The following is a 56279-nucleotide window of genomic DNA, read 5'->3' as shown; positions in this document are numbered from 1 at the left end:
ACCACCGCATCGCTCTACCTGCCGACGTCGCTGGGCTTTGACAGCTGGTATCGGGTGCCGCGCAGCTGGATGATGATGTCGCTGCTGGTGGGGATCGGGCTGCTGATCCTTGTCAATGCGGAGCTGATCCTGCACCGTATCGTCGCGCTCCTTGGCGGCGGTGCCCGGCTGCCGGAAATCCGCTACGCCACAGTCGAAGGGGCCGAGTGATGTTGATCTGGTTCCTGCCTCTCTTTCTTGTCTTTCTGATGATCGGTCTGCCGGTGTTTTTCGGCCTGCTGGCGGCGCCGGGCCTGCTGTTGTGGTTCAACGGGCAAGAGCGCGATATCACGCTGCTGTACCGCAATCTCTACAATGGGATGGACAGTTTCCCGCTGATGGCGATCCCCTTCTTCATGCTGGCGGGTGAGCTGATGAACAAAGGCGGCATCACGCTGCGTCTGGTCGAGTTCTCGCAGGCTCTGATGGGGCATCTGCGGGGCGGTCTGGCGCATGTGAACGTGTTGTCGTCGATGCTGTTTGCCGGGCTGTCCGGCTCTGCGGTGGCAGATACTTCGGCGCTTGGGTCAATGTTGATCCCGGCGATGGAGAAACAGGGATACAGTCGCAGATTTGCCGCTGCCATCACCGCAGCCAGTTCCGTGATCGGCCCGATCATTCCGCCCTCGGGGATCATGATCATCTATGCCTATGTCATGGGTGAAAGCGTTGCGGCGCTGTTCCTGGCGGGTCTGGTGCCCGGTATCCTGGTCGGTGTCGGCCTGATGCTGATGGTCAAGGTCATGGCCGACCGCTACGATTTCCCGGTGGCCTCGCGCCGCTACACCTGGGGCGAGCGCGGCCAGGCCAGCCTCAAGGCGTTTTTTCCGCTGATGACCCCGGTGATCATCCTCGGGGGTATTCTCCTCGGCGTCTTCACCCCTACCGAGGCCGCTGCCGTGGCCGTGGCCTATGCGTTGATCATCGGCTTTTTTGTCCTGCGGACGCTGACCGTGACGGAATTGCCCAATATCCTGACCCGGGCCGGGATCACCTCGGCGGTGGTCTTGCTGCTGGTCGGCGCGGCAATGTCGTTCAAGACCGTGGTCTCGCTCAGCCATGCGCCCGAACATCTGGCCGACTTCATTCTATCGCTGACCGAAAACCCGCTGCTGCTGCTGTTTTTGATCAACCTGCTGTTGTTTGGCGTCGGGATGTTTCTGGATGCGGGGCCTGCCATTATCATCCTGGGTCCGATCCTTGGGCCGGTGTTTACCGGCATGGGTGTCGATTCCGTCCATTTCGCCATCATCATGTGCGTGAATCTCACGGTTGGCCTGGCGACACCGCCCATGGGGTTGGTGCTGTTCGTGGCCTCGGCCGTGTCGGGCGAGCGCGTGACCACAATCGCCCGTGCGATCCTGCCGTTTCTGGCGGTGGAGATTGCGGTGATCTTTCTGATCACCTATGTCCCCGCGATTTCCATGACGATCCCGCGTTTGACCGGGTTCGCGAATTGATCCGACCAACAATCTGACGAATAAGACGAATAACAAGAGCACCAGGGAGGAAACCATATGCTCAAGACCGCTCTGAAAACCGCCGCCGTTGCGGCCCTTTTGTCCGCGACCGCGCTCTCGGCAGCCGCTGCGGATTACACCATTCGCGCGACAGCCAACTCCAACGAGAATGACGAGGATTATGATGGCCTCGTTGTGTTCAAGAACTACGTCGAGGCAGCCTCCAACGGGGCCATCGAGGTGGAACTGTTCATCGGCACCCAACTGTGCTCGAACGGCGCAGAATGCCTCCAGGGTGTGGCCGATGGTTCGATCGATGTCTACATCTCCACCTCTGGCGGCGCCTCGGGGCTGTTTCCCTACGTGCAGGTGCTTGATCTGCCCTATCTGATGGCGGACGACCGGGTGGCGGAACATGTTCTGTCCGGCGATTTCACCCGCACCATTCGCGACATGGCGCTCGAGGATTCTGGTGACACCATTCGCCTGATGACCATCGGCAACACTGGCGGCTGGCGGAACTTTGCCAATACCAAACGCCGTGTGGCAGAGCCGGGCGATATGGCTGGGCTGAAGATCCGGACGGTGGTTGCCGACCTTCCCCAGGAACTGGTCAAGGCGCTGGGCGCATCGCCCACTCCGATCCCGTGGCCGGAGCTGTTCACCTCCTTCCAGACGGGCGTCGTCGAAGGCTCCAAGAATGGCATTACCGACATTATGGGCATGAAGTTCCCGGATGCCGGCCTGCAGTATGTGACGCTGGACGGTCACGCCTACATGGGCGCGCTGTGGTGGATGTCGAATGAAACCTTCGTGGCCATGCCGGAGGATATGCGGCAGGTGGTCGTCGACGGGTTCTACGCATTGCAGCAGGCGACCTTTGCCTCGCCCAAGCGCAAGTCCATTGCCGCCTATCAGGAGTTCGTAGAAGGTGGCGGCGACCTTTATGTACCAACACCCGACCAAAAAGCCGCGTTCAAAGACGCCGCTTCACCGGTCTATGACTGGTTCAAAGCCAATGTGACCAAAGGGGACGCGGCGTTCACCGCCCTGACTGAGGCGGTCGCCGCAGCGGAGACTGAAATCAACGCCGCTCGGATGAAGGACCTGAAGTAGTCTGAGACCGCACGCACAAGGATGGGGCGGGCCACCGGTCGGCCCCATCGCCACAGCACACATCGCCACAGCAGACGGCGTGCCTGGTGCCCAAATTTGGAGGCCATGCGGGTCATCCTCATTTAAGCCACTCGATCAGGCTGATGCGACGACACAAGTGCGGGCCATGCCCGTGGCACATTGCCAGTCCGAGGTGACCCGGCGGAGCGCCTGCGGCGCACAGGTTCAGGCGCTTCCGCGCCAGCCGGAAGCAGGCGGCAACCCTCATCTTTTTACAAATACCTCGGGGGAGGCCCGCATGGGCCGGGGGCAGCGCCCCGGACAACGTTCATACCGGATCGCTGAGGGGGATCAATGAAACGGATACATCCAACCCTTGTAGTCATCGACCAGTATATGCGCTTTTTCGATCTGATCAGGCGTCATCTTCTTGACCACCTCTTCAAGGCTGATCGCGGCGTCAGGGTCCCCGCCGATGGCGGACAGCGTGTACCACATATAGGCCCGCGTCAGATCCGGGGCAGGCAGGCCGCGTCCGATCTCATAATACCAGCCGACCCCCGACTGCGCGCCGGGATGCCCTTTCATGGCGGAGCGCAGATACCACTCAAAGGCACGTTCGTCGTCCTGAGTGACCCCAAGACCAAGCGCGAACATCACGCCGATCAGTTCCTCCGCATCGGCATTCCCCGATCGCGCCGCAGGCAGAAACGCCTCATAGGCCGCCTCATAGGCTCCGGTTTCCATCAGATCGCGCGCGTCCTCAATGTCGGCTTGAGCAGACAGGGGAATGAGAGCCAAAATCAGCAAAAAGATCCGCATCATATCGTGTCGCTCCTCGGAAGCTTCGTTCTCGGCCTATGGCTCTCGGCTCCGGTATGGGCCGAAGATGCGCTGTCGCCGCTGCGGGCTCAGGATTTCCGACCCGTCTCAAAGGCGCAGGCTGACCTGGGTCAGCTCCTGTTTTATGATAAAATCCTCTCGGGGAACAGAAATATCGCCTGCGCGACCTGTCATCACCCGGCATTCGGCTCTTCCGATGCGCTATCTCTCGGAATTGGCGAGGGCGGCGAGGGGCTCGGGCCGCAGCGGACCGGCGGGCAGGGGCGGGGGCGGATCGAACGGCGGGTTCCGCGCAATGCGCCCGGTCTGTGGAACCTCGGTGCCAACCATTTCCGGGTGCTGATGCACGACGGGCGGATCAGCCGGGATAACCTCTATGGCAATGGCTTCAACACGCCGGCCGAGGAATGGCTGCCGCCGGGGCTCGACAGCGTTCTGGCCGCTCAGGCCTTGTTCCCACTCAGCTCGGAGCGCGAGATGGCGGGGGGCACCGAGGAAAACGAAGTCGCAGGGGCCGTGTTCGACCGCATCGACAAGGGCTGGCCGATCCTGGCAAAGCGGGTGCGGACGATCCCGGCCTACGGAGCAGGTTTCGTCTCCGCATTTGACCACATCGACACGCCCGAAGAAGTCACCATCGTCGAGATCGCAAATGCGCTGGCGGCCTTTATCAGTCTGGAATTTCGCAGTACGGACAGCCCCTTCGACGCTTATCTTGCGGGGGATGCAACGGCGCTTTCACCGGCGGCGCAGAAGGGCAGGGACCTGTTTTTCGGTGACGCGGGATGCTCCGCATGCCATTCTGGCCCGTTCTTCACCGATCAGGGGTTCCGGGCACTCGGGCTCCCGGCCTTCGGGCCCGGCCGCACCCGCCGTTTTGATCTGATCGCGCGAGATACCGGCCGCATGGGAGAAAGCGACGATCTCGCCGATGCCTATCGCTTCCGCACGCCCAGCCTGCGCAATGTGGCCTTGACCGCCCCCTATGGGCACAATGGCGCCTATCCGACCCTTGAGGCGATGATCCGCCATCACCTGGACCCGGAGACTGCACGTAGCAACTGGCGGCGAAGCGATCTGACCCTGCCGGAGGTTCCATGGCTGACGGCGGTGGATTTCATGGTGCAGGCCGACCGCTTCGAGATGGCGCGCCAGGCGGCACGGCGCGACATCGACCTGCAGCCGCGCACAGAGCCCGAGATTGACGCGCTGGTGGCATTTCTCAGAAGCCTGACCGGCTCCCTCTCGGTCTCGGATCCCCCCTACGGGGTGCCGGAGCAGGTGCCCAGCGGGCTTCCGGTGGATCGCCCCTGACGGGCAGTGCCGACCCTGCGAGGCTACTGCAGGGACTTCAGCAATGAGGCCTCGACATGCTGCAGATGCAGGCGCATGGCGCGTCTGGCGGAAGGGGCTGCGCCGGCACAGATCGCATTGGCGATCGCGCCATGCTGGATCGAATTCTCGGCGATTTCCTCCGGCCCCATGGCCGTTTGGCGGGCGCGGGTCCACTCGGCCGCTTGCCGCAGGCTGCGAATTTCCTCGAACAGGGTCAGGAAAACGGCGTTTCCGGACATTTCGGCAATTTTATAGTGAAAAATATCGTCGGCGCGCTCATACCCGGCCAGATCCGGCGCACGCAGCGTGTTTTCCATCAGCCGCAGCAGGCGGGCCTTGTCTTCGGCGCTGCCCCGTTCGGCCGCATAGGCAGCGAGGGCCGGTTCCAGTTCGAGCCTGACTTCCATCAGATCGCCCGGTGACACGCGCCGGGCCAGCACTCCAAACCGTTCCGACGCCTGCGCCGGAGGCGGCTGCAGAAAAGTCCCCTGACCGTGGCGGCGAAAGATCAGACCCTCTCGGGCGAGATCGTCCAATACCGCACGCAGTCGGCTCCGCGAGATCTCCAACCGATCCGCCAATGTGCGCTCGGGCAGCAGCCTGTCGTCCACGGCCAGGCTGCCGCTCAGGATCGCCGCGCGCAATTCCTCCGTTGTGGGCGTCGGGCGCATCACAGCCAGCCTGCCTGCTGGGCCAGATCGGCGAACATCCGCAGCGAGGTGAGCATCAGGAAAAAGCCGAAACACAGCTTCAGCATGCGGCGCGGGATGGCATGCGCCACCTTCACGCCGACGCGGGCAAAGGTTGTCGACAGCGGGATGATCACCACCGCAAGCAGCAGATTGACATAGCCGAAGGAGAGCGGCGGCAGGCCTTCGGCGCCGAAACCGGTCACCATATAGATCACGGCGCCGGGCAGGCCGATGATGAAACCGATGGCTGCGGATGTGCCCACGGCCTTGCGGATGTCATAGCCGAGAAAGCTCAGCGTCGGGACGCAGACGGTGCCGCCGCCGATCCCCATCATGGCGGACACGCCACCGGCAAAAACACCAAGGCCCGCCCAGACCGGTTTCGAGAACGACCTGGGCTCGGGGGCGTCATTGGGTTTGCGCAGGATCATGTCCAGCGCCACCGCCATCGCAACAGTGGCGAACACCACCAGCAGGACATTGCCGGAGACCAGCCCGCCCAGAATGCCGCCGATGACCACGCCGATCAGGATCGATGGCGCCCAAAGCCGCAGCAACCCGGTGTCGATCGCACCCTTCTTGTAGTGGCCATAGCCGGAGGACATCGAGGTGAAGACGATCGTCGCAAGAGAGGTCCCCACCGCGACCTGCATCGTCAGTGCCGGATCCATGCCGGTCAGCGACAAGGCGAAGTACAATGCGGGCACGATGACGATACCACCTCCAACGCCCAACAGCCCCGCAAGAATGCCTCCGATGACCCCTGCAGCAGCGGCAACCGCAAGTAGGGGCAACAATGTTCCAAGTTCCAGCATGTCGTTCTGTTCCGGTTTGTTGGCCTGTTGCAGGCGAAAATGGGTGCCGTATTTAAAACCAATTTAGGATTGGTGTGTAGCTTTCCAGGGGAGATTGGTCAAGCTCGGTCAGGCACGCCACGAAAGCAGGCAGGCCACGGCGACAGGCATGCGACGAACGCAGGTCGGCCGCGATGATGGGCCGGTCGGGTCAGTAGGGGTGGGAAAACCCAGAGTGAGAATCCAGCAAGAACTGCGCAATCAATGGCTTGGCTGCGGCCCCAAGCGCCGAGGCATTGGCCCCGATACGGCCCTCCTGCACGACCGGGAGAATCAGCCCTCGCGTATCCAGCAGGGGCAATTCCTCACGGACACGGTCGACGAGCCGGGTCCTTAAATCGGCAGGCATGGCGCCGTCGATCACCACTGCCTCGAAGTCGATCACCGCGCAGGTTGCCAGAGCTGCACGGGCAAGCGCCTGGGCGGTATCCTCCAGCCAGCGGTCGGCGTAGTCCTGAATGCGGCTCCAGTCCTGTGGCTGTTGCCACAGCACGGTCGGATCGATATCGGCCTGGATCAGGCGCCGTTCCAGGACCCGGATTGACGCGGTATCCAGCAGCCGCGCCTCGCGCCCGTCAGTCCCGCGTGAGGGCAGGGGACCAAGAGCGCCCGCATTGCCCTGGCTGCCTTCGTAAACGGAATTGTTGAGCACGACCCCGCCGCCGAGAAACGAGGCAATGAAGAAATAGACGCAATCGCGCCAGATGCTGCTGCCACCGAACATATGCTCGGCGCGGCAGGCTGCCGTGGCATCGTTGATCACAAAGACATGCAGATCGCTGAACTTGCCAATCTCTTGCACCAGATCCAGCTCTTTCCAGGCCTCCAGGCTGGCCTTCGGGGCTCCGACCTCTTCATGCCAGCGCCACAGATTGAAGGGTGTGGCGACGCCGATGCCACAGACGCGCAGCCGGTGGACGGGAGACAGCCCAGCCTGGATTTCACTCAGGCTCCGCTCGATAAAGCCAAAAACCTCTTGCGGTTGCGGATAGGGATAGCGCAGGCGCCGTTGGGCATGAACAGTGCCGCGGAAATCCGTGAGCAGCAGATCGGTACTGCGGCGTCCGATCTTTATCCCGTAGGAGAACAGCCCCTCCGGGTTGATATCCATCGGCACGGAGGGTTTGCCAACGCGCCCTTTCTGGCTCGCGCCCCGCAGAATCAGCCCGTCATGCTCCAACTTGCGCAGGATGACCGAAACGGTCTGCGGCGACAGGCCTGTCCGACGGGCCATTTCACTGCCCGGCATGGCGCCGTCCTGATGCAGGACCGACAGCATCAGCCGTTCATTATGTGCGCGGACCTCGCTCTGGTTCGCGCCGCTGCTATAGGGGCGTAGTTTTGGCATGGCCGGTTCTTTGCCCTTCTCCTCCTGATAAGGCAAGAGGGTGCAACTCTCGCGTTAATAAATCAAGTTTAATTACTTATTGACAGTTTTCATGGAATCGCGCCTTAATGAGGGCAGGCGACGTCGAGGCTGGATGAGAACACCAGCGGGCGACGCAACATGACTTCAGTGTTCTTTGGGAGGAGACCATGATGAAATTTCTGCTGAGCACCATTGCAGGTGTGACCCTGATGACCGGTGCAGCGCAGGCCACCACCGCCTGTCTGATCACCAAGACCGACACCAATCCGTTCTTTGTGAAGATGAAGGAAGGCGCAACCGCCAAAGCTGAAGAGCTGGGAATGGAGCTCAAGACCTTTGCGGGTAAAATCGACGGCGACCACGAAACGCAGGTCGCGGCTATCGAAACCTGCATCGCGGATGGTGCCAAGGGCATCCTGCTGACGGCCTCTGACACGTCCTCCATCGTTCCGGCCGTGCAGCAGGCCCGCGATGCCGGGCTGGTTGTGATCGCGCTCGACACCCCGCTCAGCCCGATTGACGCGGCGGATGCAACCTTTGCCACCGACAATTTCCTCGCCGGTGAATTGATCGGCCAATGGGCCGCAGCGGCGCTGGGCGAGCAGGCTGCAACCGCAAAGATCGCCATGCTCGATCTGGCCGTCAGCCAACCCACCGTGGGTGTGCTGCGCGATCAGGGCTTCCTCAAGGGCTTTGGCATTGATCTGAATGACCCCAACAAATGGGGCGACGAAGATGACGCGCGGATCATCGGCAACGATGTGACCGCCGGCAACGAAGAGGGCGGCCGCAAGGCAATGGAAAACCTGTTGGCGCAGGATCCGATGATCAATGTGGTCTACACCATCAACGAACCCGCTGCCGCCGGTGCCTATGAGGCGCTGAAATCCATCGGTCGCGAAAACGACGTGCTGATCGTCTCTGTCGATGGCGGCTGCCCCGGCGTGCAAAACGTCAAGGAAGGGGTGATCGGTGCCACCTCGCAGCAATATCCGATGATGATGGCCGCCTTGGGCGTCGAAGCGATCCAGAAATGGGCCGAAGAGGGCGTGAAGCCGGAACCAACACCGGGCAAGGATTTCTTTGACACCGGCGTGGCGCTGGTCACCGACAAACCGGTCGAGGGCGTCGACAGCATCGATACCACAGAGGGCACCAACCTCTGCTGGGGCTGAGCCCCGCCCTCAGACCCGTCTGAACAAGAGCAGTGAGGAGGGGCGGCACCAAAAAGGGCCGCCCTTTTTCTTAACGCATTGCATAAAAACAATAGAGACCAGCCCCGAAACCGCGGGCGATTTGGAGGAGTGTCATGTCAACCCCGCAGAGCTACGAGGCCGCGGCTGCCGGAAGTCCGGAAACGGTGGCCGAATTCGATCACGGCCATCAAAGTTTCATCCAGAAATTCCAGCACGCCTTGCATGTGACGCCATCGCTGGTGCCGCTGATCGTGCTGATGCTGTCCATTGTGATCTTTGGGCTGTTGCTCGGGTCCAAATTCTTCTCACCCTTCGCGCTGACGCTCATCCTGCAGCAGGTGGGGATCGTCGGCATCGTGGCCTGCGCGCAATCGCTGGTGATCCTGACGGCGGGGATCGACCTCTCTGTCGGTGCGATCATGGTGCTGAGCTCGGTGGTGATGGGGCAGTTCACCTTTCGCTATGGCCTGCCGCCCGCCGTGGGCGTTGCCTGTGGACTGCTCTGCGGGACCGCCTGTGGTTTCATCAACGGCTGGCTGGTCGCACGTATGAAACTGCCGCCCTTCATCGTGACGCTGGGCATGTGGCAGATCGTTCTGGCCGGAAACTTCCTCTATTCCGCCAATGAAACCATCCGGAGCCAGGATATCTCTGCCAACGCGCCCTTCCTGCAGTTCTTTGGCGAGAAGTTCAAAGTCGGCGGCGCGGTCTTCACCTATGGCGTCCTGTTCATGGTGCTGCTGGTGCTGTTGCTTGCGTATATCCTGCGGCACACGGCCTGGGGGCGGCATGTCTACGCGGTCGGCGATGACAAGGAAGCAGCCGAACTCTCCGGTGTCGACACGGACAAGGTGCTGATCTCGGTCTATATGCTCTCCGGCCTGATCTGCGCCTTTGCGGGCTGGGCCCTGATCGGGCGGATCGGCTCGGTGTCGCCGACCTCGGGGCAGCTGGCCAATATCGAGTCCATCACCGCCGTGGTGATCGGTGGCATATCCCTCTTTGGGGGGCGCGGCTCGGTGCTCGGGACCTTCTTCGGGGCGCTGATTGTCGGTGTCTTCACGCTGGGGCTACGGCTTCTTGGGGCCGACGCGCAGTGGACCTATCTTCTTATCGGCGTCTTGATCATTGCCGCCGTCGCAGTGGACCAGTGGATCAGAAAGGTATCGGTATAATGCAACCTATTCTCAAAGGCCGCGGTCTGGTGAAACGCTATGGCCGGGTGACGGCGCTAGATCATTGCGATTTCGAGTTGATGCCGGGCGAGATCCTTGCGGTGATCGGCGACAACGGCGCCGGAAAATCCACCTTGATCAAGGCGCTCTCCGGTGCGGTGATCCCGGACGAAGGCACAGTGGAGCTGGATGGCAAACCGGTGAATTTCCACTCTCCCATCGACGCCCGCGAGGCCGGGATCGAGACGGTGTATCAGACGCTGGCCATGTCTCCGGCCTTGTCCATCGCCGACAATATGTTCATGGGGCGCGAATTGCGCAAACCCGGCTGGCGCGGCCAGGTGCTGCGGCAGCTGGACCGGGCCAGAATGGAAAATGTGGCCCGTGAAAAGCTGAACGATCTGGGGTTGATGACGATTCAGAACATCAACCAGGCGGTCGAGACCCTGTCTGGCGGTCAGCGTCAGGGGGTGGCCGTGGCCCGCGCCGCAGCCTTTGGCTCCAAGGTGATCATTCTGGACGAGCCGACTGCGGCGCTTGGTGTCAAGGAGAGCCGCCGGGTGCTGGAGTTGATCCAGGACGTCCGCTCGCGTGGTATTCCGATCATTCTGATCAGCCACAACATGCCCCATGTGTTTGAGGTTGCAGACCGCATCCATGTGCATCGCCTGGGCAAGCGGCTCTGTGTGATTGATCCGAAGCAACATGAGATGTCAGATGCGGTGGCCTATATGACAGGCGCGCGGGAACCGGATCCGGCCATGTCCGCGGCATGACCGCAGCGCCGAGTGACATGCGGGGTGCCGTCTCCGCAGGCGCCCCGTCAGAGGCCGACCTTCAGGCGCTCTGCGATACGGTGCTTGGGCGGCTTGACCTGAGCAGCGCGCGGCGGCAGCTGGTTGCGATTTCAGGAGCGCCGGGTAGTGGGAAATCCACGCTGTCCGCCCCCTTGGCGGCGGCGATGTCGGCCCGGGGAGTTGCGACCGAGGTGGTGCCGATGGATGGATTCCATCTCGACAACTCCATGTTGGCGCCGCGGGGGTTGCTGGAGCGAAAAGGGGCGCCCGAGAGCTTCGATCTCGACGGTTTTGCCCGTCTGTGCGCGGCGCTGAAGTCCTCGGAGCGGGTGGTCTACCCGTTGTTTGACCGCGCGCGCGACATAGCCGTGGCCGGAGCGGCAGAGGTCGGTCCCGGCTGCAGGGTGGTGATCGTGGAAGGAAACTATCTGCTGCTGGATGAACCGGGCTGGCGCGACCTGGCGGAGCTGTGGGACCTGTCCGTACGTCTTGTTGTGCCGGTGGAGGAGCTGGAAGCACGGTTGGTCCAACGCTGGCGGGACCATGGTCTGGACCAAGCTGCTGCACAGGCGCGGGCGCGGGGCAATGATCTTGCGAATGTGGCGCGCATCAATGCTGCATCCTTGCCGTCTGATCTGACGTGGCCGTGACTGGAAACCGGGGCAGTCTGGGCGTGTAGTGACATTCAGACTGGTTCGCCGTTTGATCTGATTATTCGGATTTTGTTGGTGGCGAGGGGCGCTGCCCCTCGCGCTCCCCGAGGTATTTTTGAAAAGATGAAGTGGAAAATTGCACCCCCGTCACGGCACCTGCGGTCACGGCCGGAGAAGGGGCCGGAGCCGGGGTGTCAAAACGGGGCCGCAGATGGCGGAGATCAGCCGCGTGGCAACTGGCTGGCGGCACGGGCCAGCTCCTCGATTGCGGCCCAATCGCCTGCCTCGACCAGTTTCGCAGGCGCAACCCAGCTGCCACCGGCGCAGATCACATTGGGCAGGCTCAGGTAGCTGTCGGCATTGGCCGGGCTGACGCCACCGGTCGGACAGAAGGAGATCTGCGGCAGGGGCGCGCCAATGGCCTTCAGGGCAGGGGCACCGCCAGAGGCTTCGGCGGGGAAGAATTTCAGCATGTCATAGCCCCGCGCCAGCAGCGCCATCGCCTCGGATGCGGTGGCCGCGCCGGGCAGCATCGCCAGACCTTCTGCCTCGGCGGCTTCCATCAGCACGTCGGTGGCCCCGGGCGAGACGCCGAATTTGGCGCCCGCCTCCAGTGCGGCGCGAATGTCGGCCGGGGTGACCAGAGTACCGGCACCGACGACGCCGCCTTCGACCTTGGCCATCTCGCGGATCACCTCCAGTGCGACGGGTGTCCGCAGCGTGACCTCCAGCGCGGGCAACCCACCCGCGACCAGCGCTTCGGCAAGGGGACGGGCGTGGGCAACGTCATGGACCACGAGTACGGGAACGATAGGGGCAAGGGCGCAGATCTCGCGCGCCTGTTTGCTGGCGTCCTGGGGCAGAATGGGCATGGATCAGACTCCAAATACGGTTGCGCCTGTATCGGCGGAAGTGACGGAATTTCGGAACAGGGCAAAGAGTTCGCGGCCGGTTCCGTGCTGATAGGCGGAGAGGTCGGCGGTGGTGGCCGGGCGGTCCATCACACCTTCGGTCAGCACCTCCAGCGTGCCGCTGACGGCGTCGACGCGGACCATATCGCCGTCCTGAAGCTTGGCGATCGGGCCGCCGTCCAGCGCCTCGGGGACCACGTGGATCGCCGAGGGCACCTTGCCGGAAGCACCGGACATGCGGCCGTCGGTGACCAGGGCCACCTTCTGGCCGCGCCCTTGCATGATGGACAGAAAGGGGGTCATGGAATGAAGTTCCGGCATGCCGTTGGCCTTCGGCCCCTGGAAGCGGACGACGATCACCACATCGCCTTCGTTCAGCTCGCCGGCCTTGAAGGCGGCCTTGGCCTCGTCCTGGTCATGAAACACGCGCGCAGGCGCCTCCACGATCCGGTTTTCCTCGGCGACGGCGGAGATTTTCATCACGCCGGTCCCGAGATTGCCCGACAGGCGCGCCAGCCCGCCGCTGGCCTGGAACGGATCGGAGGTCGGGCGCAGGATCTTGTCGTTGAGGCTCTCGCGTGTGCCCTGACGCCATGTCAGGGTGGGCCCGTCGAGGAAGGGCTCCATCAGGTAGGAGCCGAGGCCTTCGCCCGTGACCGTCTTGGTATCAGGATGCAGGAAGCCCGCGTCCAGCAGCTGGCCGATCATATAGCCCAGGCCGCCGCTGGCATGGAAGTGGTTCACATCCGCGAGCCCGTTGGGGTAGACGCGGGCCAGCAGCGGCACCACGTCGGAGATTTCCGAGAAGTCCTGCCAGTCGAGGATGATGCCGCCGGCGCGCGCCATGGCGATCAGGTGGATCAGTAGGTTGGTCGACCCCCCGGTGGCCATCAGCCCGGTGATGCCGTTCACGAATGCTTTCTCGTCGAGGATATCGCAGGTGGGGGTGTAGGCATTGCCGAGCGCAGAGAGCGACAGCGCCCGTTTGGCGCCTTCGCGGGTCAGCGCATCGCGGAGCTCGGTGCCCGGATTGACAAAGGAAGAGCCGGGCAGGTGCAGCCCCATGAACTCCATCAACATCTGGTTGGTGTTGGCGGTCCCGTAGAAGGTGCAGGTGCCGGGACCATGGTAGGCGGCCATTTCGGCCTTGAGCAGCTCGTCCCGGCCGACCTCGCCCTTGGCGAACTTCTGACGGATCTGGGCCTTTTCGTCGTTCGACAGCCCCGAGGTCATTGGTCCGGCCGGCAGGAAGACGGAGGGCAGGTGGCCAAACGCCTGCGCCCCGATCACCAGACCCGGGACGATCTTGTCGCAGACGCCGAGAAAGACAGCGGCGTCAAAGACATTGTGCGACAGGGCGATGCCCACGGACATGGCAATGCTGTCGCGCGAGAAAAGAGACAGCTCCATGCCGGCCTCGCCCTGGGTGACGCCATCGCACATCGCGGGCACGCCGCCTGCGACCTGAGCGGTGCCGCCGACCTCGCGCACGGCCTCCCGGATCAGCATCGGGTAGGTTTCAAACGGCTGATGCGCCGAAAGCATGTCGTTATAGGCGGTGACAATGCCGAGGTGACCGCCGGTGCCGCTGGCCAGCGTGTCCTGATCCTCGCCGGTGGCGGCATAGGCATGGGCCTGCCCGGAGCAGCTGAGGTGGGCGCGGGCCGGACCCTTGAGGCTCGCGGCACGCATCCGCGCCAGATAGGCGTCACGGGTGGGGGCGCTGCGTTCGATGATACGGTCAGTAACGGCGGCGAGCGTGGCGTGGAGCGTCATGGCGTGCCTCTTTTCGGTCAGTTCGATTGCGTGTCACGGGTCTCTGGGCGGGCTTTGATCGGGGTGCCCCGGTCAGGGGTATTGATCAGGGGCGTTGGTCAGGCGCCGATGGGGCGCCAGCGACGACCATCGCGGTGCAGCAGCAAAAGCGCATCCTCCGGACCGGAGCCGCCCTGATCATAGGGCTGCGGCTCCCGGGTGGAGTCGTCCCATGCGGTCACGATGGGATCGGCCCAGGCCCAGGCGGCCTCGACCTCATCGCCGCGCATGAACAGGGTCTGGTTGCCGCGGATCACATCCATGATCAGCCGCTCGTATGCGTCCTGCGGGCGTCCGGCCTCGGGCAGGCTGTCGGCAAAGGTCATGTCCAGATCCGCGCTGGTGAGGCGCATGCCGCCGGGGCCGGGGTCCTTGATGGTGGTCTTGAGCGTGATGCCTTCGTCCGGCTGCAGCCGGATCACCAGCATATTGCCGTCGATCGCATTGTCCTCGCCAAAGATGTTGTGCGGCGGCTTGCGGAAGTAGACTGCGATCTCCGAGACCCGTTGGCGCAGGCATTTCCCGGTCCGCAGATAGAAGGGCGTTCCCGCCCAGCGCCAGTTGGCCACCTCGACCTTCATCGCGACAAAGCTCTCGGTGCGCGAATGCCGGTCGCCGGCATGATCAAGGTAGCTGTCGCCGCCTTCCTTGGCCCGGTACTGACCGCGCACGATATTGTCGATCGGCGTCGCCTCCAGGCTTTCGATCACCTTCAGTTTCTCGTTGCGAACCGCGTTGGGTTCAAAGGTGGAGGGCGGCTCCATCGCGGTGAGGCAGAGGAGCTGCATCAGGTGGTTCTGCACCATGTCCCGCATGGCGCCGGATTTGTCATAGTATTCGCCACGCCCGGCGACGCCGATGCTCTCGGCGACGGTGATCTGGACATGGTCGATGTGGTGCGAATTCCACTGCGGCTCAAACAGCGAGTTGGCAAAGCGCAGGGCCATCAGGTTCTGCACCGTCTCCTTGCCGAGGTAGTGGTCGATCCGGTAGATCTGGTCTTCGCGGAAATGGGCCCGCAGCGCGGCGTTTAGCGCCTGAGCCGAGGCCAGATCGTGGCCAAAGGGTTTCTCGACCACGATACGGCTTTCGTCATCCGCGATGCCGGTCGCCTTGAGCTGACCGGCGATATCCCCAAACAGGCTGGGCGCGACCGAAAGATAGAAGGCGCGCACGACCCCTTCGCGCAGCTTGGCACCGAGATCGGACCAGCCACCGTCACCACGGGCATCGACCGACGCATAGTCCAGCAGCGCCAGAAACCGGTCGACATCGGCCTGGTCCTCTTTGGGGACGCCGCCGAATTCGGTCAGCGCGTCGCTGACCAGGGTCTGAAATCCGGCCTGATCCATCTGGCTGCGCGAGGCACCGATGATGCGGCAGCTTTCGTCGAACTGGCCGATCTGGAACCGGTGGAACAGGCTGGGCAGGATTTTGCGCCGCGCAAGGTCGCCGGTGGCGCCGAAGAGGACGAAATCGAAACTGTCTACGGGGATGACGCGGGATACCATTGGGGTGTCGTCCTCTTGTCTGGCTTTGGTGTCTGATGTGTCGTGTCTGAATGCTCAGCCACGGGGTATGGGTTGGGTCACGTGTTCAGTCTGGCGAGCAGGCCACGGGTGGAGCCGTCTTTTGCGGAAGCATCGCCCCCCTCGACCATGGGCAGAAGGCCGGTCGCCAATTCCTTGCCCAGCTCAACGCCCCATTGGTCAAAGGAATTGATGCCCCATATCGCGCCTTCGGTGAAGACCCGGTGTTCATATAGTGCGATGATCTGCCCAAGCACGAAAGGTGTGAGTTTCGGATAGGCCAGCGTGACCGACGGGCGGTTGCCGGGGAAGGCAAGGTGCCCGGCCATACGGTCCGCATCGGCCCCCTCAAAGCCCCGGCTCTCGGCGATTTTGCGGGCCTCAGTGTGGGACCGTCCCAGCATCAGCGCCTCGGATTGGGCGAGGCAGTTCGCCTTGAGGAGATTGTGCTGATGCCCGAGGTCGCTTTCGTGACCTTCGGCCGCAATCAGGAATTCCGCCGGGATCGCCTGTGTGCCCTGATGCAGCAGCTGGTAAAAGGCGTGTTGGCCATTGGTGCCCGGCTCGCCCCAGACAACAGGGCCGGAGCTGCGCGGCAGCGGGGTGCCGTCCAAAGCGACCGATTTGCCGTTGGATTCCATGTCGAGCTGCTGCAGGTAGGCGGGCAGGCGGGCCAGCCGCTGATCATAGGGCAGCACCGCGCGGGATCCGTAGCCGCAGATGTTGCTGTGCCAGATGCCGATCAGCCCCAGAAGCGCAGGCAGGTTCCGATCAAGCGGGGCGGTGCGGAAATGGGTATCCATTGCAGCCGCGCCCTGAAGAAAGGCGCGAAAGTTGTCCGGGCCGACTGCGATCATGATCGGCAGGCCGATCGGCCCCCACATCGAATAGCGGCCGCCGACCCAGTCGGCAAAGCCAAACACGCGCGAGTCGGGAATGCCCATGGCGGCGGTCTTGTCCATTGCGGTGGACACGGCCGCCAGATGGCCGGAGACGTCCTGTCCCAAGGCGGACTGCAGCCAGGAGATCGCGGTCCTGGCATTGGTCATCGTTTCGATCGTGGTGAAGGTCTTGGAGGCGATGATAATCAGCGTCGTCGCCGGATCAAGACGGTTCAGCACGTCATGGATATGGGCACCGTCCACGTTGGACACAAAATGGCACTGCGGCCCGTCGTGATAGGGCGCGAGCGCCAGCGTCGCCATCGCCGGACCAAGGTCAGAGCCGCCGATGCCGATGTTCACCACATCGGTAAACGCCGCGCCTGAGGCGGTGGTGTAGCTGCCGGTCCGCAATGCGGTGGAAAACGCGCCCATCCGGCTCAGCACGTCCTGAATGGCGGGCACGACATTTTCCCCGTCCACCGTGATTTCGGCGTCCTCAGGTGCACGCAGGGCGGTGTGCAGAACCGCCCGGTCTTCGGTGGTATTGATCTTTTCCCCCGACATCAGCGCGTCGATGCGGCCCTTGAGGCCGGCTTGATCGGCAAGCTGCAGCAAAAGCGTGCGCGCCGTGCCATCCAGCGCGGTTTTGGAATAATCCATCAACAGACCGTCGACCTCGGCCGAGAAGCCGTCAAACCGGGCGTTGTCCGCGTCGAACAGTGATGCAATCGGTGTGGCTTCGGTGGTGGCGCGGTGGGCGGTGAGTTGGTGCCAAATATCGCTCATCGGATCAGCTCCTTGTGGGTCTCGGGCGTTGGACAGAAGAGGCCTGACCTTGGCGCAGGGGGCTCAGGGGGTGAGTCTCTTCGCCTATATGCCAAGTTAGCGCTAACAATTCCAGTTCTATTTCTCAAGTGTTACAATGCCATGTCAGGGCGCGCGCAGGAAGGGGCGCACAGAAGGGCCGGTCTGTCGTCATTGCCCGCATGGACTGGATTTCCCGCTTGTCCCTACCTTGAAACTATATGGCACGGGGGCGGAGACGGACCAACAGGAGATCTGACTTTTTCACAGCCTGTGTGAAGCGGTTCATATTTCGGGCGCGGCATCGGGTGTATCAAAGTCCTATCGAAGGGCGCTTTTGCGCGCTCAGCTGTCGGAGGACATTGATATGATTCAGCACATTAAAACTGTTGCCCTCGTTGCCCTGATTGCGGGCGTCTCCCTGTCCAAGGCCTATGCCGCCGAGGGAGGGTGTCACAGGGCGTCCCATGCCATCCATCAGGACGTGACCGCCGGGCTGTGACAGCCGGGATCGCCGCCGGGCCGTTGGGTTTTGCAGCCGGCCCGTCATGATGTGGTACCGCGTGACGCTTTTCCCCTGACGCCCCCGCCGCCTGATGACGCTCCCTGACGACAGGTCTATCGGATGTCCCTGCGGTCAGAACAGTTCTGCGGCTTCAGGATCAGGCCCGTTCTTCGGCAACCGCAGGCGCGTCGATGCCGCCGATCTCGCAGAGGTGGCGCACCACGTCCTCCACCCCTTTGCCATGGCGCAGGGCGGTGAAGACAAAGGGCAAGCCGCGCCGCATCCGGGTGGCGTCACGCTCCATCACCTCGAGCGAGGCGCCCACATAGGGGGCCAGATCGGTCTTGTTGATGATCAGCAGATCTGACCGGGTGATGGCAGGGCCACCCTTGCGCGGGATCTCCTCGCCTGCGGCCACGTCGATCACATAGAGCGTCACATCCGCCAGTTCCGGCGAGAATGTCGCAGAGAGATTGTCGCCACCGGATTCGATCAATACGATTTCGATCTCGGGGTGGCGCGTGCGCATTTCTGCCACTGCGGCGAGGTTGATCGAGGCATCCTCGCGGATGGCTGTATGCGGGCAGCCGCCGGTCTCGACCCCGATCACCCGATCCTGGGGCAGGATCTGCTGGCGCATCAGCGCTTCGGCGTCTTCCTGGGTATAGATGTCATTGGTGATGACACCGATGGAGTGGTGATCCTTGAGGGCGCGGGCGAGCTGCGCTGTGAGGGTGGTCTTGCCTGCGCCCACGGGGCCGCCGATTCCAACACGCAGAGGGCCGTTGTGTGATGTCATGAGCGAAAGATCCTTGAGTATTGGGTTTCGTGCCGCATGGAGGCGATGTCGGCGGCAAATGTTGCGCCATGCAGATCGTCGAGATCACCGGCCAGGGCAGCCCGGGCCGTCTCGCAGATTTCGGGCGCAAGCGCTGCGAGGCGCTGCTGTGCCTCGAGCTGCCCGAGTGACAACAGCCGCTGACCGGCTGCGATGAGGTTGGAGGTGAAGGCCTGAAGATACATCTGCAGGGTCAGCTCCAGCGGGATGTCATGGCGCCGGGCTGCATGGCCAACCGCCACCGGATAGGTGAGCGCGCCAGCATCATCGCCCCAGATCCCGGCAGTGGTCTGGCAGAAGGCGGCGCCCTGCAGATCGGTTTCCCGCAGGCGTTCGGCCGAGGGGCAAAAGGCGCGGGCCGTGCTGTCTATCTCTGCCAGCTCCTCCTGCGTTTCGGCGCGATAGGCGCAGGCAAGCAGCTGCGCGTCGGAGCGCGCGCCGCCATGAGACAGCAAATCCGCGAGCCAATCAGAGAGAGTGGCCCCCGTCGTGACCATCCCGGCCTCGACCGCGCCCTCCAGCCCGTGGGAATAGGCGAATGCCCCGACCGGATAGGCAGGCGAGAGCCATTGCATCAACAGCAGCGTCCCGTCAGTGGTCATGCGGGCGGCCATGTGCGTGCGCGTGGCTGTGGTCCGTGGCGTGGCTGTGGCTGCCATCGTGATGGGTATGGCCATGTTCATGGGAATGGGTGCGGCCGTGACCATAGGCCCCGCCTTCCGGCGTGAACGGCTCCTCCACCTCCTCGCAGTGGGCGCCAAGATGGTCCAGCATCGCACGGATCACGTGATCGCGCTGGATCAACAGGCGGGTCTCTTCGATCTGACAGGGGGTGTGGCGGTTGCCGATGTGCCAGGCAATGCGCGGCAGATGGTCCGCGGTGACCGACAGAAGCGGTTCGGATGCGGCCAGAACGGTGACTTCGCCGCCGCCCTCCAGGCATAGAACCCCACCATGGTCGAGCGATGTGGTCTGCGGCAGGTCCACCAGCAGGCGGTCGCCACTCTCGCAGGTCAGAACCTTGCGGCGCAGGAAGCGTCCGTCATAGTCCAGCACCACGCTGTCGTGGGGCGCATCCTCATGCGCATGGGCGTGGTAGTGGCGTGCGATCAACCGGGGGGCGCTCATGTCCGGCCCCCCTGGCTGCGATATGGAATGTCCGATTGAACGCGATGGCTCAGAGGGACATTCAGAGGTACATGATGTCGCCAAACACGTGCTTGACCACGTCGTCGCGTTTCATGCCGCGTGCGGCCAGCTCTTCGTCCGACAGGGCCATCAGGGTCCGTGCGCGATCCACCCGGTAGTTTGCTTCGCCCATTTTCACCATGCCATTTCCGATTGCACGGAAGAAGCCAACGATGAGGGCCAGCGGGTTGAAGGTCGAGGCTGTTTGCGCGTTCGAAGTATATGCCATTTGGGAATGCTCCTGTGTTCGAGGTTTCGTCTCCCGTGGCATCTACATAGCCGCATCGCAGCAAATAGGTTAGTAGTGCTGACGCATTTCCGTCATGCATCAGAGGCAACACTGTGGGGTGTGTTGAAAATTCGCGCATTATTTCAAAGCCCTGATCGATTTCGGGTCTGTCCCGTCTCCGGATCCGCACAGAGGCGGATGCACAGAAAACGGGCAGTTGGATGGCCGGGCAGCGGCTGCCCCTGCCTGTTGTGGTGACACTAGAACAGGAAATACCGCTGCGCCATTGGCAGTTCGGTGGCGGGCTGGCAGGTCAGCAGCTCGCCGTCGGCCCGGACCTCGTAGGTTTCGGGATGGACCTCGATTTGGGGGGTCGCATCGTTGAGCTTCAGCGCCGATTTGCCGATCCCGCGGGTGCCTTTGACCGCCAGTGTCTGTTTCGCCAGACCGAGGGTCTTGCCGATGCTGGCGGCCTGCGCCGCTTCGGACACGAAGGTGACGGCTGAATTCTCGACCGAGCGCCCATAGGCCCCCCACATCGGGCGGGAATACACCGGTTGCGGTGTCGGGATCGAGGCATTCGGATCGCCCATCTGGGCGCAGGCAATGGTGCCGCCCATCAGCACCATCTCGGGCTTCACGCCAAAGAACGCCGGGTTCCAGAGCACCAGATCCGCGCGTTTGCCCACTTCGATCGAGCCGATCTCATGCGCGATGCCATGGGCAATTGCCGGGTTGATGGTATATTTGGCGACATAGCGGCGGACGCGGAAATTGTCGTTCTCGCCGGTTTCATCCGCCAGACGTCCGCGCTGTTTCTTCATCTTGTCGGCGGTCTGCCAGGTGCGGATGATGACCTCGCCGACGCGGCCCATGGCCTGGCTGTCGCTGGCGATAATCGAAAAGGCGCCCATGTCGTGCAGGATATCCTCTGCCGCGATGGTTTCGCGCCGGATGCGGCTCTCGGCAAAGGCCACGTCCTCGGGGATCGACTTGTCGAGGTGGTGGCAGACCATCAGCATGTCGAGATGTTCCTCGAGCGTGTTCACCGTGAAGGGGCGGGTGGGGTTGGTCGAGGAGGGCAGCACATGTTCCTCGCCACAGATCTTGATGATGTCCGGCGCGTGGCCGCCGCCTGCGCCTTCGGTGTGAAAGGCGTGGATCGTGCGGCCCTTCATGGCGGCGACCGTATGCTCGACAAAGCCGCTTTCGTTGAGCGTGTCGGTGTGGATCATCACCTGCACATCCATCGCATCCGCAACGCCGAGGCAGCAGTCGATGGCGGCGGGCGTGGTGCCCCAGTCCTCGTGCAGTTTCAGGGCGCAGGCACCGGCGTTGACCTGTTCTTCCAGCGCGGCCGGCAGCGAGGCATTGCCTTTGCCTGCGAAGGCGAGGTTCATCGGAAACGCATCTGCGGCCTGCATCATACGGCCAAGGTGCCAGGCACCGGGGGTACAGGTGGTGGCCAAAGTGCCATGGGCCGGCCCGGTGCCACCGCCCAGCATGGTGGTCAGGCCGGAATGCAGCGCGTCCTCGATCTGTTGCGGGCAGATGAAATGAATATGGCTGTCAAAGCCGCCCGCCGTCAGGATCCGCCCCTCGCCCGCGATGACCTCGGTGCCGGGGCCGACGATGATGTCGACGCCGGGTTGCGTGTCCGGATTCCCGGCCTTGCCGATGGCCGCGATGCGCCCGTCGCGAAGCCCCACATCCGCCTTGTAGATACCGGTCCAGTCCAGGATCAGCGCATTTGTGATGACGGTATCGACCGCCCCGGCGGCACGCGTGGCCTGGGATTGCCCCATGCCGTCGCGGATCACTTTGCCGCCGCCGAATTTGACCTCTTCGCCATACATCGGCGCATTCTGTCCGGCCGCAAGCGCGGTCAGGTCGCGCTCGACCTCGATGATCAGATCAGTATCGGCCAGCCGCAGCTTGTCCCCGGTGGTCGGGCCATACATGGCAGCATAATCGGCGCGTGAAATTTTTGCAGGCATTGGTCTCTCCTGATGAGACGGGGGATCTGTCGGGCGGATGGCTTTGGGGCGCGTTCGGGCGTGGCGCTGGTGGGCGCTAGAGCGCCCCCATCACCTTTGCGTTGAAACCATAGATCTTGCGGGCGCCGCTGATCGGGATCAGCTGCACTTCGCGGCGTTGGCCGGGTTCGAACCGCACGGCAGTTCCGGCGGCGATGTCCAACCGCAGGCCATGGGCGGCGGCCCGGTCGAACTCCAGCGCCGGATTGGTCTCGGCGAAATGATAGTGACTTCCCACCTGAACCGGGCGGTCCCCGGTATTGGCAACCATCAGTGCGATGACCTCGGCGCCTTCGTTGAGGATCAGATCCCCGGCAGCCGGCAGGAGTTCCCCGGGGATCATTTGCGGCCCCGCATCAGGCTGACGCATCCGAGGACCACCACCGCAACCAGGGCGAGGGCGAGCCAGACTTCGGCGCCGTGGGGGTGAACATGCGCGCCGCCGTGGGCGAGTGCGGGTCCCGCAGTGAGCGCGAGGGCAGGGACGAGAGCGGTCAATGGTTTCATTTGGCGTTTCATCCGGAAACTCTCCTGTCTGGATCTATCGAATGGGGTTGTGCACGGTCACCAGCTTGGTGCCGTCGGGAAAGGTGGCCTCGACCTGAACCTCGTGGATCATCTCGGCAATGCCCTCCATGCATTGATCACGGGTGACGACCTCGGCGCCTTCCTGCATCATCTGCGCCACCGAGCGCCCGTCACGGGCCCCTTCGACCACGGCATCGGTGATCAGCGCGATGGCTTCCGGGTGGTTCAGTTTGACACCACGCGCCAGTCGCTTTCTGGCGACTTCGGCAGCCATGGCGACCAGCAGTTTGTCTTTTTCTCTGGGGGTCAGGTTCATCGGGTCCACACTTTCATGAGGTCACAGGTCATGGGATCACAGGTCATGAGGTCACAGTCTCCAGCAGCGGGGCAGGCCGCCGTCGGTCAGGCGATCAAGAAGGGGCAGAAGGCTCTGGCGCAGGACGAAACTGTCCACCGCCAGCAGCCTCAGGTGAAGAAGGTCGGGCGCCAAAAGGGAGGCGCCGCCAATCGCGGTGCCACCGGACGGCAATGCGGCCCGGATCCAGTCGAGGGTCGCCTCGGCGTCGGGCGCGGCCAGCACCAGCGTCGCCATCGCCCCCGAGGGCGCGGACAGACCGCCCCCCGTGGCAGCACCCGCAAGGGCGGCGGCAAGGTCGCCGCGCACGCGGATCGCGTCATGATAGATGCGCCGGTCGCCGCGATAGATGTCGATCCGGTCCTGAAACCGCGCCGAGGTCAGGCGTTCGCCCATGGCCGCCCGGCCAAAGACCACCGGTTCGGCCAGCAAGAGCCGCGCATCCGACCCCAGATCCACCCGCAGGCGCCGGTCAAAATCACAATTCTGAAACAGGATGGTTTCCTGCGGCACCCAGGTGAGACGCGCCCCCTCGGCAACGGTCAGTGTCGTCTGCACCCGACCCGTTTGGCCGGGCTGAGCCCGATAGGCGCGCTCGGCCGCCTGGGTGGTGAGGGTCAGCTGGCTGTTGGGGCCTGCACTTGCATCAAGGGTGAAGCGATCTCCGCCAGTGATGCCGCCGGCCGTGTTGACCATGACAGCCTCCACCGGGGGGCGGCCGCGCGGGAACAGCAGTTTCAACGCTCCGGCCTGATGCAGCTGGTCAATCGCAACGCAGCCGTCGGCCCGGCATTTCGTCGACACCGAGGCACGTCCGACGGCGCGAGGTTGTTCCTCTGCCGGTTGCGCATCCTGGGCGTCCTGTGCCGTGATCCTGGCCAAGCTGTTGATCTGTTTTCTCCCCCTGGGTCGCCCGCGCTGCTGGTCCATATACCTGCACCATACCTGCACCGGGAGCGGTTCACCTTGTTTGACCGTCTTTTCCCAGTCTCGTCGCGATACTGCCATTTTCTACCGCAAAATTGCGACAGCTGATGGCTGTTCTGGTGAATTTTGCGGCGTTTCCCGCAAAATCTGCTCATGAATTGGGCATGTGTGGATTTCGCCAGGGTCGCTCCCGTCGCGCAATTGCAAAGCTGCGCGACGCTGCTGAAACCTTGGCGGGTCGGGGGGCGGATAGACATCCGGAAGAGATGTCACAAGCGTTTCGACCTGATTGGAAAGATGTGTGGCGACCGTATGAATTGCACCTCGGTCGGGCCGCCACACTCAATACGCAACAACAGTTGCAGGGAGGCAAAATATCGTTCCGCGGCCCCCGGGGCAAGCGTTCGTTATTTGCGTGCCCTGCATGGAGGGATCTATGACGTTTCTGAATAAAACCGCTGCCAGCGCGCTGGCGCTGACCATTGGCGCCGGCGCTGCCATGGCCGCCGATTGCCCGATCAAAGTGGGTGTTTTGCACTCTCTGTCGGGCACCATGGCAATTTCCGAGACCACCCTGAAGGACACCATGCTGATGCTGGTGGCCGATCAGAACGAAAAAGGCGGCCTGCTGGGCTGCGAACTGGAGGCCGTGGTGGTCGATCCTGCGTCCGACTGGCCGCTCTTCGCCGAAAAAGCGCGCGAGCTGCTGAGCGTGCATGACGTTGACGTGATCTTTGGCAACTGGACCTCTGTCAGCCGCAAATCGGTGCTGCCGGTGATCGAAGAACTGAACGGGCTGTTGTTCTATCCGGTGCAGTATGAAGGTGAGGAATCGTCAAAGAACGTCTTCTACACCGGCGCTGCCCCGAACCAGCAGGCGATCCCGGCGACCGACTATTTCCTGGATGAGCTGGGCGTGGAGAAATTCGCTCTGCTGGGCACCGACTACGTGTATCCGCGCACCACAAACAATATCCTCGAAAGCTATCTGAAAAGCAAAGGCATCGCCGAGTCCGATATCTTTGTGAACTACACGCCCTTCGGTCACTCCGACTGGTCCAAGATCGTCTCTGACGTTGTGGCGCTGGGCGCGGACGGCAAGAAAGTTGGCGTGATCTCCACCATCAACGGCGATGCCAACATCGGCTTCTACAAGGAGCTGGCCGCGGCTGGCATCTCTGCCGATGACATCCCCGTCGTGGCCTTCTCGGTCGGCGAGGAAGAGCTGTCGGGGCTTGATACCTCCAATCTGGTCGGGCATCTGGCCGCTTGGAACTACTTCCAGTCCGCCGATACCGAGGCCAACGCGGGCTTCATCGACAAATGGAAGACCCTGATGGGCGAAGAGCGGGTGACAAATGACCCGATGGAGGCCCACTATATCGGCTTCAACATGTGGGCAAACGCGGTCACAGCCGCTGAAACCACGGATGTCGATGCTGTGCGGACCGCGATGTACGGGCAGGAGTTCCCGAACCTGACCGGCGGCACCGCCGTGATGCTGCCGAACCACCACCTCGCGAAACCCGTGCTGATCGGCGAAATCCAGGAAGACGGCCAGTTTGATATCATCTCCGCGACCGATCCCGTGCCGGGCGATGCCTGGACCGATTTTCTGCCCGACTCTGCGGTCCTGAAATCCGATTGGAAAGACCTCGGCTGCGGCATGTACAACACGGCCACCGAAACCTGCGTGCAGATCAAATCGAATTACTGATCTGATCCTCACCTGAGGGACATTCACCCGGGCGGTACTGCGGCCCGGGTGATGCAAACATGACCCCCGGACGAACCGGGCGGCAATAGGGCCGGATCACCACCCATGACACATCTCATTCGCGTCTGCCGCATTTTGATCTGCGGTGCGCTGCTGGCCCTGGCACAGGTCGCTTCGGCGCAGGACACCACGGCCGAACCCAGGGTTGAACCCAGCGCCGAACTCAGCGCCGAACCAGCGCTCACCCAGACCGAGCCCGGCATCGGCCCATTGCAATCTGTTCTGCAAGAAGAGGCCGCGCTGATCACCAAGGCGTCGCGCAAGACAATCGGGCCGGTGATTGATCACATCCTATCCTCTGAATTGCCCGGCGTGCCTGCCTTTTTGTCCGCCTGGCAGAACAAACGCATCTGGCAGCGCAAATCCGACGGTCTGTTTTTTGTCGCCGGCGAAACCGGCGACCGGAGTTTCGTGCTGACGGATCTCGACAGCGATTCAGTGGTCGGCGACTATCCCAAGGACGCATTGGTCCAGTTGAAACCGAACAGTGGCGTGCGCGGGCTGATTGCCACCGCGCTGGTACAGTTTCAATTGTCCGATCCCGACCGGGCCACCCGCGAAGAGGCCCTCGTCGCGATTGAGCGCCGCCCCGGTCCCGATCTGCTGCTGCCGCTCAGGGCGTCCGTCGCTGCGGAGCCCGACCCGGATCTGAAGGCACGCAAGATGCGGATCGAGCGGCTCCTCAGCATCGCCTATGATCGCGATCCCAAGGAACGGATCGCGGCAATAGAAGCGATGTCACATGATCTCGGTGTTGACGTCCGCGCGGCCCTGAACCCGCTGGTTGCCACCACGCTGACCACCGCCGCGACGCTTCCCGACGACCGGAATGTCGCGCGGGTGCTGGCGCCGGGCAGCCCGCAGCTGGACCGGCTCGCAGCCTATGACATGCTGGTCGCCGAAGATCTCGCCCCGCCGCGGCGATCTTCGGCAGAGATTAAGACCCTGCTGGCAACTCATATCGACGGCGGCCGCGTCGGCGGGGTTCCCGTTGCGCAACTGTCGGACCCGGAGGCACGGGTGACGGCCTATAGCGCGCTTTTCGCGGCTGGGCTGGTGCCGCCACGGGTGTCGGACGCCGATATCGACAATGCACTCGCCTCACATGTTTTCTTTGAAACCTACGCCGAGCCCGACCCGGCGGTGACGGATGCGGCAGAGGCGGCGCTTGCGACGATTGCAACGCGGGTGGGGCTGAACCAATCACTCGATCTGGGATTGGATGCGATCTCGCTCGCGTCGATCTACTTCCTTGCCGCCATCGGTCTGGCCATCACCTTTGGCCTGATGGGGGTCATCAATATGGCCCATGGCGAGTTCATCATGATGGGGGCCTACACCGGATATGTGGTGCAACAGGTGATCCCCAATCACACAGTCTCCATTCTGGTTGCGATCCCGCTGGCCTTCGCGGTGACCTTTGCCGCCGGTGTGGCGATGGAGCGTCTGGTGATCCGCCACCTCTACCACCGCCCCCTCGAAACCCTTCTGGCAACATTCGGGATCTCCATCGCCTTGCAGCAGCTGGCCAAGAACCTCTTCGGCACCCAGGCCCGCCCCCTGACCGCGCCCGGCTGGCTTGACGGGGCGCTGGTCTTGAATGACGTGGTCGCGATCAGCTACATCCGCATTGCGATCTTTGTGCTGGCGTTGATCTTCCTCGGCTTCTTCCTCTTCCTGATGAAGCGCACGCGCCTTGGCCTGGAAACCCGCGCGGTCACGCAAAACCCCCGCATGGCGGCCTCGATGGGCATCAACCCGGGCCGGGTGAACATGCTGACCTTCGGGCTTGGCTCCGGCATCGCAGGCATCGCGGGCGTCGCCATCGGGCTCTATGCCAAGGTGACGTCGGAACTGGGGGCCGACTATATCGTGCAAAGTTTCATGACCGTGGTCGTCGGCGGGGTTGGCAATATCTGGGGCGCCCTTCTGGGCGCGACAATGATCGGCACCCTGCAGAAGGGGATCGAATGGCTGAACCCGTCAAACACACTGGCGGCGCAAACCTACATGATCATCTTCATCATCGTTTTCATCCAGTTCCGGCCGCGTGGCATCATCGCCCTCAAGGGCCGGGCGGCGGGGGACTGACCATGAGCCTGAACTGTCCTGTTCATCTTTTTCAAAATACCTCGGGGGGCGCGGGGGGCTGGCCCCCCGCAGGCAAGGATCACAGACATGCGTAAGTCCTTTGTTGCACAAAACCCATCAGTCTTGGTCTTCCTGATCTGCCTTTCCCTCTTCACGGTGGTGGTCACCGTCCTGGCCGAGGGCTTCGGCGTCGGAGCCCTCTCCACCAGCTTCATCAAGACCCTGGGCAAAACCCTGTGTCTGTGCCTGGTGGCGATCGCCATGGATCTGATCTGGGGCTATTGTGGCATCCTCAGCCTCGGCCATTTCGCCTTTTTTGGGCTGGGTGGCTATATGGTGGGCATGTGGCTCATGTATGCCCGCACCGAGATCATCGTCGAAGGCGCTCTGGCGCAGGGGGATATACCTCCGACCCCGCAGGAGATTATCGACGGTATCGGAAATCAGATCTTCGGTGTCGTCGGGAGCTCGGATTTTCCGGTGGTCTGGACCTTTGCCGACAGCCTTATGAGCCAGCTTCTGTTGGTGCTTGTGGTGCCGGGCCTGTTGGCGCTGGTCTTCGGCTGGCTGGCATTCCGGTCCCGCGTGACCGGCGTCTACCTGTCGATCCTGACACAGGCGATGACATTGGCCTTGGCCCTGTATCTGTTCCAGAACGACAGCGGCCTGCGCGGCAACAACGGGCTCTCGGGTCTGCAGAACCTGCCCGGTGTCACCGCACCGCAGTCGGCGGTCTCCCTGTGGTTTTTCTGGGCTTCGGCTCTGGCTTTGGGAGCCGGTTATATCCTGAGTGCCTGGGTGGTCTCGGGTAAATTCGGCTCGGTCATTCGCGGCATTCGCGACAATGAGGCGCGGGTGCGGTTCCTGGGCTACCCGGTCGAGAGCTTCAAGCTGATGTTGTTCACCCTGACAGCCATGATCGCCGCCGTGGCAGGGGCGCTCTACTATCCTCAGGCAGGGATCATAAACCCCGCAGAAATTGCGCCGATTGCCTCGATCTATCTTGCGGTCTGGGTCGCCATTGGCGGGCGGGGCCGACTTTACGGGGCCGTGCTCGGGGCGGCTTTTGTGTCGCTGGTGTCGACCTGGTTCACGGGGGGGCAGGCACCGGATATCAATCTCGGGTTTTACACGGTGCAATGGGTGGATTGGTGGCAGGTGATCCTGGGATTGTCTTTTGTCCTGGTGACGCTGTTTGCGCCCAAGGGCATCGGCGGTCTTTTTGATCTGCTCAAACGCGAGGACAAGGCATGAGCCAGATGAACACGCTGCTGGAGGTGTCTGGCGTCTCGGTGTCCTTTGACGGGTTTCGCGCCATCAACAACCTCAGCTTCCAGATCGGCCCTTCAGAACTCCGGGCGGTGATCGGGCCGAATGGCGCGGGAAAGACCACCTTCATGGATATCGTAACCGGCAAGACCCGTCCGGACGAAGGGCGAGTGCTCTGGGGCGAAAAATCCATCTCCCTGCTGGCCCTGAACGAGGCGCAGATTGCCCAGGCCGGGGTGGGGCGAAAGTTTCAGAAACCCACCGTGTTTGAAGAGCAGTCGGTGCGCGAAAACCTGATGATGGCGCGTCGTGCGCCGCGCAGCTGGTGGGCGGTTCTGACCTTTCGCGCCAGCGCGCAGGATAGAACCCGCGTCGAGGAACTGGCACAGGAAGTCGGGTTGCAGGAACACCTGGACCGGGTGGCCGGTGAGCTCTCTCATGGTCAGAAGCAATGGCTGGAGATTGGCATGCTGTTGGCACAGGAGCCACGGCTCCTGCTGGTCGATGAACCGGCCGCCGGCATGACACCGCAGGAGCGGGAGCATACCACTGATCTGCTGGTGGAGGCTGCCAAGACCCGGGCTGTGGTGGTTGTTGAGCATGATATGGAGTTCGTTCGCCGCCTCAATTGCAAGGTCACCGTTCTGCATGAGGGATCTGTACTCGCCGAAGGCGGTCTCGACCATGTGACCGCCAACCCTGACGTCATCGACGTCTATCTGGGACGTTAACAAGATGCTGGATCTGAACAATATCACTCTGCACTATGGTCACAGCCAGATCCTGAAGGGGATTTCCATGCAGGCCCAGCTGGGTGAGGTGACCTGTGTCATGGGCTGCAACGGGGTTGGGAAGACCTCGCTGATGAAGGCGATTACCGGCACCCATGCACGCTCGGGCGGGACGGTTTCACTGGACGGCGAGATCCTCGGCGTGCTCCCGGCCCATGCGCTGGCGCAGAAAGGGATTGCCTATGTGCCTCAGGGGCGCGACATTTTTCCGTTGCTGACGGTGAAGGAAAATCTCGAAACGGGGTTCTCCTGCCTGCCAGCCAGCGAACATCACATCCCCGATCAGGTGTTTGAGCTGTTTCCGGTGCTGAAAGACATGATCACCCGGCGCGGCGGCGATCTGTCCGGCGGGCAGCAACAGCAGCTGGCGATTGCCCGCGCCCTGATCACGCGGCCGAAATTGCTGGTTCTGGACGAGCCGACAGAAGGGATCCAGCCCAATATCATCACTCAGATTGGCGAAGTGATCAGCCTGTTGCGTGACCAGGGCGAGATGGCGATTGTGCTGGTGGAACAATATTTCGACTTTGCCTATGCGCTGGCGGACCGCTTTGTGGTGCTGCGCCGCGGGGAGGTGGTGCTGGCAGGCCGCAAAGGCGAACTGGCGCGTGACGATTTGCTGGAGGGCGTGTCGGTCTGAGATGCGGCGGTGGCGCTCCCGCCCGTGCTGCCTGCATTGAATATGCAGACATCCCCGTTGGGCGTGGCAGCGCGCCTGCGGCGCGCTGCCCGGCGCGCATGACCGGGCGAGATGACCCCATGCGGGCCGGGCCGCCCAAGACGCTGGGGAGCGCCTGCGGGGACAATCTGTCGCGGTCCTGAAAAACATGTGGCTGTCCGGGCTTGGCCTCGCCGCTTCGGCTCGGGTATGGAGGGCGTTGAATTGACCCCTACATCCCGAAAAGGACGCCCCTCATGACTCCGCTTCAAGGCCTCAAGGTGGTGGAACTCGCCCGTATTCTCGCAGGTCCCTGGATTGGCCAGTCGCTGGCGGATCTTGGCGCTGATGTGGTGAAAGTGGAAAGCCCCGAGGGGGACGACACCCGGCGCTGGGGACCGCCGTTTATCGAGCGCGACGGTGACAGCACGGCCGCCTATTACTACGCAGCCAATCGCGGCAAACACTGCGTTACGGCGGATTTCCGCACGGACAAAGGGCAGGCGCAGGTGCGGGATCTGGTGGCAGGGGCCGACATTCTGATCGAGAACTTCAAGGTGGGGGGCTTGAAGAAATACGGGCTGGACTATGAGAGCCTGCGCCTGATCAACCCGCGCCTGATCTACTGTTCTGTCACGGGTTTCGGTCAGGACGGACCCTATGCGAGCCGGGCGGGATATGATTTTCTGCTGCAAGGCATGTCGGGCTTGATGTCGGTCACGGGGGCGCCGGACGGGGAGCCGCAGAAGGTGGGGGTTGCCATCACCGATATCGTCACGGGCCTATACGGCACCATCGGCATTCTGGCGGCGGTGGAGCAGCGCCACCGCACAGGCCTCGGGCAGCATATCGACATGTCGTTGCTGGACTGCGCGACGGCGATGCTGGCAAATCAGAACATGAACTACCTGACCACCGGCACCAGCCCGACGCGGATGGGCAATGAACATCCCAATATCTCACCCTATCAGGTGATGGCTGTGCGCGACGGCCATGTGATCCTTGCGGTCGGCAATGACGGCCAGTTCACCCGTCTCTGCGATGTGCTGAATCTGGGCGGCGTGAAAACGGACCCCCGGTTTCAGAGCAATCAATTGCGGGTTGCGAACCGGGACGATCTGACCCCGATGCTCGGCGCGGCCCTGGCGCAATGGGAGCAGGCGGCGCTGCTCGCCGCGCTCGAGGAGGCGACTGTGCCAGCGGGGCCGATCAACAGCATCGGTCAGGCCTTTGACGACCCGCAGACGATCCACCGGGGGATGCAGATTTCGCCGGAAGGCGTGCCGGGGGTGCGGGGGCCATGGGTCTTTTCAGAGGCCGAACTGGCGCTGGAGCGTTCGGCACCGGTGCTGCCGCGACAGGACGACTGAGCAGCATCCGCTACTGATTGCGATGCCGTCCACACTGCGATCTCAACACAGGGACCTCAAAACAGCGGCCTCAGCGCGGCGGGAATGTCTCGACGGCGAGGCACAGGGGCGTGTCCTCGCCCAGCAGGCGGCGCACCTTCGGGTCGAGACGGGGGCTGTCCTGGGGTAGGGCGCCTGTGGCGGCGACGGCCTCGCGGGCGGTGACTTTCTCCTCCAGCCGTACCCAGACCGTGCGGGCGGAAAACGGGCGACGACTGGCCCCGGCAGAAACCCCGAGCGTCAGCCCCTGCAGGTATGAGATCTGATGCGGGTGTGCGGGCATCAGAATGGTCTCTGATATGGCGCTGGTGGCGTTGCGGGGACGTTCGCAGAGGCAGATCCGCTCGCCGCGCAGGCTCGCCAGCCCCTGATAGGCACTGCGTTGGCGGATACTGCCGTCACGGGCGCTGGCGCGTTCGAATGTATGGCTCATGACATAGCCGTCGGCTTCTTTCAGGCGGACCAGCGCGCGCAGAACCTGACCGGGCCAGGTGGGCGTGCGGTAATAGGAATGATAGCTCCCGAGGAACCGGCGCATGTGTCGCGCCTGTCCTGCAAAACCCTGCCCCAGATGCAGCAGCGGCGCGGGCAGCCTGGTTTCACTGGCACGGCTGCGGTGGGCACATAGGGACGCGTGATCGCCAAGCAGATCTGCTTCGCTCAGGTCAAAGTGCCGCGCAATACGGCGCAGGTTATGGGCCGAGGGCAAGCCCGCCCCGGAGAGGTATCGATTGAATTGCTGTCGGTTCAGACCGATCTCGCGGCAGACCTGCGCGATGGAGGTCGCCTCGGCACAGAGAAACCGCAGGTTCCGGGAAAACTCGCTGCTCATCACTGTCCCTTTCGCGATGTGACGCAGTTCTGCGTAAACCTGCTGACAGATGCGTACAAGCGCGCAGTTCCTATCACGGCGTCGGCGTCGCAAAATGTTGCATGAAACCGGCCCCGAAAAGCCACGTTGACGAAAATCCACTTTGACAATGAAGGACAACACAGACGTGCCCAGCGAGCAGACCGCCGTCACCACGACAGATCATCTCTGGATTCCGCTGCCCGATGGCCGCCGTCTTGCGGCGCGGCTCTGGATGCCGGAGGGGGCTGGCCCGTTTCCGGCGATCCTTGAATATCTGCCCTATCGCAAACGCGACGGCACCGCGCCGCGCGATGCCACCACGCACCCGGTGTTTGCCGCCCATGGCTACGCCTGCCTCCGGGTGGATATCACCGGTTCCGGCGATAGCGACGGTCGGTTCGATGATGAATATTCCGAGCAGGAACTGGCCGATGGCGAAGCGGTTCTGACCTGGATTGCGGCTCAGCCCTGGTCCACCGGACGCGTCGGCATGATCGGCATATCCTGGGGTGGTTTCAACGGCTTGCAGCTCGCCTGGCGCCGTCCGGAGGCGCTGAAGGCGGTGGTCTCGGTTGCCTCTACCGTCGATCGCTATGCCGATGACATCCACTATATGGGCGGCTGCCTGCTGAGCGACAACAAGAATTGGTCGAGCCAGATGTTTGCCTATATGACCCGGCCGCTGGACCCGGATCTGCGCCCGGACTGGCGCGAGGAATGGCTGGGCCGGATCCGGGATCTGCCGTTCATGGGGGCCGACTGGCTGAGCCATCAGACACGGGACGAATTCTGGAAACATGGCTCCGTCTGCGAAGACTGGTCGGCGATCACGGCGCCGGTTCTGGCCATCACCGGCTGGGCGGATGCCTATGTGAACGCCCCGCCTGCGATTGCGGCCAGGCTGACGAACGCACCGGGCAAGGCGTTGATGGGCCCATGGGAGCATCGCTACGGGCATATCTCAAAACTGGAGCCCTCGGATTTCCATGGCGAGGTGCTGCGCTGGTTTGATCAGTACCTGAAGGGCGAGGACAGCGGCGCGGAGGCCTTGCCCGATTATCGCGCCTACATGCAGGAGCATTTCAACCCCACGGCCAAGAACACACCACGCAAGGGACGATGGGTGGCAGAGGCGCAGTGGCCGTCGCCGCATGTACAGGACCTGTGCTTGCCACTGGCGCCCGGCGGCTTTGCTGAAACACCCCAGACTGGTTCAGTCACTGTGGCCAACCCGGCCACGCTGGGGCAGGCGGGGGGATATTTCTGCGCCGGGATGCGGATTGACAATGAGCTGCCCGAGGATCAGCAGGCCGACGATGCGCTGTCCGCCTGTTTCGAGACCGCCCCGCTGACGGCGCCGCTGGAGCTGCTCGGTCGCCCGCGGGTGCGGCTGAGGTTCAGCGTCGACCGCCCCGTGGCTCAGGTCATGGCGCGGCTCTGTGACGTGGCCCCGGGTGGGGTGTCGCAGCGGATCAGCTACCGGGCCCGCAACCTGTGTCATGACGACAGCCACGAGGTGGCGACGCGACTGGAGCCGGGCCGGGTCTATGAGGTGGAGTTTGAGCTGAACGAATGCGCCCATCGATTGGTGGAGGGGCACCGTTTGCGGCTGGCTCTGTCCACCTCCTACTGGCCCATCGTGTGGCCCGCGCCAGAGGCCGCAGAGATCACACTGGCGCTTGAGGGATGCATGCTGGTTCTGCCCGAGCGCAATGTGACCGAAGAGATCGCGCCGATGGCACCGCCCCCGGCACGAGACTACCCGACCATCGGCGGGCGAGACTTCCGCGCGGCCTCCGGCACCTCGGAACGGCGCGTGGAGGCGGATGGCACCCATGTGCTGGAAACCTTTGACGACTACGGTCGGGCGGAAAACTCGGACCATGGTCTGATCGCCGACAGCACTGTGATGATGCGCTATAAAATCCACCCGGACGATCCTTCCTCCGCCACGTTCGAGAGCGATTGGACGTTCGAATTTGCCCGCGGTGACTGGGGGGTCGAGATCGGGACCGAGAACCGCATGACCTGTGACCGGACGCATTTCCACCTGTGGAGACGGGTCACGGCAAAGGAAGGCGGGGCGATTGTGCTGACCCGGGAATGGACCGAATCATTGCTGCGCGGTGTCCTGTGAACGGTCTTGCGACCCTGTTGATTGCGGGGTTTCAAAGGCAAAACAGGTGGTGCCATGGCGGGATTGTGGCACCACACACACCGCTGACACCTCGATGACATGATGCGTGTTCAAAAGCTCACAGCGCGTTAATCAATTGGTGCGAAAATGCTGTCACGCGCCTGTCTGCGTTTGAAATTTCGCGGGGCTGTCCTGCAGATTGGGTCTCGATCAAGCAGGTGGAAAAAGTGAGGGCATGCCCCATGCTACTGTCGGTGGTTGTACCGTGCTACAATGAGGAAGAGGCGATCCCGCTTTTGGTGGACCGCCTTTTGGCGGCAGTTGCGCCCTGGGCGGGGCAGACCGAGATCATCCTGATCGATGACGGATCAACCGATGGCACCTGGGCCGCTCTGGAAGCGGCGCATGCGTCCCATCCCGAGGTGCGTGGCCTGAAGCTTTCGGCCAATCGTGGTCACCAGATTGCCCTGACCGCCGGTCTCGCCGCCGCCGAGGGGCAGCGTGTTTTCATGCTGGACGCCGACCTTCAGGACCCGCCTGAACTGTTGCCGGAGATGATGAGCCTGATGGATACGGGCTATGATGTGGTCTACGGCAAGCGGGCCCAGCGTCAGGGCGAAACCCCGTTCAAGAAGCTGTCGGCCTGGGCCTTCTACCGGTTCCTGAACGCTCTGTCGGATGTGAAAATCCCCAAGGATACCGGTGACTTTCGCCTCGTCAGCCGTCGCGCTCTGGACAGTGTTCTGCAGATGCCGGAGCGCTCGCGGTTTGTCCGTGGCATGTTCGCCTGGGTCGGGTTTCGCCAGATTGGCGTGGAATATCAGCGCGATGCCCGTATGGTCGGGGAAACAAAATACCCGCTGCGGGCGATGCTGAAGCTGGCCACCGATGCGCTCACCGGATTTTCGATCAAACCACTGCGCTTTGCCACCCGTCTGTCATTCTGCACCCTCGGGGTCTCGGCATTGGTGGCGATCTATGTATTTCACTCACTGATCCTGTATCAGACCGCTCCGGGCTGGGCCTCGATGCTGCTGGCGATGTCGTTCTTTTCAGGTATCCAGTTGCTGACGCTGGGGATCATGGGGGAATACATTGGCCGCCTCTATATGGAAATGAAGCAGCGCCCTCTGTTCTTTCTCGATCGGGAGACCGGCGACTACCAAAGTGAGACATTCGCCGACATCGAGGCGGAAACAGGCCGTCGCCGTCAGGCGAGATGAGCGCAATGGCCACCGACGTGCTATCAGATACTGTACCATCCGATACTGTACCATCAGATACCGTGCCGGATCGGCCCCGCACAATGCGAACGGACCGGGATCAGATCCTGCGGTTCTGCGTCGTCGGGACCGGTGTGGCGGGGCTCTATCTCGGGCTGTTCCTGCTGGGGGTGGAGCTTGGGCTGGCCGAAGCTGCGGCCAATATCATCAGTCTCGGCTGTGCCGTCGTGGTGCAGTATATTGCTCAGACGGCCTGGACCTTTCGCCGGCCGCTGGCGGTGCCAGAGCAGATCTTGCGGTTTGCCTGTACCATCGGTTTGGGCTTTGTCGTCTCGACCCTGATTACGGCGCATGTCGGGCCGCATCTGGGCTGGCCTCCGGCGCTTTCCGGGGCCGTCGTCATGCTATGGTTGCCGATCCAGAATTACGTCATGTTCCGGATCTGGGTTTTTGCCGCAGCAGCGAAATGAGGGGCCCGAACCCGATGCACCATCCGGAGGTCGATGAGTGTCGCGTGCCGCCGACGTCCTTTGGCTGCGGCTTTGGGGTGTCTCAATGGACCCCGAATGCGGGCGAAGATCCGATCTCGCAGGTGGCGCACCACCGTGACGGAGGCGCGCGCGGTTTCACCGTCAGTGGTGGACCTTTGCGGTGACCGATGCCCCTCCCGTCATCGGCACCGAAAGAGGGCAGAATCCGCAAAATCTGCCGTGGCGCGATCTGTTGCGTCTGATCCTCCTGTGTTTTGCCGGGATCCTGCTGGCCTCCGCGCCGCAGATCATGGATCCGTTGCTCCGCCACGATGATTTTCAGGCGCTTTTCAACGACGCGCGCGGCTACTATCCCAAAACCCTGAGCGAGGGGCGGTGGCTGAACTACCTCTGGTTGGCGTGGTCGCCAGCCTTGTCGGCCCCAGTCACCTATATCCTTTATCAGGCCTGTTGGGCGATCTACCTCGGTACGCTTGTCCATCTTGCGTTTGGCGCCGGGGATGCGGTCTGGCGCAAGCTCTCCGTGGCGATGATTGCGGGTCTGGCGGCCCCGACTTTGTTGATTTCACTGTGGTTCAACACGTTACTGCCGGGCCTCATGGTTTGCGCGGCCTATGCGCTTCTCTGCGCCACCCTATCCGAGCGCTGGGGCCGCTGGTTGCTTCTTCCCTTCGTGCCCCTGGCCCTGATGGGATACACGATGAACCCGCTCCTGCTTTTGGCGATTTGTCTGACCCGGCGCGACGCACCGCGGTCGGCGTTGCATCTGGCCAAGGTATTGGCGCTGTTTGTAACCAGTTTCGCTTTGGGCATGGGGGTGATCTATACGCTGAACCTTCATTTCCACGGGGTCTTCGGCATTCCGATGGCGGCCTGGCGGACACCGACACCGGCCTATGACATGGCCTCTGCGCTCAGCAATCTGGTGCGGATGGGCGATGTGATGGGCATCGCGGCGCGCGTGGTCGCATATAATTTCATGCCACTGACCTATGGTTTGCTCGGGCTGGGGGGGCTCGCGGTTGTTTGGGTCGGACGGCGAAACCCGTGGGAGGTGATCTATTCGCTGACGGGGATCGGGATCGGGTTGGCCCTGATCGCGGTGCAGGCCGTGAAAAGCGGCGTGGTCATGCCGCCCCGTGTTCTCGGCTTTGCGCTGGTGTTCTATGCGGTTCTGCTGGGGCATGTGTCGCGCAGACTGCCAGAACGGATCGCAAGGGCCATGCTGGCCGGGCTTGCGATGCTGTTTGCAATGTTTTCGATCCTGCAGCACAGGGAAATGGTTCCCTGGCAACACGAAACGCGGGCGATGGCTGAACAGATTGGCACAGGTCCCGAAGCCGTGTTCGTGAGTGGGACCTACCTGTCACTGCCCTCGGTTCTGGGTGCAGGCATTCAGCATGCGCGTGGGTTCCGGCTGCGTCTGCAGTACCTCACGGGGCGGCAGGTGATCCTGTGTGAAGAAACGCCAGCCGCCTGTGAGGTCCTGTCGGCGAGCCTCAAAGGACCAGATCCGGAAACCGGCTGGTCCCTGTCGCGCAGCGCAGCAGGAATAGAGCTGCGTTTGTCAGATGCGGCGCTGCGACCGCCAAAAATCCCAAGCCGTTGATGGCAGGGACGACGACAGAGGTGATGGGGGATGATGGCCGGAAGTATGAGCCCGAGGGGAGCCGCAGATTGGCCTGGTCTCCCCCCACGCATAGCTACAGGCGTCAGGATGCGGGCAACGACCGGGGGTTGAAGCTGCACTGGCTCCCTGCGGCGTCCATGACCTGGCCAAAGCCCGCAGTGGAAAAATCACCGTAGAGCCAGACCTCCCCTTCGGCTGCCCGGTCAACGGCAAACCCCAAGCTGTTTTGCGCCGCCAGCATGCTCGCGACCACTTCCGGCACGATCGAGCTTGTCATCGATGCGCCAAAGGTGAAGGCTTCACCGTTGAAAAAGAACATCTCTTCGCCCATCCAGACCGGCTGATTGTCGACATAGAGGGACACGCTGTCCTGTTCCATGTCCCAGGGCGGATCCACGTCGTTCTCGGTCCATGGCAGATAGATGTAGTCGAACATCGCATCGTAGCCGCCTTCGCCAAAGACGAATTGCAGCAAACCACTGGTATTGGGCGCGGCCTGCAGCGAGAAGACGTGGCAATTGCGGCCGATTTTGACACTCGCCCAGTTCCCGCTTTCGAAATAGCGGTCCCCGGCCTGTGCTAGCGTTGCCGCGAAGATCATGAAGCCAGACAGAATTGAACCGGAGAGACGCGTTTTGGTCCCGGCGATGGATTTCAGCATGAACATGAAACAGTCCTGAGTAAAATTGATAATGCAGCAAGCTAAAGGTGAAATCCTGCCAAATCCTCAACGCGGCGCAGTGTCAATCGGACGTCACGTGGATGGCGAACTGTTCCAGGCCCGCGTCCTGGGGCGCGATGGTGCGGTAACTTTCGCGCACGCCGGCTTCGGTCAGCTCGCGCGCGACGGTCAGAAGGGTGTTGGCCGAATGATCGTCGCACAGATCTGACATCTGCTGTATCTCAGCCTCTGCGACCGGACGGGCCGCGTTGACATCGGGGGCGCCGTAGACTGTCACGAAATGTTGGGCCAGCTGCTCGATCAACGCGCGCCTTTCTTCCGGTTCGATCTGGGTCACGGCGACAAAGGTCACGCGGCCTGCTGTGTCCAGCCCCATCCAGCCATTGGCAAAGGCCTGCCGCTGCTTTCCGACCAGATCACCCTCGGTCCAGTTGGAGAATTCAAAGCCGCCGGAGATGCACCATTCGCCGGTCCGGGCGGGGCTTGCAAAGACGTTCATGTCGCTTTCGTCGAAATGGATGGCACGGGCCAGTTTCATATCGTCTCTCTTTCCTGTCAGTCCCGGACCAAAACGCTGGTCAGAGGGATCAGGTGGGTGGTTTCTCGGTCGCGCAACAGCATTCCGAAATCCTCGTCCACGCCGAGGAAGGTTCCGGTGAGGCCCGCGCGGGTCGTCTCCTCGCCCAGGCCATGGGCCAGACCGCGCCAGTCCGCGTGCAGGGCTTTGTGGTCGCCATCCTCCCACCGGTTGATCCAGTGCAGGCAATGGCGGGTCCAGCTTTCCAGAAGCTGGGGTGCGGCCACATCCGCGCAGCCCTCGGCATAAAGCGCGGTTTGATCCGGCGTCTGGCCGCCGTCGCCTGTCGGCCAGAGCGGCAAGGTCAGGCCGATCACCAGCCAGTCTGGCACGCGCTCCGGGTCATCACCGCTGGCGGCGACGCGCAGGGCCCCGCAGGATGCGCCATTGATCCGCAGGCCTCCGTCCCAGTCCAGATGGACGGCGACCTCGGGGGGGGCCAGCGCACCAAGGGCGTTCTGGAACCCCAAGCCACAGACCGGAAGCATGGCCATGGCTTTGAGCAACGCGACATCCGGCGCCAAAATCAGGGCCGCCCGCAGGGTATCGGCGCCGAGGTCGTAGATCACCAGTCCCGCATCCACGCCCAGCTCGGCCTTCTGGCAGGCGAGATCGAACGGATCGAGGCCCGGACCTGCTGCTTCGCCGGACATCAGCGGCGGAAAGGTGACGTCTCCGGTCATGCCGCGCCTCGCTCCACCAGACCGGCGGCAATGTCCTGAAACGCCTTGGCCTGCGGGCTGTCGGGTTTGGAGACGACGATCGGCGCGCCACCGTCAGCGGCAAGCCGCACATCCAGATGCAGGGGCACTTCGGCCAGCAGCGGCACGTTCATCTTTTGCGCCTCGGCGGCCACGCCACCATGGCCGAAAATATGTTCCTCATAGCCACAACTGGAGCAGATATGCGTCGACATGTTTTCGATCAGGCCAAGGATCGGCACGTTCAGCTTGTTGAACATGTCGATGCCTTTGCGGGCGTCGATCAAGGCGACATCCTGCGGAGTGGAGACCACGATCGCCCCATCCACATGAGCCTTTTGTGCCAGCGTCATCTGCACATCGCCGGTTCCGGGGGGCAGGTCCACGATCAGCACGTCCAGCGCGCCCCATTGTACCTGCATCATCATCTGCTGCAGCGCGCCCATCAGCATCGGCCCGCGCCAGACGACGGCCTGGTCGTCATTGGTCATCAGGCCGATCGACATCATGGTGACGCCGTGGTTGCGCAGGGGCAGGATGGTCTTGCCATCCGGGCTGGCGGGACGGCCGGAGACCCCCAGCATGCGGGGTTGACTGGGGCCATAGACATCGGCGTCCAGCAGACCGACCCGGCGACCGGCCTGGGCCAATGCGCAGGCCAGGTTGGCCGATACTGTGGATTTGCCGACGCCGCCCTTGCCGGACGCGACCGCGATTATGCGGTCCACGCCGGGGATCTTCTGCGGACCGGAGGGGGCGGCGGGCTTCGAGGGTTTCAGGTCCGGCGGAGCCTGGGTGCTATGCGCGGTCATCAAGGCAGACACGGTGCCCACTCCGGCAAGATCCTTGATCAGGGCCTCTGCCTGATCGCGAATGGGGGCGTAGGTCTCGGACCGGGCGGGGTCGATCTCCAGTACGAAGCGGACATTGGCGCCGTCGAGCGTCAGGGCACGGACAATTCCGGCCGCGACGATATCGCTGCCGCTGATGGGGTCGGTGAGGGTCTTGAGGGCGTCGAGAACGGCGTCGCGGGTTATGGACACGCGGGGCTACTCCTTGGTTGGACGGTGAAAGTCAGAGGCGGGTCGGTCCGCGTGACGGAGGTCTTGCAGCTGTCCTAGCATGGGCTGCGGTACATGCGACAGGGACAAGCGGTATGCGAAGCGGGCCGGTCGCGGGCGCGCAGCCTCTGCCTCGACGGCAATGCGGGGCAGGGTATGCGCCCGCGGGCGGGGTGGGCTGCCGCTGGCGGCAGACGCCCGTTGTCGGTGAAGAGATCCGCTCATGCGATGGGCTCATCAGTGGTCGCGACGTTTGCTGAGATAGTCTTCGGTGGTCCGGACCCGTGGGCGATCCGCCCCGGCAAAGGGGGAGTTCTGCTGGTGGAACTGTGCGTTGACACGGCAATCGTCGCACATCTGGATCATCCGGGCCGCATTTGCGTTGGCGAACATGGAGTGTTTGCCGGCCAGTTTTTCGGTGATCTTCTCTACCGTGGATTTGACACCAAAGAGCGCCCCGCATTCGACACAGGCAAAGGGTTCCTCTTCGTGCAGCACCACCTGATCGAGCGCGCTGGCGGCGAGGTTCAGGCGGGGTTCATAGGTGATGGCATCCTCGGGGCAGATATTGGCGCAAAGGCCGCATTGCAGACAGGCATCCTCCTGAAAGCGCAGCTGGGGCAGATCGGGATTGTCCCCCAATGCGCCGGACGGGCAGAGCGACACGCAGGACAGGCACAGGGAGCAGGCGTCCTGATCGACGAGGACCGCACCATAGGGCGCGCCCTCGGGCAAGGGCAGGGGCACGTCCGGGCCGTTCAGCGCCAATGCGGCCTGGCGGGTGATCTGCCGCCGTGTTCCCATGGGGCGCTGCGGGGTCGTGACCGGCGCCGGGCGCGCGCGGGTTTGATAGAGCGCGTCACACAGGGCCTCCGGGTCGGTGATGTCGAGGAGTTCGGCCGCAACGGGAGAGATGGCGTTGGCCAGCCGCACCTCCTGTTCCTGCACTGAAAGGTCGGCCCGAGGCCCCGGCAGAATGGTCACTTCGACAAAGCCCGCGGCCCGCGCCGCGAGGATTTCGGCGTGCCCGAAAGTGTTCAGGGCCTCGACCTCCAGCGGGATCACCGCCGCCGGCAGGCCCCTGTCAAAGCGCGCGGCGAGCCGGATCATCTCGGCCCCATGGGCATCCACCACCAGCAGGCGCGGCGCTTGGCCGCCCGCGTCAAGGAAGGCTTTGGCCAGGGTTTGCACACGTCGGAACAGATCGCTTGCCGGGGGTGCGTCATAGGTGATGGCGCCGGAGGGGCAGAGCGAGGCACAGGAGCCGCAGCCCGCGCAGATCATCGGGTCGATGGTGACGTGATCGCCGGCCGAAGTGATGGCGCCGGTAGGGCAGACGTCCAGACAGCGGTTGCAGCCGGCCTGACTGGCCCGCGAATGGGCGCAAAGAAGAGGCTCTGTCTTCACATAGAGCGGCTTTTCGAAGGTCCCGATGAGCTGGCTGGCGGTGAGGATTGCATCGGCGACGGCGCTCGCGGATTTGGGATCCGGGCGCAGGTAGCCTTCGCGTTTTTCCGGGGCGGGGAACAGGGGGGCCTCGCCGCGCAAATCAAGGAGGATGTCACAGCTGGAGCGGCCACCGTCCCGGGGGCTGTCCCAGGACCAGCTGCGCCCGGTGGTGTCGAGCTGTTGCAGCGCGTCTATCGTCACCTCAAAGTTGCCCAACGCACCGCGCGCGCTGCGCAGGCGCCCTTGCACCGTGTCGAACCCGCGGCCGAGTGGGGGATCTGCCGGCTCTGTCAGCAGCACGGTCACGCTCAGGAGATCCTGCAGCTTTTCAGCGGCGGCCAGCGTGATTTCGGCGGGGCCTACAATGAGGCAGAGGCCTTCGCTGATGACATCGACAGTCTTGGCGGCGGTGCCTTGCATCCGGGATTCGGCGATCAATGCGGACATTTTGGGTAGTATTGCCGCCGGTGTCGCCGCGTCGGCGGACCATCCTGCCCGGTCCCTCAGGTCCAGAAAGGGGGGGGCTTCGACCCCGGTTTCGGCCGCCAGCTCAGCAAAAAGGCGGCTCTCCTGTCCACAACAAAAAATTGTGTCCGGCTGGGCAAGAGCCTGCAGAGCCGCATCGGTTTCGGTGGTGCACAGGGCAGAATGCACCTTTGAGCAGTCAAGGCCGGTGAGGTCGGAAAGCGCCGCCGGGTCGAGCGGTTGCGTCCCGGAACAATCACATAAAATCAGACGTTTGGACATTGTTTCCTCGCTGGCGGTCAGGCTGGCAATCGGCGCCGGTTTCTCGGGTCAGGACCATACCCTAGACATGATTCCCTGCGCTCGTAAACCACTCTGACAGCTGCGGGGACACAGGCGAACGGGTGCAATGGGTCAGGTGATTCGCGCGGTGATCAGCGAAATTGAATGCCTGATAAAAATGCTAGAAATAGACATTTAGTCCTGCGGGTGGGGACATCGGGGGGCAGGCTGTCCAAAATGTCCGGTTGTGCTGAAAATGCGAGCGGTCGGTGAACAGTGTTCTTTCGCATGCGGTCGGGTTTGCGGCAGTCTTGCGGGGCACAAGCAAGGACAGACGATTGGACCAAGCCAACGCAAAGATCGACATGATGCCGCTCGGTATCGTCATGCGTCGCACCGCCGGGGTGACGCCCTGGGCGCGTTGGGCGTGGAAAGCGGTCGCTGTCTTGCCCGGCGCCGCCGCAGCGGATTGGACGCTCCTGCGCGAAGGCGAGGGCGTGTCCGAGTTTCACGCCGCGACCCTGCCGCTGGAATTGCACCGCGCCGATGCGGAGGCCTATATGCAGGGGCTGACCGCGTCGCCGCCCAGCGTCTATGTGGTGATGCGCAGCGGCGCGCTCGACCGCCCCGATCTGACGCTGGTGACGGCCTCGCCATTTGAGGCGCAGGATTACGCCGACACCGGCGAGGACCAGGTCGAGAAAGTGGAAATGCCTGCGGGTCTTGTGGCTTGGGTGCGCGATTTCACCCTGGCCCATTTCAAGGAAGAGGAATTCCGCAAGCGCCGCCGGGACCGCACGCGAACCGATCTGGAGGAGGACGGCGTCGGCGACGCCCGTATTCCGCAGTTGACGGATGTGTACCGGGCTCCGGCAAAAAGCCGGAAGGAGCGTCTGCAATGACCGGCCGGACGTTCTGGGATCGCCGCCGGGCTGCGGTCGAGGCGGAGCAGCAGGCCGAACGCCGCGCATCCATCGAGGCGGAAGCGGCGCTGCGTGAGGCGGAACATGCCGAAAAGGACGATGCGGACATCCTCGCGGAGCTGGACCTGCCAGACCCGGACACGCTTGGGATCGGCGATGATTTCAAGGCCTTCCTGACCGAAGCGGTTCCTGCGCGCATCAAGACGCGCGCCTTGCGCAGGTTGTGGACGACCAATCCGGTGCTCGCAAATGTCGATGGCCTGCTGGATTATGGCGAGGATTTTACCGATGCCGCGATGGCGGTGGAGAATATCCAGACCGCCTATCAGGTGGGCAAGGGGATGACGGCGCATGTCGAGGAGCTGGCCCGTCAGGCGGAGGAAGAGGCTGAGCGGACCGAGGCGCTGTCTCGGTGCGCAGAAAAGATCGACGACGCGCCCGGCGAAACGGAGCTGGAGGCCGCCGACAACGCTGCTGACGGAGAGGCGCCCGGGTCCGAGGATCCGTCGGCCGAGACGGCGCAGATTGCGGGCCCTGATCCGGTGCCTTCGGCAGCTGTTTCAGCCAGCGATGAAAATCCAGACACAGATGAAAATGCAGACACACGGCGGGCTGCCGGTTGCGAAATCGAAGAGGACGCGTTGCTGGCGGCGGTGCCGCGCAGGATGCGGTTCGTCTTTGGTGGCGCTGGAGAAACCGCATGACAGAGGACAACAGAATGACAGACGCAGCGCTGGCCGTGCCACCCGTGAGCGAAGAAGACCGCCTGCGCGCGGACCTCTACAACTATATCGGCCTGATGCTGGCGGCGGCTCCGGATCAGATGCTGTTGGATCAGACCGCAGCGCTTTCGGGCGACGACTCGCCGCTGGGGCAGGGGGTCACACAGCTGGCGCGGGTGGCCAAACGCACCAAACCGGCGGCGGCCGAGCGTGAGTTCAACGCATTGTTCATCGGCCTGGGCCGGGGCGAGCTGTTGCCCTATGCCAGCTACTATCTGACTGGGTTCCTGAACGAAAAACCGCTGGCGGCGCTGCGCAATGACATGACGGCCCGAGGCCTGAGCAGAGCGGACAATGTGTTCGAACCCGAAGACAATATCGCCTCGCTGATGGAGATGATGGGCGCATTGATTGTTGGCCGGTTCGGCACGCCCGCGCATCTGGATGATCAGAAAACGTTTTTCAACAAGCACATAGGCCCATGGGCCGGGCATTTCTTTTCCGACCTCGAAGGCGCGAAGAACTCTGTTCTTTATGCGTCGCTCGGGACTGTCGGTCGTGCCTTCATGGAGATCGAGGCCGACGCATTCCGGATGGGGAGCTGAGGGCCACGGAGACTTTCGGCGCACGGGGTGATCGCGTGCAGGGTGGGGCGGACCGGCTGCCCCGTACAGGAACCGGAAATATCGGTTCCGATAACGCAATGAGGAGGAGACCTGATATGGCACAAAAAGAGGATGGCGCCAGTCGCCGTGACTTTCTGAAGCTGGCGGCAACCACGACGCCCGTAGCGGCAGTGGCCCTGGCGACCACAGGAGGCGAAGCCGAGGCTGCAGCTCCTGATCCGACATCTGACAAGATGCAGGATACCGCGCATACCCGCGCCTACTACGACAGCACCCGGTTCTGAGCCAAGGATCCGGTTGTTTCTCATGCCTTTGCCGACTGGTTGCGTGACGCCCGACTGAGCAAAGGATTTCGTCAAACCCAGCGCGTTTCCAATGTTGGAAATAAGCAAGGGAGGTAGAATATGCTTAGGAAAAAGACCAACGGGGTTGCGCGACGCCCCCAGCGGACAAGTATCCTGTCCAAGGTCGGTGAAACATCCGTCGACCGCCGCGCATTCCTGCGCGGGTCAGGCCTCGCCATTGGCGGGCTTGCAGCGATCAGCGCCACCGGCGGTACGGTGACGCAGGCCAATGCGGCCGTCTCCGCGACCGGATCGGTCGAAACCATCAAATCCGTTTGCACCCATTGCTCGGTCGGTTGCACCGTCGTGGCCGAGGTGCAAAATGGCGTCTGGGTCGGGCAGGAGCCCGGTTGGGACAGCCCCTTCAACCTCGGTTCGCATTGCGCCAAGGGGGCCTCGGTGCGCGAACACGCCCATGGCGAGCGTCGCCTGAAGTACCCGATGAAGAAAGAGGGCGGCGAGTGGAAGCGCATTTCCTGGGAGCAGGCGATCGACGAGATCGGCGACGGCATGATGCAGATCCGCGAAGAAAGCGGACCTGACAGCGTCTATTGGCTCGGCTCGGCCAAGCACAACAACGAGCAGGCCTATCTGTTCCGCAAGTTCGCAGCCTATTGGGGCACGAACAACGTGGATCACCAGGCCCGGATCTGTCACTCGACCACGGTTGCAGGTGTTGCCAACACCTGGGGCTATGGGGCGATGACCAATTCGTACAATGACATCCACAACTCCAAGGCGATCTTTATTATCGGCGGCAACCCGGCAGAGGCGCATCCCGTTTCGCTGCTGCATGTGCTGAAGGCCAAGGAGCAGAACAACGCGCCGCTGATCGTCTGCGATCCGCGCTTTACCCGGACGGCGGCCCATGCGGACGAATATGTGCGCTTTCGCCCCGGTTCGGACGTGGCACTGGTCTGGGGCATCCTGTGGCATATCTTCGAGAACGGCTGGGAGGACAAGGAGTTCATCCGGACCCGTGTCTGGGGCATGGATCAGATCCGTGACGAAGTGGCCAAGTGGACGCCTGAAGAAGTTGAACGTGTCACCGGAACGCCCGGCAGTCAGCTGAAGCGAGTGGCCCGGACCCTTGCCAACAACCGTCCTGGTACCGTGATCTGGTGTATGGGCGGCACGCAGCACACCAACGGCAACAACAACACCCGCGCCTACTGTATCCTGCAGCTCGCATTGGGCAACATGGGCACCGAAGGCGGCGGCACCAATATCTTCCGCGGCCACGACAACGTGCAGGGCGCGACGGATCTTGGCGTTCTCAGCCACACTTTGCCCGGCTACTATGGTCTGTCAGCAGGCGCATGGGGCCACTGGGGCCGCGTCTGGGGCGAGGATATGGACTGGCTCAAGGCGCAGTTCCAGACCGTGAAGGGCGCTGACGGCAAAGACAAGAACCTGATGCAGGAAACCGGGATCCCGGTCAGCCGCTGGATCGATGGCGTGTTGGAAGATGCGGAAAACATGGACCAGCCGAACAAGGTCCGGGCCATGGTTCTTTGGGGCCATGCGCCCAATTCCCAGACCCGGATGCCGGAGATGAAAACGGCAATGGAACAGCTCGACATGCTTGTCGTGGTCGATCCATATCCGACGGTGTCAGCTGTGCTGCACGACCGCACCGATGGCGTGTATCTGCTGCCGGCTGCGACGCAGTTCGAAACCCGCGGTTCGGTCACCGCCTCCAACCGGTCGATCCAATGGCGCGACAAGGTCGTCGATCCGCTGTTCGAGAGCCTGCCTGATCACGTGATCATTGCGAAGTTCGCGAACAAGTTCGGCTGGGGGGATCGTCTCTTCCGCAATATCGAGATGGAAGACGCCGAGACGCCGAACATCGAAAGCATCACCCGCGAGTTCAACTCCGGTATGTGGACGGTCGGCTACACGGGCCAGAGCCCGGAGCGGATCAAACTGCATATGGCGAACCAGCACACGTTTGACCGCACCACGCTTCGGGCGCTGGGCGGCCCGGCGGACGGCGACTACTACGGTATGCCGTGGCCCTGCTGGGGAACGGCAGAGATGAAGCACCCGGGGACGCCGAACCTCTATGACATGTCCAAACCCGTGGCCGAAGGCGGATTGTGTTTCCGTGCCCGGTTCGGGGTTGAACGTGACGGCGATAATCTGCTGGCAGAGGGCGTGTCCAACCCCGGTGCCGAGATCCAGGATGGCTATCCCGAATTCACCATGCAGATGCTGGTGGATCTGGGTTGGGACAAGGATCTCACAGATGAAGAACGCACCATTATCGCAAGCGTTGCAGGCATCCAGCTCAACGGCATGGGCGAAGGCATCACCAGCGGTGACGGAACCCAGGGCAATGGTGAAGAGGTGGGCGAGCAATCAATGTCTCCGTTCCCCTCCGATTTCAACGCCAAGAGCGCGTCTGTGAACTGGAAGACCGACCTCTCGGGCGGTATTCAGCGGGTTGCGATCAAACACGGCTGCGCCCCCTTCGGCAATGCCAAGGCCCGTGCGGTGGTCTGGACCTTCCCGGATCCGATCCCGCTGCACCGTGAACCGCTCTACTCCAACCGGAGGGATCTGGTGGCGGATTATCCGACCTATGAGGACCGGAAATTCTACCGTCTGCCCACCATGTACGCCTCGATCCAAAAGAACGATGTGTCCAAGGAGTATCCGATCATCCTGACCTCCGGCCGTCTGGTCGAATACGAGGGGGGCGGTGACGAAACCCGCTCCAACCCATGGCTGGCCGAGTTGCAGCAGGACATGTTCATCGAGATCAACCCCCGAGATGCCAATGATATTGGCGTGCGTGACGGGGCGCAGGTCTGGGTCGAAGGTCCCGAAGGCGGCAAGGTCAAGGTCATGGCGATGGTCACGGAGCGGGTGGGATCGGGCGTTGCCTTCATGCCCTTCCACTTTGGCGGTCATTTCCAGGGCGAGGACCAGCGGTCCAAATACCCGGACGGAGCGGACCCCTATGTTCTGGGCGAAAGCACCAATACGGCCCAGACCTATGGCTATGACTCGGTCACCCAAATGCAGGAGACCAAGGCCACTCTCTGCAAAATCATGCCAGCGTAAGGAGACGGATTTATGGCACGAGCTAAATTCCTGTGCGACGCCGAACGCTGCATCGAATGCAACGCCTGCGTCACCGCCTGTAAGAACGAGCACGAGGTGCCCTGGGGCATCAACCGCCGTCGGGTGGTTACCATCAATGACGGCAAACCCGGCGAACGGTCGATTTCGGTCGCCTGCATGCATTGCTCTGATGCGCCCTGCATGGCGGTTTGCCCGGTGGACTGTTTCTACCAGTCCGAAGAAGGGGTGGTTCTGCACTCCAAGGACCTCTGCATCGGTTGTGGCTACTGTTTCTACGCCTGCCCCTTTGGCGCGCCTCAGTATCCGCAGGCGGGCAACTTCGGCTCTCGCGGCAAGATGGACAAATGTACCTTCTGCGCCGGTGGCCCGGAGGAGAACAACTCTCAGGCGGAGTTCCAGAAATACGGCCGCAACCGGATCGCCGAGGGCAAACTGCCGATCTGTGCCGAGATGTGCTCGACCAAGGCGCTTCTGGCAGGGGACGGCGACGTGGTCTCGGCTGTCTACCGCGAACGTGTGGTGGCCCGTGGCTTCGGCTCCGGCGCCTGGGGGTGGGGGACCGCCTATGATCAGAAGGGTGGCTGACGCCCCTGACTGAGCAAATTGGCAATCCGGATCGGGGCGGCCCGCCAGTTGGCGGGCCCCTCCGGATCACGGAACAACAGATTTTCAAATCCGGCTTCCGAAGCGGAGCCCGGGGGGAGTATGCCCATGCCGCGCCTGATATTTGCGATTTTTCTGAACCTGGCCCTGATGTGCGGCCTCTCGGCCCAAGCACAGGACGCCGCCCCCGACGCGCCGGACCGAAGCGCCACAGGCGGTGCCCAGACACTCGAAGACATCATGGCGCGCCAGCGGGGCGAGGCCGTCGAAGACAGTTTCCGCAGTACCGCTACCGGAAATCCGGAGGGCGCCGCAGGGATTGATCAGCAGCTGGGCACGCTGGGCGGGGTCTCCGACCCGGAGATCTGGCGCGCGCTACGCTACAATTCCGCCGATATCCGCGTATCGGCCGGCGGCGAGGTGGCGACGGTTCTGGTGCAGGACGGCGGCATGAGCTGGCTGGCGTTTCGCGCAGGCCCGTTGCGGACATACGGCGGCTGGCTGCTTCTGGGCACGATTGCGGTTCTCGCGGTATTCTTTCTGGTCCGCGGACGCATCCGCATTGACGCCGAAAAAACAGGCCGCACCGTCACGCGGTTCGAGTTCGTTGAAAGAATGGCGCATTGGACGCTTGCGGGCTCCTTCATCCTGCTTGGCGTGACCGGCTTGCTCACTCTTTTTGGCCGGGTGGCGATCCTGCCGTATCTGGGCAAGGACGTGAACTCATTGCTGTTGATCGGGTCGAAATGGATCCACAACTCGGTCTCCTGGGCCTTCATGCTGGCACTGGCCACCGTGTTTTTCATGTGGGTGGCCCACAATATTCCCAACAGGACGGATCTGGTCTGGCTGAAGCAGTTCGGTGGCATCATCGGCAAGAAACACCCACCGGCCAAGAAATTCAACGCCGGTCAAAAGGTCATCTTCTGGTCGGTCATCCTGTTCGGCGCCTCGATTTCGATCTCGGGTCTTTCGCTTCTGTTTCCGTTTGAGCTGCCGCTGTTTGCCAAGACCTTCGGCATTCTGAACGATCTCGGAGCGCCCCAGTTGTTGGGCTATGATGCGTTGCCCACCAGCCTCGCGCCGCAGGAGGAAATGCAGCTGGCGCAATTGTGGCATGCCATCGTCGCCTTCGTCCTGATGGCGATCATCATCGCCCATATCTATATCGGCACGCTTGGCATGGAGGGCGCCTATGATGCGATGGGCTCCGGCGAGGTGGACGAGGCCTGGGCACATCAGCACCACTCGATCTGGCTTGAGGAGGTGCAGGAGAAGGACCGCACCTCGGCAGGCAAGGCGGGCGCGACACCGGCGGAGTAGCGTGGATGAAAGCGCTCGTGCTGGCCCTGTCCCTGTCTGCCACACTTGCGATGGGCGACGAGGACGGGGAGTTTCTGACGCTGAAGGGGCATGGCGGGCCGGTGATGGCGATCTCGGTCGATCGCGATGGTCGGGTTGCAAGCGGCAGTTTCGATAATGCCGTTGCCCTCTGGCAGAACGGCAGCCCGACGTGGCTGGAGGCGCATGATGCGGCGGTGACCGCTGTGACCCTCGGGGCAGATGGCGATCTGTTCAGTGCCGGGGATGATTTCGTGATTTATCGCTGGTCCGTGCATGGCGCGACGGAGATTGGCCGCCACGCAGGCAAGATCCGGGCCTTGCATGTCTCAGACGACGGGCGCTGGCTGGCCTCTGCCGGATGGGACGGCCGGATCGGGATATGGCCACTGGGGCCATTGGCGACAGGAACGCCGCATATGATCGAGGTCGGCTCTGGCGTCAACGATGTGCAGTTCGGCCCGGCAGGGCAGCTTATTGCGGCGACCGCGACCGGCGAAATTCTCGTGTACGAGGACCCGCACGCGCCCGCGCGGGAGTTGGTACGGCAGGGGTTCGGCATCAACCGGCTGCTGATCTCGGAGCAGGGCTGGCTGGTCTACGGGGCGGTGGACGGTGTCACCCGGGCCATCGATGCCGAAACGGGCGCGGCAATTGCGGATTTCACCCTTGACCGACGGCCAATTCTGGCTTTGGCGCACCACCCGGCCTCCGGTCAGATCGCAGTCGGAGACGGTCAGGGCTATATCATGCTGATCGATACGCAGACCTGGCGCATTGCCCGCGATTTCCGTGCGATGCGCGAGGGACCGGTTTGGGCGCTTGCCTTTGCTCCGGATGGGGGCCGCATCTGGGCCGGGGGGATCCATGATCTGGTCTACGGATGGCCGGTGGCCTTGATGGATCAGTTTGACGCGGTTGATGCAGCCCCCCGGAGCTTCCTGCAGGATCCCGAGACCATGACGAACGGAGAGCGTCAGTTCATGCGCAAATGCTCCATCTGTCACGCCCTCAGCGACACCGGCGCCCGCAAGGCGGGCCCGCATCTGGCGGATCTCTTCGGCCGCCGGGCCGGCAGTCTGACCGGGTATCGCTATTCTGATACGCTGACGGGTTCGGAGATCGTCTGGACCGCCCAAACCATTGATGCGCTTTTCGATCTTGGCCCCGACCACTATATTCCGGGGTCCAAGATGCCGATGCAGCGGATCACGGCCTCCGCAGACCGGCAGGATCTGATAGACTACTTGAAAATCGCGACCAACACTCAGGAGGACAACTGATATGAAAGCCATGCTGGCAGGGTTTGCTCTGATTGCTCTTATCGCTGTAGGGGCCGATCTTACGCTCGATGGGGTAGGGTTTTCGGCTCAGGATCGTAATTCCGGTACAGCCGTGCGCTTGAATTGATGGCGCATCGACGATGAACGTCACAGTCATTCGCGACGAATACTCCGAATCCCTGTCGTCCGCGTCGATCCTCGTGATCGATGACGAACCGGGGATGCGCAACTTCATGACCAAAATTCTGGCGCCGCGGTGCAAGCGGGTTGAACAGGCCGCCTCTGCCAGTGAAGCGTCGGACATTCTGGACAAAGCGCATTTTGATCTGATCGTTCTGGACAATATCATGCCCGGCAAAACCGGCTTGGACTGGGTCGCGGAGCAGCGGCGGGTCGGGCTGTTTGCCGACACGATCCTGGTAACGGCCTACGCGGATCTGGACACGGCGATCCAGGCCCTGCGGATCGGGATCGCCGATTTCGTGCTGAAGCCATTTCGCGCCAACCAGATCCTCAATGCTGTCGCACGGGCGCTCGACCGAAAATATCTGCGGCGTGAAAACTACCTGTTGAAACACGCCTTGTCGGCGGAACACACCGGAGCGCGCGGTCGGCTGCTGGGTAAGTCTGCCGCCATCGTGAAGGCGCGCGATATGTTGAAGCGGTTGGCTCCGTTGCCGACTCCGGTGCTGTTTACCGGGGCCTCCGGAACGGGCAAGGAAATCGCCGCGCGGACGTTGCATTCTCTGTCTGACCGGGCCGACAAGCCGTTTGTGGCCGTCAATTGCGCCAGCCTGTCTGCTGGGCGACTGGCGGAAGAGCTGTTTGGCGTCATCGATGCCCAGGACCGGCGGCGCGATGGTCTGTTCCTGCACGCCGATGGCGGCACGCTGTTTCTTGATGAAGTGGCGCAAATGCCGGAACAGGTGCAGGCCGCGCTGTTGCGGGTCCTGGAAGATCAGAAGGTGCGACCGGTCGGGGCCGAACGTGACATCCCGCTGAATCTTCGGTTTCTGTTTGCCACCAACGCAGATCTGCCACAGGCGGTGGAGGAGGGCCGGTTTCGGGCGGATCTCTATCACCGGATCAATGTGGTCAATATCGAGATGCCATCTCTGAAGGCCCGGATCGAGGACATAGTCGAGCTGGCATCGCTGTTCATGGAACAGTTCTCCCTGAGCCTCGGAATGCCTGCGCTGACGCTGGACGAGGAGACATTGCTCAAATTCTCCCGCTATGACTGGCCCGGCAATGTCCGCGAGTTGCGCAATCTGATAGAGCGTTCGGTGATCCTCGGCGCCTTTCCCGAGGCGTTTGCGGGAACGGGCTCGGTCACCGGGGTGGCCGCCGTCGACAACCTCGATATGGTGATGCAGCGCCACATCATGCATGTGCTGGATGAGAGTGACGGGAACCGGGCAGAGGCGGCGCGGCGGTTGGGGATCTCGCGCAAGACGATTGACAGGAAATGCGCAAGCTGGGGCGTCTGACGCTGGCGGAGCCTCCACGCGCGCCGCGTTCCTGCCTGTTGCCTAGATGATCCGGACCTGCGCCGCTTCGAAGTCCTGGTCGGCGGTGGCCATGGGCAACCAGATCAGGAACTCCGCGCCTCTGGCACGCCGGTTGCGCACGGTGATGCGGCCGCCTGCGCGCTGGATCAGGGTCTGGCTGATCGACAGGCCAAGCCCGGTGCCTTCGCCGCGTTTGGTGGTGAAGAACGGATCAAAGATCTTGTCGATCCGGTCCGCAGGAATACCCGCCCCCGTGTCGGCAATCCGAAGAGCCGCGCCCGGGCGGCCGTTGCGATCCTCGGCACAGAGGGAAATCGCGAGCGTGCCGTGCCCGTCCATGGCCTGACTGGCGTTGATCATGATGTTGATGATCACCTGTTGCAGCTCACCCGGGTCAATTCGCGTCAGCGGGGCCGGGTCGAGCTGGGTCAGGACGCGGATTTCCTGCTTTGATATGACGTGGTCAACCAGAACCAGACAGTCCTGCACGACGGCGGCCATGTCGACGCTCTCGGCGAAGGTGCCAAATTCCGAAGGGCGGGCGAACTGGAGCAGCTTGCCGACAATGGCGCCGATCCGCATGACCTGATTGTCGATCAAATCCAGCTCGGTTTTGACCGGGTCTGCCTGCGCTCCGAGCGTCATGCGCATCACATCCACATTGCCCTGGATGACGGCAACGGGATTGTTGATCTCATGCGCGACGCCGGCCGTGATTTCGCCGATCGAGGCGAGCTTTTCGCTCATAACAAGCTGGCGGAAGGTTTCTTCCAGCTTGGCATTGGCAATTTTCAGCTCGCTGGTGCGTTCCTCGACGCGGGCATTCAGCTCGCCCGCCCAATTGCGCAGCCGCCGGTCCCGCTCCTGTACCTGATCCAGGAGCGTGTCGAGATGGGTCGCGACCTGCCCGATTTCGTCGCTGCGCCCGCTGGTGCCGTTGCGGGCGGTCAGGTCGCCACGTTTGACCCGCCCCATGGTGCGGGTCATCTGCTCGAGCGGTGCGAATATGCCTTTGGCCAGCCACAGGAACAGCGGAATCGACAGCGCGATCACCAGTACAAAGGCGCCAAAAACGGTCCAGTAGGCGGCGCGTTTCGCGGATTGATAGGGGGCCTCGAGGAAGCCGACATAGAGCATCCCGACCCGTTTGCCGAAACTGTCGGTCAGGGGCAGATAGCCGGAGATATACCAGTCATTGACGACGAAAGCGCGGTCGAGCCAGGTTGTGCCCTCTGTCAGAACGGCTCCGCGCACCGCAGCAGACACCCGTGTGCCCAGGGCCCGCACGTCCTCAAAGAGACGTACGTTGGTTGATACGCGGGTGTCCTCGAGAAAGAGGGTGGCAGTGCCCTGCCGGCTGACATCGGACTGCCCGTGCAGATAGACCAATGCGTTGATGGTATCGATGAAGTCGAGGTTGCGGTTCAACAGCAGCCCTCCCACCAAGACGCCGTTGGCGCGCGGCCCGCGAAGGGGGGCTGCGGTGTGAACGACCATGCCGCGATCCTCGACCGTGCGGTCGGCGGGGGCTGCGGCCTCGGTGTCGATCAGATCGATGCGGGCCCGGGCCGCCAGTTCCGGAGAACGGCTCTGCAGGTCCTCGGATGACAGGATATCTATTTCAGAGGACATGAAACCGGCCGCAGCAGAATGGATGACAGGCCATTTTGCTTTCGCTTGGGTCAGGGCGTCGCCTTGCAGGAGGTAGAGGAAATCCAGATCGAGCGCTTCTTGCTGCTCGGTCAGAAACCTGTCGAGTATTGTGGCGTCGGCCTCCAGGAGGTCGGCGAGACGTGCGGAATCCGCCAGCCCCTGAAGGGTGCGGGCGGAGTTGCTTTGGAGCTGGCCCAGGTATTGTTCGGCAATCCGAAGGTCGCTTTCCACGTTTGCGATCAGAACCTTGTCGTAATCGCTGTTCCAGCGGGCCATCGCCAGAACCATCAGGAGCGGCATCAGGACGATGAGGGGCAGGAGCGCGAGGATCAACAAGCGCAGGCGGACGGATTTAAACAACAGCTGGCTCTCCCTCCCGCTGACGGGTCACGGGCACCTGGTCAGACCGGATCACTGTGACCCGAAGCGCGGCTGTGTGCAAGGCGCCGGAGGATGCGAGCAGTGGGCCAGCTCTGTTGTATTTGGTCGGGGCGACTGCACTCAAAAGGCGGAGGGCGGCATACTCAAACCTGTTTGCATGTGCAAGGACGGAATA

54 protein-coding genes (1 of these 54 running past the window's edge) are annotated in these 56279 nt (G+C 62.8%); 30 read left to right on the top strand and 24 right to left on the bottom strand.

The features are described 5' to 3' along the window. The 3 genes in view from FGE21_RS07700 to dctP are tightly spaced (at most 57 nt apart) and all read left to right on the top strand, a layout consistent with a single transcriptional unit that may run on beyond the window. Positions 1 to 210, top strand: the 3' portion of a protein-coding gene (locus tag FGE21_RS07700; protein ID WP_139662714.1) for a TRAP transporter small permease. The gene continues 381 nt to the left of window position 1, outside the view; only the last 210 of its 591 coding nucleotides appear in the window; its start codon lies off the left edge, out of view; it ends in the stop codon at positions 208 to 210. Beyond that, positions 210 to 1499, top strand: a complete 1290-nt coding sequence (locus FGE21_RS07695) for a TRAP transporter large permease (protein ID WP_139662713.1) — start codon at positions 210 to 212, stop codon at positions 1497 to 1499. Before FGE21_RS07700 ends, FGE21_RS07695 begins: the two co-directional genes overlap by 1 nt. 57 nt (positions 1500 to 1556) lie before the next feature. Beyond that, positions 1557 to 2615 (top strand): TRAP transporter substrate-binding protein DctP, encoded by a 1059-nt coding sequence (dctP, locus tag FGE21_RS07690; RefSeq protein ID WP_139662712.1) that lies wholly within the window; start codon positions 1557 to 1559, stop codon positions 2613 to 2615. 351 nt (positions 2616 to 2966) lie between these two features. Here dctP and FGE21_RS07685 read toward each other — a convergent pair whose 3' ends face one another. Further along, a complete protein-coding gene (locus FGE21_RS07685) occupies positions 2967 to 3437 on the bottom strand; it encodes a tetratricopeptide repeat protein (RefSeq protein WP_139662774.1) in 471 nt (156 codons plus the stop codon). Positions 3438 to 3443: 6 nt separating this feature from the next. On the opposite strand from FGE21_RS07685, the gene FGE21_RS07680 reads away from it, so the two are divergent. After that, complete coding sequence (locus FGE21_RS07680; RefSeq protein WP_255731424.1) at positions 3444 to 4772, top strand: cytochrome-c peroxidase; 1329 nt, start codon at positions 3444 to 3446, stop codon at positions 4770 to 4772. Positions 4773 to 4795: 23 nt separating this feature from the next. Here FGE21_RS07680 and FGE21_RS07675 read toward each other — a convergent pair whose 3' ends face one another. The 3 genes from FGE21_RS07675 to FGE21_RS07665 form a co-directional block, all read right to left on the bottom strand. After that, positions 4796 to 5464, bottom strand: coding sequence for a FadR/GntR family transcriptional regulator (locus tag FGE21_RS07675; RefSeq protein ID WP_139662711.1), 669 nt, complete (start codon positions 5462 to 5464; stop codon positions 4796 to 4798). After that, complete coding sequence (locus tag FGE21_RS07670) at positions 5464 to 6300, bottom strand: sulfite exporter TauE/SafE family protein (protein WP_139662710.1); 837 nt, start codon at positions 6298 to 6300, stop codon at positions 5464 to 5466. The genes FGE21_RS07675 and FGE21_RS07670 overlap by 1 nt, the downstream gene beginning before the upstream one ends. Positions 6301 to 6490: 190 nt before the next feature. After that, positions 6491 to 7687, bottom strand: coding sequence for an ROK family transcriptional regulator (locus FGE21_RS07665; protein ID WP_139662709.1), 1197 nt, complete (start codon positions 7685 to 7687; stop codon positions 6491 to 6493). Between the two features lie 188 nt (positions 7688 to 7875). Between FGE21_RS07665 and FGE21_RS07660 the strand changes: the two genes are divergently transcribed. The 4 genes from FGE21_RS07660 (at position 7876) to FGE21_RS07645 (ending at position 11526) form a co-directional block, all read left to right on the top strand. Further along, a complete protein-coding gene (locus FGE21_RS07660) occupies positions 7876 to 8883 on the top strand; it encodes a sugar ABC transporter substrate-binding protein (protein WP_139662708.1) in 1008 nt (335 codons plus the stop codon). Positions 8884 to 9017: 134 nt separating this feature from the next. Then, entirely contained in the window at positions 9018 to 10079 is a 1062-nt protein-coding gene (locus FGE21_RS07655) for an ABC transporter permease (protein WP_139662707.1), read from the top strand. Next, positions 10079 to 10855: an ATP-binding cassette domain-containing protein gene (locus FGE21_RS07650; RefSeq protein ID WP_139662706.1), complete on the top strand. Its 777-nt coding sequence runs from the start codon at positions 10079 to 10081 to the stop codon at positions 10853 to 10855. The genes FGE21_RS07655 and FGE21_RS07650 overlap by 1 nt, the downstream gene beginning before the upstream one ends. After that, positions 10852 to 11526: a nucleoside/nucleotide kinase family protein gene (locus FGE21_RS07645; protein WP_370285542.1), complete on the top strand. Its 675-nt coding sequence runs from the start codon at positions 10852 to 10854 to the stop codon at positions 11524 to 11526. The genes FGE21_RS07650 and FGE21_RS07645 overlap by 4 nt, the downstream gene beginning before the upstream one ends. Positions 11527 to 11750: 224 nt before the next feature. On the opposite strand, the gene eda is transcribed toward FGE21_RS07645, so the two are convergent. The 4 genes from eda to pgi form a co-directional block, all read right to left on the bottom strand. Continuing rightward, positions 11751 to 12401, bottom strand: a complete 651-nt coding sequence (gene eda, locus FGE21_RS07640; protein ID WP_139662705.1) for a bifunctional 4-hydroxy-2-oxoglutarate aldolase/2-dehydro-3-deoxy-phosphogluconate aldolase — start codon at positions 12399 to 12401, stop codon at positions 11751 to 11753. A gap of 3 nt (positions 12402 to 12404) precedes the next feature. Next, the gene (edd, locus tag FGE21_RS07635) at positions 12405 to 14216 is read right to left on the bottom strand and encodes a phosphogluconate dehydratase (protein WP_139662704.1); all 1812 of its coding nucleotides are present in this window, start codon (positions 14214 to 14216) and stop codon (positions 12405 to 12407) included. A 98-nt stretch (positions 14217 to 14314) separates the two neighbouring features. Continuing rightward, complete coding sequence (gene zwf / locus FGE21_RS07630) at positions 14315 to 15766, bottom strand: glucose-6-phosphate dehydrogenase (protein WP_139662703.1); 1452 nt, start codon at positions 15764 to 15766, stop codon at positions 14315 to 14317. Positions 15767 to 15843: 77 nt separating this feature from the next. Continuing rightward, positions 15844 to 17454: a glucose-6-phosphate isomerase gene (gene pgi / locus FGE21_RS07625; RefSeq protein ID WP_139662702.1), complete on the bottom strand. Its 1611-nt coding sequence runs from the start codon at positions 17452 to 17454 to the stop codon at positions 15844 to 15846. 385 nt (positions 17455 to 17839) lie between these two features. On the opposite strand from pgi, the gene FGE21_RS20345 reads away from it, so the two are divergent. Next, on the top strand, positions 17840 to 17974 hold the full coding sequence (locus tag FGE21_RS20345; protein ID WP_255731423.1) for a hypothetical protein: 135 nt from the start codon (positions 17840 to 17842) through the stop codon (positions 17972 to 17974). Between the two features lie 160 nt (positions 17975 to 18134). On the opposite strand, the gene ureG is transcribed toward FGE21_RS20345, so the two are convergent. From ureG to FGE21_RS07580, 9 genes are all read right to left on the bottom strand, one after another. After that, entirely contained in the window at positions 18135 to 18776 is a 642-nt protein-coding gene (gene ureG / locus FGE21_RS07620) for an urease accessory protein UreG (protein WP_139662701.1), read from the bottom strand. Next, entirely contained in the window at positions 18773 to 19417 is a 645-nt protein-coding gene (locus FGE21_RS07615; RefSeq protein WP_139662700.1) for an urease accessory protein UreF, read from the bottom strand. The genes ureG and FGE21_RS07615 overlap by 4 nt, the downstream gene beginning before the upstream one ends. Beyond that, a complete protein-coding gene (gene ureE, locus FGE21_RS07610) occupies positions 19407 to 19943 on the bottom strand; it encodes an urease accessory protein UreE (protein WP_139662699.1) in 537 nt (178 codons plus the stop codon). Before ureE ends, FGE21_RS07615 begins: the two co-directional genes overlap by 11 nt. 61 nt (positions 19944 to 20004) lie before the next feature. Continuing rightward, entirely contained in the window at positions 20005 to 20232 is a 228-nt protein-coding gene (locus tag FGE21_RS07605) for a DUF1127 domain-containing protein (RefSeq protein ID WP_139662698.1), read from the bottom strand. A 260-nt stretch (positions 20233 to 20492) separates the two neighbouring features. After that, entirely contained in the window at positions 20493 to 22229 is a 1737-nt protein-coding gene (ureC, locus tag FGE21_RS07600; RefSeq protein WP_139662697.1) for an urease subunit alpha, read from the bottom strand. 76 nt (positions 22230 to 22305) lie between these two features. Beyond that, positions 22306 to 22611, bottom strand: a complete 306-nt coding sequence (locus tag FGE21_RS07595) for an urease subunit beta (protein WP_139662696.1) — start codon at positions 22609 to 22611, stop codon at positions 22306 to 22308. Continuing rightward, entirely contained in the window at positions 22608 to 22787 is a 180-nt protein-coding gene (locus tag FGE21_RS07590; RefSeq protein WP_139662695.1) for a hypothetical protein, read from the bottom strand. The genes FGE21_RS07595 and FGE21_RS07590 overlap by 4 nt, the downstream gene beginning before the upstream one ends. 22 nt (positions 22788 to 22809) lie before the next feature. Next, positions 22810 to 23112: an urease subunit gamma gene (locus FGE21_RS07585; protein ID WP_139662694.1), complete on the bottom strand. Its 303-nt coding sequence runs from the start codon at positions 23110 to 23112 to the stop codon at positions 22810 to 22812. A gap of 51 nt (positions 23113 to 23163) precedes the next feature. Beyond that, a complete protein-coding gene (locus FGE21_RS07580; RefSeq protein WP_255731422.1) occupies positions 23164 to 24033 on the bottom strand; it encodes an urease accessory protein UreD in 870 nt (289 codons plus the stop codon). A 481-nt stretch (positions 24034 to 24514) separates the two neighbouring features. Between FGE21_RS07580 and urtA the strand changes: the two genes are divergently transcribed. From urtA to FGE21_RS07550, 6 genes are all read left to right on the top strand, one after another. After that, complete coding sequence (gene urtA, locus FGE21_RS07575; RefSeq protein WP_139662692.1) at positions 24515 to 25795, top strand: urea ABC transporter substrate-binding protein; 1281 nt, start codon at positions 24515 to 24517, stop codon at positions 25793 to 25795. A gap of 105 nt (positions 25796 to 25900) precedes the next feature. After that, positions 25901 to 27946, top strand: a complete 2046-nt coding sequence (gene urtB, locus FGE21_RS07570) for an urea ABC transporter permease subunit UrtB (protein ID WP_139662691.1) — start codon at positions 25901 to 25903, stop codon at positions 27944 to 27946. An 87-nt stretch (positions 27947 to 28033) separates the two neighbouring features. Further along, a complete protein-coding gene (urtC, locus tag FGE21_RS07565; RefSeq protein WP_139662690.1) occupies positions 28034 to 29200 on the top strand; it encodes an urea ABC transporter permease subunit UrtC in 1167 nt (388 codons plus the stop codon). 5 nt (positions 29201 to 29205) lie between these two features. Then, positions 29206 to 29946 carry an urea ABC transporter ATP-binding protein UrtD gene (gene urtD / locus FGE21_RS07560; RefSeq protein ID WP_139662772.1) on the top strand — a complete coding sequence of 247 codons (741 nt, stop codon included), beginning with the start codon at positions 29206 to 29208 and terminating at the stop codon, positions 29944 to 29946. Positions 29947 to 29950: 4 nt separating this feature from the next. After that, on the top strand, positions 29951 to 30646 hold the full coding sequence (urtE, locus tag FGE21_RS07555) for an urea ABC transporter ATP-binding subunit UrtE (RefSeq protein ID WP_139662689.1): 696 nt from the start codon (positions 29951 to 29953) through the stop codon (positions 30644 to 30646). 275 nt (positions 30647 to 30921) lie between these two features. Next, a complete protein-coding gene (locus FGE21_RS07550; RefSeq protein ID WP_139662688.1) occupies positions 30922 to 32034 on the top strand; it encodes a CaiB/BaiF CoA-transferase family protein in 1113 nt (370 codons plus the stop codon). A gap of 70 nt (positions 32035 to 32104) precedes the next feature. Here the strand turns inward: FGE21_RS07550 and FGE21_RS07545 are convergent, their stop codons facing one another. Beyond that, entirely contained in the window at positions 32105 to 32905 is an 801-nt protein-coding gene (locus tag FGE21_RS07545; protein WP_139662687.1) for a helix-turn-helix transcriptional regulator, read from the bottom strand. Between the two features lie 166 nt (positions 32906 to 33071). Between FGE21_RS07545 and FGE21_RS07540 the strand changes: the two genes are divergently transcribed. The 5 genes from FGE21_RS07540 (at position 33072) to FGE21_RS07520 (ending at position 38386) form a co-directional block, all read left to right on the top strand. Next, positions 33072 to 35063 (top strand): CocE/NonD family hydrolase, encoded by a 1992-nt coding sequence (locus FGE21_RS07540; RefSeq protein WP_255731421.1) that lies wholly within the window; start codon positions 33072 to 33074, stop codon positions 35061 to 35063. Positions 35064 to 35305: 242 nt separating this feature from the next. Beyond that, entirely contained in the window at positions 35306 to 36286 is a 981-nt protein-coding gene (locus tag FGE21_RS07535; RefSeq protein ID WP_139662685.1) for a glycosyltransferase family 2 protein, read from the top strand. Positions 36287 to 36291: 5 nt separating this feature from the next. Then, positions 36292 to 36756 (top strand): GtrA family protein, encoded by a 465-nt coding sequence (locus tag FGE21_RS07530; protein WP_255731420.1) that lies wholly within the window; start codon positions 36292 to 36294, stop codon positions 36754 to 36756. Then, the gene (locus FGE21_RS07525) at positions 36753 to 36941 is read left to right on the top strand and encodes a hypothetical protein (protein WP_139662684.1); all 189 of its coding nucleotides are present in this window, start codon (positions 36753 to 36755) and stop codon (positions 36939 to 36941) included. The genes FGE21_RS07530 and FGE21_RS07525 overlap by 4 nt, the downstream gene beginning before the upstream one ends. Further along, positions 36938 to 38386, top strand: coding sequence for a hypothetical protein (locus FGE21_RS07520; RefSeq protein ID WP_139662683.1), 1449 nt, complete (start codon positions 36938 to 36940; stop codon positions 38384 to 38386). Before FGE21_RS07525 ends, FGE21_RS07520 begins: the two co-directional genes overlap by 4 nt. 103 nt (positions 38387 to 38489) lie before the next feature. Here the strand turns inward: FGE21_RS07520 and FGE21_RS07515 are convergent, their stop codons facing one another. The 5 genes from FGE21_RS07515 to FGE21_RS07495 form a co-directional block, all read right to left on the bottom strand. Continuing rightward, positions 38490 to 39074, bottom strand: coding sequence for a hypothetical protein (locus FGE21_RS07515; RefSeq protein ID WP_255731419.1), 585 nt, complete (start codon positions 39072 to 39074; stop codon positions 38490 to 38492). A gap of 76 nt (positions 39075 to 39150) precedes the next feature. Further along, positions 39151 to 39627, bottom strand: a complete 477-nt coding sequence (locus tag FGE21_RS07510; RefSeq protein ID WP_139662682.1) for a DUF6505 family protein — start codon at positions 39625 to 39627, stop codon at positions 39151 to 39153. Positions 39628 to 39644: 17 nt separating this feature from the next. Then, a complete protein-coding gene (locus FGE21_RS07505) occupies positions 39645 to 40349 on the bottom strand; it encodes a biotin/lipoate--protein ligase family protein (protein ID WP_139662681.1) in 705 nt (234 codons plus the stop codon). Further along, the gene (locus FGE21_RS07500; RefSeq protein ID WP_139662680.1) at positions 40346 to 41410 is read right to left on the bottom strand and encodes an Mrp/NBP35 family ATP-binding protein; all 1065 of its coding nucleotides are present in this window, start codon (positions 41408 to 41410) and stop codon (positions 40346 to 40348) included. The genes FGE21_RS07505 and FGE21_RS07500 overlap by 4 nt, the downstream gene beginning before the upstream one ends. Positions 41411 to 41665: 255 nt before the next feature. Continuing rightward, complete coding sequence (locus FGE21_RS07495; protein ID WP_139662679.1) at positions 41666 to 43624, bottom strand: 4Fe-4S binding protein; 1959 nt, start codon at positions 43622 to 43624, stop codon at positions 41666 to 41668. Between the two features lie 338 nt (positions 43625 to 43962). Here FGE21_RS07495 and FGE21_RS07490 point away from each other — a divergent pair, with 338 nt between their 5' ends. The 10 genes from FGE21_RS07490 to FGE21_RS07450 all read left to right on the top strand — a co-directional run bounded on the left by FGE21_RS07490 (position 43963) and on the right by FGE21_RS07450 (position 54049). Continuing rightward, complete coding sequence (locus tag FGE21_RS07490; protein WP_255731418.1) at positions 43963 to 44526, top strand: DUF3305 domain-containing protein; 564 nt, start codon at positions 43963 to 43965, stop codon at positions 44524 to 44526. Beyond that, positions 44523 to 45251: a DUF3306 domain-containing protein gene (locus tag FGE21_RS07485; RefSeq protein ID WP_139662678.1), complete on the top strand. Its 729-nt coding sequence runs from the start codon at positions 44523 to 44525 to the stop codon at positions 45249 to 45251. Before FGE21_RS07490 ends, FGE21_RS07485 begins: the two co-directional genes overlap by 4 nt. 14 nt (positions 45252 to 45265) lie before the next feature. Then, positions 45266 to 45874: a molecular chaperone gene (locus FGE21_RS07480; RefSeq protein ID WP_139662677.1), complete on the top strand. Its 609-nt coding sequence runs from the start codon at positions 45266 to 45268 to the stop codon at positions 45872 to 45874. Positions 45875 to 45990: 116 nt separating this feature from the next. Further along, positions 45991 to 46179, top strand: a complete 189-nt coding sequence (locus tag FGE21_RS07475; protein WP_139662676.1) for a twin-arginine translocation signal domain-containing protein — start codon at positions 45991 to 45993, stop codon at positions 46177 to 46179. Between the two features lie 120 nt (positions 46180 to 46299). Next, the gene (locus FGE21_RS07470; protein ID WP_139662675.1) at positions 46300 to 49311 is read left to right on the top strand and encodes a formate dehydrogenase subunit alpha; all 3012 of its coding nucleotides are present in this window, start codon (positions 46300 to 46302) and stop codon (positions 49309 to 49311) included. A 12-nt stretch (positions 49312 to 49323) separates the two neighbouring features. Then, positions 49324 to 49917 (top strand): formate dehydrogenase FDH3 subunit beta, encoded by a 594-nt coding sequence (gene fdh3B / locus FGE21_RS07465; RefSeq protein ID WP_139662674.1) that lies wholly within the window; start codon positions 49324 to 49326, stop codon positions 49915 to 49917. A gap of 126 nt (positions 49918 to 50043) precedes the next feature. After that, positions 50044 to 51258 carry a formate dehydrogenase subunit gamma gene (locus FGE21_RS07460; protein WP_139662673.1) on the top strand — a complete coding sequence of 405 codons (1215 nt, stop codon included), beginning with the start codon at positions 50044 to 50046 and terminating at the stop codon, positions 51256 to 51258. 5 nt (positions 51259 to 51263) lie between these two features. Then, the gene (locus FGE21_RS07455; RefSeq protein ID WP_139662672.1) at positions 51264 to 52559 is read left to right on the top strand and encodes a c-type cytochrome; all 1296 of its coding nucleotides are present in this window, start codon (positions 51264 to 51266) and stop codon (positions 52557 to 52559) included. A gap of 1 nt (position 52560) precedes the next feature. Continuing rightward, complete coding sequence (locus FGE21_RS20340) at positions 52561 to 52686, top strand: hypothetical protein (RefSeq protein WP_255731417.1); 126 nt, start codon at positions 52561 to 52563, stop codon at positions 52684 to 52686. A gap of 13 nt (positions 52687 to 52699) precedes the next feature. Further along, positions 52700 to 54049, top strand: a complete 1350-nt coding sequence (locus FGE21_RS07450) for a sigma-54 dependent transcriptional regulator (RefSeq protein ID WP_139662671.1) — start codon at positions 52700 to 52702, stop codon at positions 54047 to 54049. A 42-nt stretch (positions 54050 to 54091) separates the two neighbouring features. Here FGE21_RS07450 and FGE21_RS07445 read toward each other — a convergent pair whose 3' ends face one another. After that, positions 54092 to 56023, bottom strand: coding sequence for a cache domain-containing protein (locus FGE21_RS07445; protein ID WP_139662768.1), 1932 nt, complete (start codon positions 56021 to 56023; stop codon positions 54092 to 54094). Between the last annotated feature and the right edge of the window lie 256 nt (positions 56024 to 56279).

Origin of the sequence: Phaeobacter sp. B1627 (assembly GCF_006265095.1) — a bacterium.
In the GTDB taxonomy this organism is placed as follows: Bacteria; Pseudomonadota; Alphaproteobacteria; order Rhodobacterales; family Rhodobacteraceae; genus Epibacterium.
Note: the sequence above shows the minus strand (reverse complement) of the source record. Positions and strands in the feature narration are given on the sequence as shown.

Coding starts and splice junctions, on each gene's coding strand:
- FGE21_RS07695 (WP_139662713.1), top strand. CDS start 210: ATGTTGATCTGGTTCCTGCCTCTCTTTCTTGTCTTTCTGATGATCGGT.
- dctP (WP_139662712.1), top strand. CDS start 1,557: ATGCTCAAGACCGCTCTGAAAACCGCCGCCGTTGCGGCCCTTTTGTCC.
- FGE21_RS07685 (WP_139662774.1), bottom strand. CDS start 3,437: ATGCGGATCTTTTTGCTGATTTTGGCTCTCATTCCCCTGTCTGCTCAA.
- FGE21_RS07675 (WP_139662711.1), bottom strand. CDS start 5,464: ATGCGCCCGACGCCCACAACGGAGGAATTGCGCGCGGCGATCCTGAGC.
- FGE21_RS07670 (WP_139662710.1), bottom strand. CDS start 6,300: ATGCTGGAACTTGGAACATTGTTGCCCCTACTTGCGGTTGCCGCTGCT.
- FGE21_RS07665 (WP_139662709.1), bottom strand. CDS start 7,687: ATGCCAAAACTACGCCCCTATAGCAGCGGCGCGAACCAGAGCGAGGTC.
- FGE21_RS07660 (WP_139662708.1), top strand. CDS start 7,876: ATGATGAAATTTCTGCTGAGCACCATTGCAGGTGTGACCCTGATGACC.
- FGE21_RS07655 (WP_139662707.1), top strand. CDS start 9,018: ATGTCAACCCCGCAGAGCTACGAGGCCGCGGCTGCCGGAAGTCCGGAA.
- FGE21_RS07650 (WP_139662706.1), top strand. CDS start 10,079: ATGCAACCTATTCTCAAAGGCCGCGGTCTGGTGAAACGCTATGGCCGG.
- FGE21_RS07645 (WP_370285542.1), top strand. CDS start 10,852: ATGACCGCAGCGCCGAGTGACATGCGGGGTGCCGTCTCCGCAGGCGCC.
- eda (WP_139662705.1), bottom strand. CDS start 12,401: ATGCCCATTCTGCCCCAGGACGCCAGCAAACAGGCGCGCGAGATCTGC.
- edd (WP_139662704.1), bottom strand. CDS start 14,216: ATGACGCTCCACGCCACGCTCGCCGCCGTTACTGACCGTATCATCGAA.
- zwf (WP_139662703.1), bottom strand. CDS start 15,766: ATGGTATCCCGCGTCATCCCCGTAGACAGTTTCGATTTCGTCCTCTTC.
- pgi (WP_139662702.1), bottom strand. CDS start 17,454: ATGAGCGATATTTGGCACCAACTCACCGCCCACCGCGCCACCACCGAA.
- FGE21_RS20345 (WP_255731423.1), top strand. CDS start 17,840: ATGATTCAGCACATTAAAACTGTTGCCCTCGTTGCCCTGATTGCGGGC.
- ureG (WP_139662701.1), bottom strand. CDS start 18,776: ATGACATCACACAACGGCCCTCTGCGTGTTGGAATCGGCGGCCCCGTG.
- FGE21_RS07615 (WP_139662700.1), bottom strand. CDS start 19,417: ATGACCACTGACGGGACGCTGCTGTTGATGCAATGGCTCTCGCCTGCC.
- ureE (WP_139662699.1), bottom strand. CDS start 19,943: ATGAGCGCCCCCCGGTTGATCGCACGCCACTACCACGCCCATGCGCAT.
- FGE21_RS07605 (WP_139662698.1), bottom strand. CDS start 20,232: ATGGCATATACTTCGAACGCGCAAACAGCCTCGACCTTCAACCCGCTG.
- ureC (WP_139662697.1), bottom strand. CDS start 22,229: ATGCCTGCAAAAATTTCACGCGCCGATTATGCTGCCATGTATGGCCCG.
- FGE21_RS07595 (WP_139662696.1), bottom strand. CDS start 22,611: ATGATCCCCGGGGAACTCCTGCCGGCTGCCGGGGATCTGATCCTCAAC.
- FGE21_RS07590 (WP_139662695.1), bottom strand. CDS start 22,787: ATGAAACGCCAAATGAAACCATTGACCGCTCTCGTCCCTGCCCTCGCG.
- FGE21_RS07585 (WP_139662694.1), bottom strand. CDS start 23,112: ATGAACCTGACCCCCAGAGAAAAAGACAAACTGCTGGTCGCCATGGCT.
- urtA (WP_139662692.1), top strand. CDS start 24,515: ATGACGTTTCTGAATAAAACCGCTGCCAGCGCGCTGGCGCTGACCATT.
- urtB (WP_139662691.1), top strand. CDS start 25,901: ATGACACATCTCATTCGCGTCTGCCGCATTTTGATCTGCGGTGCGCTG.
- urtC (WP_139662690.1), top strand. CDS start 28,034: ATGCGTAAGTCCTTTGTTGCACAAAACCCATCAGTCTTGGTCTTCCTG.
- urtD (WP_139662772.1), top strand. CDS start 29,206: ATGAACACGCTGCTGGAGGTGTCTGGCGTCTCGGTGTCCTTTGACGGG.
- urtE (WP_139662689.1), top strand. CDS start 29,951: ATGCTGGATCTGAACAATATCACTCTGCACTATGGTCACAGCCAGATC.
- FGE21_RS07550 (WP_139662688.1), top strand. CDS start 30,922: ATGACTCCGCTTCAAGGCCTCAAGGTGGTGGAACTCGCCCGTATTCTC.
- FGE21_RS07545 (WP_139662687.1), bottom strand. CDS start 32,905: ATGAGCAGCGAGTTTTCCCGGAACCTGCGGTTTCTCTGTGCCGAGGCG.
- FGE21_RS07535 (WP_139662685.1), top strand. CDS start 35,306: ATGCTACTGTCGGTGGTTGTACCGTGCTACAATGAGGAAGAGGCGATC.
- FGE21_RS07530 (WP_255731420.1), top strand. CDS start 36,292: ATGGCCACCGACGTGCTATCAGATACTGTACCATCCGATACTGTACCA.
- FGE21_RS07525 (WP_139662684.1), top strand. CDS start 36,753: ATGAGGGGCCCGAACCCGATGCACCATCCGGAGGTCGATGAGTGTCGC.
- FGE21_RS07515 (WP_255731419.1), bottom strand. CDS start 39,074: ATGTTCATGCTGAAATCCATCGCCGGGACCAAAACGCGTCTCTCCGGT.
- FGE21_RS07510 (WP_139662682.1), bottom strand. CDS start 39,627: ATGAAACTGGCCCGTGCCATCCATTTCGACGAAAGCGACATGAACGTC.
- FGE21_RS07505 (WP_139662681.1), bottom strand. CDS start 40,349: ATGACCGGAGACGTCACCTTTCCGCCGCTGATGTCCGGCGAAGCAGCA.
- FGE21_RS07495 (WP_139662679.1), bottom strand. CDS start 43,624: ATGTCCAAACGTCTGATTTTATGTGATTGTTCCGGGACGCAACCGCTC.
- FGE21_RS07485 (WP_139662678.1), top strand. CDS start 44,523: ATGACCGGCCGGACGTTCTGGGATCGCCGCCGGGCTGCGGTCGAGGCG.
- FGE21_RS07480 (WP_139662677.1), top strand. CDS start 45,266: ATGACAGACGCAGCGCTGGCCGTGCCACCCGTGAGCGAAGAAGACCGC.
- FGE21_RS07475 (WP_139662676.1), top strand. CDS start 45,991: ATGGCACAAAAAGAGGATGGCGCCAGTCGCCGTGACTTTCTGAAGCTG.
- FGE21_RS07470 (WP_139662675.1), top strand. CDS start 46,300: ATGCTTAGGAAAAAGACCAACGGGGTTGCGCGACGCCCCCAGCGGACA.
- fdh3B (WP_139662674.1), top strand. CDS start 49,324: ATGGCACGAGCTAAATTCCTGTGCGACGCCGAACGCTGCATCGAATGC.
- FGE21_RS07460 (WP_139662673.1), top strand. CDS start 50,044: ATGCCGCGCCTGATATTTGCGATTTTTCTGAACCTGGCCCTGATGTGC.
- FGE21_RS07455 (WP_139662672.1), top strand. CDS start 51,264: ATGAAAGCGCTCGTGCTGGCCCTGTCCCTGTCTGCCACACTTGCGATG.
- FGE21_RS20340 (WP_255731417.1), top strand. CDS start 52,561: ATGAAAGCCATGCTGGCAGGGTTTGCTCTGATTGCTCTTATCGCTGTA.
- FGE21_RS07450 (WP_139662671.1), top strand. CDS start 52,700: ATGAACGTCACAGTCATTCGCGACGAATACTCCGAATCCCTGTCGTCC.
- FGE21_RS07445 (WP_139662768.1), bottom strand. CDS start 56,023: ATGCCGCTCCTGATGGTTCTGGCGATGGCCCGCTGGAACAGCGATTAC.